We start from the raw sequence: 56,079 nt of genomic DNA on the forward strand, positions 1-56,079 counted from the left end.
CTGAGCTCCGCCATGGCCGCCGCGGTCGAGGCGCACTGGCCGGCGGACCTCTCGGGCCTCGTCGTCACGCGCTACGGGCACGGCCAGCCGTGCGCGCGCATCGAGGTGGTGGAGGCGGCGCATCCCGTGCCGGGCGACGCCGGGCGGCGTGCCGCCGAGCGACTCCTCGGCCTGGTTCGGGGCCTCACCGCGGACGACCTCGTTCTGTGCCTCCTGTCGGGCGGCGGCTCGGCGCTGCTGTCCGTACCGGCGCCCGCCGTCCCGTTTGCCGACAAGCAGGCGCTCAACGCCGCGCTCCTGCGCAGCGGGGCCGCGATCGGCGAGATCAACTGCGTGCGCAAGCACCTGTCGCTGATCAAGGGCGGCCGCCTGGCCGCCGCGGCGTTTCCGGCCCGCGTGGTGTCGCTCATCATATCGGATGTCCCCAACGACGACCTGTCGACCATCGCCTCGGGGCCCACCGTGGGTGATCCGACCACGCGCCACGATGCGTGCGCGATCCTGGCGAAATACGCGCTCGCGGTGCCGCCGGCCGTCCTCGACCACTTGAACGATCCCCGGTCCGAAACGCCGAAGCCAAGCGATTCCGTCTTTGCGCATGTGCGCCATGTGCTCGTCGCGACGCCACAGGCCGCACTCGAGGCGGCGGCGTCGGTCGCCGAAGGCGCAGGGTATCGACCCCTGATCCTCGGCGATTCCATCGAGGGCGAGGCACGCGACGTCGCCCGCGAGCACGCCGGCATCGCCTGGCACTGCGCGCGCTTCGGTCAGCCGGCGGCGGCGCCCTGCGCCATCATCTCCGGCGGCGAAACGACGGTGTCGGTTCGCGGACAGGGGCGCGGCGGGCGCAACACCGAATTCCTGCTCGCGCTCGCCGTGGCGCTCGACGGGCATCCGGCCGTCGCGGCGATCGCCGCCGATACCGATGGGATCGACGGCAGCGAGGACAACGCCGGAGCGATCCTGACGCCGAGCACGCTGCGGCGCATGAGAGCCGCCGCCATCGATCCCGGGGATCGACTGGCACGCAACGACTCGCATGCGGCGTTCGCCGCCATCGGCGACCTTGTCGTCACGGGCCCGACGAGAACCAACGTCAACGATTTCAGGGCGATCCTCGTCGAGAAGGGCACCTGACGTCGAGCCGACACGCCGTCCAACAAACCGTCAAGACATGAGGAAACGAGCATGACTTTGGAGACTGCCTTGCCGCGCGCCGATGCATCCGGCGCGGAGTCAGTGCGCACGAGCGGATACCGCAAGGCGACGCTGCGGATCATTCCGTTCCTGTTCGTCTGCTACTTCTTCGCCTACCTGGACCGGGTCAATGTCGGCTTCGCCAAGCTGCACATGCTGTCGGACCTGCAGTTCAGCGAGGCGGTCTACGGCCTGGGCGCCGGGATCTTCTTCATCGGCTACTTCTTCTTCGAACTGCCCAGCAACCTGATCATGCATCGCGTCGGCGCGCGCCGCTGGATCTCGCGCATCATGATCAGCTGGGGGCTGATTTCCGCGGCCATGGCGTTCGTCACGACGCCGGCGATGTTCTACATCCTGCGCTTCCTGCTGGGTGTCGCGGAAGCCGGCTTCTTCCCGGGCATCATCCTCTACCTGACCTACTGGTATCCGGCCGAGCGGCGTGGGCGGATCGTGTCCATGTTCATGGCCGCGATCCCCGTCTCCGGCCTGCTCGGCAGCCCGCTGTCGGGCTACATCCTGGACTCGTTCCAAGGCGTTCACGGTTTTGCGGCCTGGCAGTGGCTGTTCGTGATCGAGGCGCTGCCGTCGTGCATCCTGGGCGTGATCCTGTTCTTCAGTCTGGCCGACAAGCCGGCGCAGGCGCGCTGGCTCACGCGGCCGGAAATCGATTCGATCGAGGCGGATCTCGCGGCCGAAACGGCGAAGCAGGATTCGCATTCGCTCAAGGCGGCCCTTTCGGATGGCCGGGTATGGCTGCTCTGCCTGCTCTACTTCGGCATCCAGATGGGCGTCTACGGCATGACCTTCTGGCTGCCCACGATCGTCAAGGGCTCGGGCTTCTCGTCCGGCACCATGATCGGCGTGATGACCGCCATTCCCTATCTCGCCGCCACGATCTTCATGATCGCCATGGGGCGTTCGGCCGACGCATCACGCCGGCGGCGGCTCCATGTCGCCGTGCCGATCGTGTTGGGAACGATCGGACTCGTCGGATCGGCCGCCTTCGCCGGCAATCCCGCGATCGCCATCGCCTGCCTGACGCTGGCCACGATGGGAACGCTGACGGCGCTGGTCCTGTTCTGGTCGCTGCCCACGGCTTTCCTCGGCGGCCTGGCGGCCGCCGGCGGTCTTGCCATCATCAATTCGGTGGGAAACCTGGCGGGTTTCGTCAGCCCGTATCTCGTCGGCCTGATCAAGGACGCGACCCAGAGCACGAACCCGGCGCTCTACGTCATTGCAATCGCGGTCCTCGGGTCAGGTCTACTCCTGCTGCGCGTTCCGACGGCCGTCGATCGTTGATCACCGCATCTGTTTGATGGGGAAGGGGGCATGTCGTGAGCATGATGGTTCGGCGTCGGCGCAATGCGAAGATCGTCGCCACGGTCGGCCCGGCCAGTCAGCATCCCGACATGCTGAGGGCTCTCTTCCTGGCTGGCGCCGATACGTTCCGCCTGAACTTCAGTCACGGATCGCGCGAGACGCACGCCGGTGCCTATCACGCGATCCGGCAGCTCGAGCGGGAAGTGTCGCGGCCGATCGGGGTTCTCCAGGACCTGCAGGGACCGAAGATCCGATTGGGCCTGCTCGAGGGCGGCACGTACGCGGTACGCGCCGGCGACATCATCCGCTTCCATCACGCGGCGGCGGGTGATCCGCGACACGGCCTGCCGCTTCCGCATCCTGAGGTGTTCGCTGCGATCGCGCCGGGGAACCAGGTTCTGATCGATGATGGGCGCGTGCGCTGCATCGTCGAGCGCCTCGACCATGACCATTTCGATGCACGGGTGGTGACCGGCGGCACGGTCGCGAGCCGCAAGGGCGTGAACCTGCCCGACACCGTTCTCAGTCTGTCGCCGCTCACCGCCAAGGACAGGGAGGATCTGGCGTTCGGCCTCGACCTCGGGGTCGACTGGATCGCGCTGTCCTTCGTCCAGACACCGTCCGATATCATCGAGGCCAGGGCGGCGATCGGCGACCGCGCCGGCTTGATCGCCAAGATCGAAAAGCCGGCGGCGCTGGCGCGGATCAGCGACATCATCGCCCTGTCGGATGCCATCATGGTCGCCCGCGGCGATCTCGGCGTGGAGATCCCGAGCGAAGAGGTGCCGGGCCGGCAGAAGGAGCTGGTTTTCGACTGCCGTCGGGCCGGCAAGCCGGTCATCGTGGCGACGCAGATGCTCGACTCGATGGTGGCGGCCGCAGGCCCGACGCGGGCGGAAGCCGCCGATGTCGCGGCCGCCATCTATGAAGGCGCTGATGCGGTGATGCTGTCCGCCGAGTCGGCGACCGGCCGGTATCCCGCTGAAGCGGTATCGATGATGGATCGCATCATCCGCCAGACCGAGCGGCACAAGCTCTATCCGGCATTGGTGCGCGCCGCCGAGCCGTTGCTCGAGGACACCCCGGCGCACGCGGTCTCGGCGGCGGCGGCCGACATCGCAACCGCGCTGCCGGTCGCGGCGCTGGTGGCCTTCACCGAACGCGGCGTTACGGCAGCGCGCGTGGCGCGCAAGCGGCCGGGCGTGCCCATCCTGGCTGTCACGCCATCCGAACGCGTCGCGCACCGGCTGTGCCTGTTCTGGGGTGCCCACAGCCTGCATGCCGAAGGCGTCCGGTCCTACGAAGAGATGGTCGATCGCGCGGCCCGTCTCGTGGTCGCCGAGGCGCTCGCCAATGCCGGCGATCTCATCGTCGTTGTTGCGGGAATACCGTTCGGCGCTGCCGGGGCGACGAACAACATCCGGCTGACGCGCGCCCGCTGATGGTGGGCAGATCGATCCGGTTTTGGGACCAAAACGGATCATCTTGCCGGTTGGGATAATGGAGGGAACGGTGACGGACTGGTACGACTCCCGGTAGGCAGAGGGGAGCTGAGACCATGATCACGGCAGAAGAGAAGGCTGCGCTCGAACGCTTGATCGGACAGAAGGCGAAAGCCTTCCGCACCCACGAGAAGCTTCTTGCCAAGGAGATCAGCAAAGGCGCCAAACAGACGGCTTTCCACACCATCTCACGCCACGGCTATCAGACCGGTTGGGAAGCACAGCTGGTCCGCCTGATGACCAGCGAGACGCCGGACCAACCCTTTGCCCTGACCGGCGTTCGCGGCACGATCCTGCAGTGGGACACGTCCGGCGGCGACACGGTGACGGCGCCGGGCCGCACGCGGAACATACGCTACGCCGAAGCGGACAGTGTGGGTGCCTTCCTGAACCCCGAAGTGGAGGTTGCCGCGATCAACGCGGCTGTGACGCGAACAGCCGATCTGAGATCCGGGATGTGGGCTGAGATGATCACCGGGCACGGTGCCCGTGAGGCGAGGACGTGGTGCAAGTACAAGTACATCGAAATCATCGTCCATCCGCCGTTCGAGATCTGCGGCATCAGTTTCGTGCGCGATCAGAGCAAGCCGAAACGATCACGGGATGAGTTCGAAACGGCGTTCAAGGACTACCTGGAAGGGGGCAAGATCCTCAAGGGCAAGACGGTCTCGCTGCACGATGAGATGGTGTACCGGCAGGCCAAGGCCAAAGGCACCGAGATCCCGGCCTACCTCGTGGCCAAGATGCAAACGCGCTTCCCCAACCTGTCCGATCTTCTCGACTACCTGCATGTCCAGGCGATCTCGATGAAGAACGTGCGTCTGGTTCTCAAGCGGGTTCCGGACAACAGCGTCCAGTGGAAGCTGCACACAGCCTACGCGGTGAACCAGGCGCCGATGATCCGGCCCGACGCGCCCGGCCGGTGGAACGGGCGGATCAAGTCGCACGACACCGGTCCGGCGCGCCTTCTGTCCACCATCGTGTGAGGCGGGCGGCACCAGCCCTCACAACGACGATGCCGTGAAGCCGGCGATCGCGAATCCGCGCGACGGATTTGATCGACCGCCGCTGTCGCGTTGAGGACGGCTACCGTCACGGCGCCGCGCCCGCGTCCGTCCACCAAATCACCTTCCGTACAGTCCTTCCCCCGGCTTGGCTCCGGCATTTGTTCGCGTGCCAATTTTCTCAATATTGATATTGATCAATCACTCATTTTTTGTACACTGGGAAAGTCGCAGGGGGCCCAGGATGAAAAAGAAGATCAGTTTCGCGAAGTTCGATGCCGAGCTGAATACCGATTGTTGCGATCCCTACAACAATGCGGAGCTGACGTTGACGCTGCGCATGGGGTTCAAGCAGATCAACCCCTCAGGCGGCGCGGACAAGGGGACCTACCATGACTATGGTGACGCGACCGAGCCGACGCGCAAGATCATCAAGTGGACGGCCACCTCGTGGACGAACTGGAAGACGAACTTCGTCTCGTCGGCCGAGGCGTTCTGGACCGGCAAGTTCTGGCTGATCAACGATTCCGGCAGCTTTCCCTTTACGAAGGGAACGGCCACCTACTATCCGAACGTGTGGTGCCGGTTCAAGCTGGTCGGGAACGAATCGACGGTGGCCGGCAACCATCACACGATCGACGTCGTGCGCCTGGACCCGAGCGAGAGCTGGTTCGGTTCGCACTCCACGCTGTATGACAGCAAGGACACGAACAGCGTCAAGAAGGCCACGACCAGCGCCGGCAAGAAGGTGATGCAGCGGGCCCATGTGCACGAGGTCGGCCATCTGCTCGGCCTCGATCACGTCGACGTCGGCAAGCCCCATTGCCCGGCGGCGGGCGATACCAACGCCGGCATGTGCTACGGCGTTGCCGACGCCGACAAGCTGGCGGTGATGGGCTCGGGCATGCAGCTGCGGCTGGAGAATGCCTATCCCTGGCGCGAAGCGCTGCGTGCCTTCGCGCTGGAAGAGCTGATGATGGCGGCGATGGGGAACCCCTTGCTGCTCGCCCTGGGCCGTGTTTCCTTGTCCATGCCCGTCGCGTCGATCACGTCGGTATGGCCGGCGAAGATGCAACGGCACTACCCGAGGACGGAGGCGGAGTTGAGGGCGGGAACGATGATCACCGCGCGCCCCAAGCGACCGCTCTGATGGAAGAACGCATGAAACCACACAGGCGCGTGGGCGTTATCGCTCTTGCCGCGGTACTGGCCATGGGGCCGTACCTGCTGATGCCGGGCAAAGCCGATGCCCAACAACCGAGGACGTGCACCATGGACCCGGTACAACAGTCGATCTGCGTCTACCAGGCTATCCTTGCCGACGTGGCCAAGACCTACACCCAGCGCGGCGGTGGCGGGATCAGCTCCATCGTGCAGAACTCGACCACGACCTTCACCGTGCAGATCGCCCAGGAAGGCCGCAAGGACGTGCTGAACTACACCGTGAAGATCGGCGCCGACGGCAAGGTCGAGATCGTCGAGCGCAAGGAAGGCACGCGGTCCTACTAGCCGGCTGCGTCTCGCCGTTCACGACGTGCGCGCTACGACCAGCTCCTCCGCATTGAGGGGCGGGCGCAGGCCGTCGGTCCTGTCCGCAAAGTAGCGCCGGGTCAGCCACGCGGCCGATACATGCTCGACATCCTTGAAGCCGGCGTCGCGCGCCAGGTGGATCATGTCCGCCGGCGTGAAGAAGCTGATGAAGGGCGTTCCGCTCGCGCGGGCGCCTTTGGCCGCCATCTCGAGCCCTGGGCGAACGTCGGGATCCGCCAGTTCCAGCGGCAGCAGAAATGACATGACGAACGTCGATCCAGGCGCCAGTGCCGCCATCTGGCGCAAGGTGGCCGTGATGGCTTCCGTTGTGAGATACATGCTGACGCCGGTGGAGACCACGACCGCGGGCTTGTGTGTGTCGAAGCCGCTGCCGACGAGCCGGTCCCACCATGCGCCATCGGCCTCGAAATCGACAGGCACCAGCCGCAACCAGTCGGGGACGCCGAAACCGAGGTCGGCCAGCCGTTGGCGCTTCCAGGCCTGGGGGCCGGGCTGGTCGATCTCGAACACCGTGAGGCGGGACGCGATGTCGGGCCGCCGCTGGGCGAAGCTGTCGAGGCCGGCGCCGAGGATGACGTATTGACCGACGCCGCAGCCGGCCTGTGCCGCGACATGATCTTCGATGAAGCGGGCACGGGCCACGATTGAGGCGCGGAACGACCGCGTGAACTGCGGATTCATGTCCCCGCGCTGGCGCCAGTCCGGACCAGGCGCCAGCAGCGTGAGGCCGATCGTGTCTTCCAGCACGTGCGGCGGCGCATCGATCTCGACATGCAGAGCACGCCAGAGGGCGACGCGCGCGGCCGTGCTGTCAGGTGCCGCATCGTGCCTGTCGCTCACGAGCGCAACCCTCAGGTCTTCGCCTTGCCCGGCGCCTGAAGCCGCCAGATGCGCCCGTCGGGATCACGCACGGTCATCTCCCGCGTTCCCCAATGCGTGTCTTCGAACGGCGTCACCGCATCGACGATGGGCCGGGGCTGGAAGGCGGCTTCGTCCGGCACCGTCAGCACCGCGTGCGCCTCGGGTTTCTGGCTGGCCGGCACCTCGGCGATGAAGAGATAAGGCCCGCTGCCGTTGCGCAACTGGCCGGAATTGTGATCGGTCTCGAATTCGAGCGTAAAACCCAGTGCCTGGAAAAACTTGGCGGCCTTGCCCCAGTTGTGTGTTGTCAGGAACACGGCCTCGATGCCTGCGGTGGTCATATCATTTCTCCTTGCGCGACGATCGCCGCTGAGGCTGCTGCGCGTCGAGGTAGGCGTGCAGCGCCTCGGCCACGAGCGCCGAGAGCGACAATTCTGCTTCGATCGCGTGATGCTTGACCCGCCGGATCAACCCCACCGGCAGATACACGTTGAATTGCTTCACGTCGTCGTCAGCCATGCTTGCTAGATTGCTAGCATTATAGCATCGAGTCAAGCCACGCGCTTGCCGGAAGTTCCAGTACGGGCAGCGCTCGGTGTACTACGGCTTGTCGAGGATCGGCTGGCCCAGGCGCTCGGCGATCTGGGTGACCCGCCAGTCGGGCGGCGGGCCGCCTGTCGTTCGCAGCAGCGGCAGCGTGCGCCGCCGCCGCGGGTGGAGCAGGAACAGCCAGCCGGTGGTGGTCTTGCGCCGCAGGACCGGGCGCCACGACGTATCGTTGGCGTCGCGCCAGGCGCCGGAATTGTTCACGCGTTCCTCGTGGGTGCGCGTGTGGGCAAACGCGTAGAGCCCGCGATAGGACGCCAGGTCTTCGCGCCAGCGCCAGGGCAGGATGCCCAGAAGGCGCTCCTCGACCTCGACGTTGCCGTTGGTGATCGTCGCCTTCAACCGCCGGGGCAGGATCCACCACGCCAGCGGCACCCCCGCGGGAGCGGCCGCCGCCAGCAGGGCAAACAGCCAGTCGAAGATGTCCGCCAGCCCGAACACCAGGGCGATCAGTCCGAAGACGACAACGGCGATGATCGCGAACGTGATCAGGATCGCCGGCCGCGCGCCGTCCTCCGGTGTCAGCTCCAGCACCATGCCGTCGGGGTGCCAGCCCGTGCGCGGATGGGTGAAAGAGAGTTTCAGGTCCTGCCAGTCGCTGAGGATCGAGGGATGCATCGCGGGCGCGATGCTTGGCGACACGCGGCTGTCATGTCAACCACGTGTGACCGGCGACGTGAGCCGCTTGCGGCATGGGCTGTTCGCTCAAGGCAGACGCAGCGCCAGCTTGCCGACGAAGTGGGTGTCGAGGACCCGGTGCGCTTCGACGATCTGCTCGAGCGCGAACGTGCGGGCGACATGGACCGTGAAAGGACCCGAGGCGATCAGGCCGTTGAGCCGTGTGGTTGCCGCGGTGCTGCGATCGCCGTTGTAGAGGTGCAGCGGTACGCCGGCCCGGACCTGCGGCTGGGGCATCACACCATGAGGGCAGGCGACCCGGCCGCCGTCCCGCACGGCCGTTGTCGCCCGATCGGCGATCGCGCCGCCGGCGGTGAAGAGGGCGGCGTCGCGACCGTCGGGCGCGAAGGCGTGGGCCGCGGCCACCACGTCGTCCTTGCGGCCGTCGACGACGGCGTCGGCCCCGAGGTCCCTGGCCAGCGCCACGCCGTCATCCCCTGACGCCACCGCCAGCACGCGCACGGCATGGCGTTTGGCCAATTGGACGGCCATGTGTCCGATACCGCCGCTGGCGCCGAAGACCATCAGCGTGTCGCCCGATTTGAGGGCGAGTGCGTCCAGGCCGCTCAGCGCGGTCAACGCGTCCCACGGCATGACGCCGGCCTGCGCCATCGTCAGCGCGTCGGGGACCGGTGCGACATGGTCTTCCGCCACGACCGCGTACTGGGCGTAGAAACCGCCCCGGGGCAGCGGCATCGAGGCGGCATACACGCGATCACCGTCCTTGAAGCGACGGACATTCGCCCCCACGGCCGCGACGGTGCCGGCGCCGTCCCAGCCGAGGATATAGGGAAACGTGGAGGCGAAGCCGAAGGCGCCGTCGTAGCGTCCCTCGCGCTCGTCGACGTCCCACGACGCCACGCCGGCCACCTCGACCCGGATCAGGATGTCCTCGGGCCCGACCGCGGGTACGGGTACCGTCCGCAATGTGATCATCTCGGCGCCGCCGAATCCGTCGATGACGGCGGCCTGCATCGTGTCCGGTTTCACGTTCGTCATGACTTTTCTCCTGCCGCTTTTGCAGCGGATATCGGCGTGCGGTTGGCATCACATGGTGGTATATTACCATTAGTAATATAAAAAACTACTAACAGTAATTTGTGAGGAATGGCCATTCGCAGCGGCGTGCACCCAATCGCCGGCAAACAGCCGCCCAGCGCCACAATCTTTCCACGCTTGACGGCCATCACTGGTGTCCCGTGGTCCCCTGGATCGGGAGGATTGCCCTGATGAAGAAGGTTGTCGTGGCGCTGGGCGTGGCCGCGGGTCTGGCCGCCTGCGTGCCCCAGGAGCCGCCGTCTGCAACGCTCGAGCGCTTCGAGCCCAACCCCAGCGGCGGCGCGATCTACATCCTGCGTGGCCGTGATCCGGTTTTCCTGGGCGTGGCGCCCGTCAAGCTCGACGGCCAGCCCGTGGCGTCACTGCGCCGTGACGACTACGTGCGGCTGGATGTGGCGCCCGGCCAGCATCGCATCACCTGCGGCGAGGCTGACACGTCGGCGCAGGCCGTCGACATCGTGCCCGGCCAGACGGTTTTCTTCGATACCTTGCTGCGGGTCGGCTGGGTGTCGGCGCCGGAGTGCACCCTGATGCCGCTGGATGAGCCCAGTGGACGGCAGCGGGTCTCGACGGGCAAGCGGGTGGGAGCAGGACCGTAGCGAACCGGCGCGGTTACCGGCGCCGGCGTGTGAGGACAATCCAGCTGCGCCCTTCCAGGCGCCGCTCGAAATGCGCATCGAGATAGCCGGCATACGTCGCCTGCGCCGTTTGCGTCCAGGCGACGTTGGTCGCGAACTTGGGAATGAGGACGCGATCGACCTCGGCCAGGTAGGTTTCGGCCGGCAATGTCGGCGCCCCCATGCCGGACCACAGATTGCCGCCGCGCGGCGGCTCGAGCCCGAGCATGAAGGGCAGTGGATCGACCTGGTCGAAAACCGCGATCTTGCCGGTGGCGAGGCCGTTGTCGCGCAGCAGTGCGGCGGCTTCCTCCAGGGTCTGCACATACTCGAACGGTGACAGCTCGTAGCGCGGCCGCACCGCACGCGCCCGGTTGAGCAGGCGGGGACCGCCACGGCCTCCAGCGAAGGCCGCGATCACGCCGTCGGGCTCGGCCGGCACCGCGAGCCCGCGCAGGTTGGTGGCCTCGACGACCTTGAGGTTCCCGGCTTCGGTCCTGGCGTGGTAGCCCGCGATGCTGACGGTGGAACTGACGATCGCGGCGAGGGGAAACAACAGCAGTGCGCCCAGCAGCGCCGTCGAGGTTTGCTGGCGCTGCAGCGCCTGATAGAGCAGGAAGGCGATCACGACGGCGAGCGGTACGCTGTGCGACTGCGAATTCTGTGACAGCAGCCCCAGGCCGGCCAGCAGCAGGAAGGCCGTGGCGACCGGCACGGCCAGGCGCACCGTGCCGCGCCACCACAGCCACAACGCGATGCCCGCGGCCGCGACGTAAGGCGCGTATTCGGCCGCGTTCTCGGCGACGTCGTTGAAGTAGAAGGAGACGTCGTCGCGCACGACGCCGGCCTGCACCGTGGCCATCAGGTCCACGAGATAGAGCCGATTGAACGGTGCCAGGATCAGGGCGATGCCCAGCACGCAGACAGCCGCCCAGCCGCGCCAGCGCGCCGACACATGCGGCGAGACCGCCAGGGCGACAACAATGCTGGCGCCCGCGACCACGAAGTACGTCACCTTCAGATAGAAGAGCGCTGCCGTCAGCGCCGCGACCACGACCATGTCGGCGACATCTGTCCAGCCGCTGCGGCGTGGCGGCAGGAACAGGATCAGCCCGATGATGCTGATGCCCGCCCAGCCGTAGCGGTTGTAGCTCATGGCAAAGGAATAGGCGTTGGGCGAGTCGCCGACATTGGCGGGGCGCAGCACCAGAAGGCAGACGAAGACGACGAACAGCACCGCGGGGATCAGCGGCAGGCGGCGCCAGGCGGCGAGCGTCGCGCACGCGAAGACAACAGCCGCGGCAATGCCGACGCCGACCAGCAGCGCCTGTGGCGAAGCGCCCACCGTCAGGTAGCCGATGTAGGTCAGGAAGAACGTGAGCTGACCGACGGCCTCATGGAAATCGACATGCGGCACGTGGCCGGCGTGCAGATGCCAGGCGCCGGCCAGGTTGAACAGCAGATCCCAGGTCATCTCCGTCGACAGAACGACCGCGGGCGAAAACACGGCCCACGCCGCGGCGAGGACGACGATCCCGGCCACGGCCATCAACGGTCCCAGGGCGGTGTCGCGGTGAAAAAGCACTGATGCCAGACTGTCGTCGGGCTGGGTCATCGCGTCCATCTCCGCTGGCCACCGCCCCGTGGATGACGCGACGGTGCGGTAGGTCTGCGGCAGAGTCAGGGTCAAATTGTGACGATGCCGGTGTGATCCGGCCTCAGGTGGCGCGCTTCCTGGAGCGAGGCTTGTCCGTGGACCGTGCCGATATTGTCTGGAGCTCGCGCGACGTCAGCCAGAACACCTCGCCGTCGCTGCGCGCGGTGTCCAGCCAGAGGAAGGGCGTGCGCGGATAGGCCGCCTCCAGGATGTCGCGATCCTCGCCGATCTCGCATAACAGTCCGCCGTCAGGCTCAAGGTGATCCGCTGCCGCCGCGAGGATGCGGTGCACCAGATCGAAGCCGTCCTCGCCTGAGGCCAGCGCCATCGCCGGTTCGTGCCGGTATTCCGGCGGCAGTCGCTCCATGACCGCGCGGCCGACATAGGGCGGGTTGGTGAGGATGAGGTCGTAGCGCCGTCCGGCGAGGGGCGCGAAGAGGTCACCCTCGATCAGCCGGACACGGTCTTCCAGGCCGTGATCGCTGACATTCTCCGCCGCCAGTGCCAGCGCCTCCGCCGAGAGATCGACCGCGTCCACGGTGGCGTTGGGAAAGGCATAGGCGGCGAGGATCGCGAGCGACCCGCCGCCGGTGCACAGGTCGAGCACGGAACCCAGCGCCTGAGGATCGGCCACCAGGCCCGTGCCGTCGTCCGAGCCGTCAAACAGAGCGGATCGCAGCAGTTCGGCGATGTAGGAACGCGGCACCAGCGCCCGCTTGTCGCAACGGAACGGGACACCGCCGAGATAGGCGCGTCCGGTCAGGTATGCCGCCGGCAGGCGCTGGTCGACGCGCAGCGCAATGCGTTCGCCCAGCAGCGTCCGCTCGCGCGCCGTCAGCCGCGCGTCGGCGAAGGCGTTGAAATCATCGATCGGCAGGTGAAGGCTTTCCAGGATCAGGAACGCAGCCTCGTCGAGTGCCGTCGACGTGCCGTGACCGAAGTGAAGGCCGGCCGCCCGGAACGTGCTCACCGCGTAGCGCAGCGCATCGCGCAAGGTGATGAATTCGTGGATCTCACGTCGGGGGTCGGGCTTGCCTGCTGCCGTCGATGCGCGGGTGCGCGTTGGCGCTCTGCCGGGCATGTCACGCGTTCTCCTTCACCACGCACCTGTCGTCCCGAGCGCCCCTTCGGCGGGCTCAGGAGAGGGATCCAGGCGCCGTTCCTGGATCCCTCTCCTGAGCCCGCCGAAGGGGCGCTCGGGACGACAGGTGTATCAGCGACCGGCGGTTCCAGATACTGGCGTTATTCCGGTATCAGCTTCAGCCGGCGCAGCAGGTCGCGCTCCTCGTCCAATGTCCGCAGCATGGCGTCGCGGTAGGCCGGGCCGTCCAGCAGCAGCAGCGGCTGGTCCATGGCCTCGAGGAATTTCAGATGCTCGGGTTCCTGCGCTGCAGCGCGGAAGGCGTCGGCCAGGATGCGCACGACGGCGGGGTCCATGCCGCGCGGTCCGATCAGCCCGCCAGGACTGTCGACGGTGACGTCGATGCCGAGTTCGCGCACGGTGGGCGCGTCGGGGAAGCGGGCGGCCCGGTTGGCGGTGAACACCGCCAGCAGCCGCAACTGGCCAGCCCGCACCATCGGCGCCCAGCCCGAGGACTCCGAGGCGAAGTCGATCTCGCCGCCCAGCAGCGCCCGTAAGGTGTCGGCCGTGCCGCGATAGGGCGCGTGCGTCCAGCTCAGGCCCTGGGCGATGGCGACACGCTCCATGGCGAGGTGCTGGGTCGAGCCGATGCCCAGGGTGCCGTAGTTCAGCTTGCCGGGGTGGGCGCGGGCATGCGCCAGCAGATCGGGCAGCGTCCGCCACGGTGCGTCCGCGCGCACCACCACGCCCATCACGAAGCCGGTGATCTGCAGGATATAGGTCAGGTCGTTGATCGGATGGTACGTGAGCTTGTTCAGCAGCGGCTGGCGCAGCACGCTCATATGCATCTGCGAGATCACGTAGCCGTCGGGCTTGGCGTCCTGCAGCGCCATCGCACCCAGGATGCCTGAGGCACCCGACTTGTTCTCGACGATGATGGACTGTCCCAATTTGCGGGCGACCGACTCCGCGAGGATGCGAAAGCCGGCATCGGCAGGACCGCCGGCCGCCCATGGGATGATCAGGCGGATCGGGCGGTCAGGAAAGCGTGCCTGGGCGGCAGCCGCCCAGGGCAGGATCGAGGCCGTGGCCAGGACGGCCCGGCGCGTGATGCGGTTCATGCCCTCAGCTCCCCCGCCGACGTTACCCAGTGACCGCGTCGCTACCGATGGTTTCGATTCAGCCCGATTTTGGCAAGCGTTTGCTCTAGGCTGAGGAACATTTGCCGTAGCCACAGAAAAATTGATGCCTCGGGGGCCCCTGTGCACCGGTTCCCCTCGATCGCAATCGGCCTTAGTCTCCGCGGCGCGCGCATCACGGCGATCGCCGGCACGACAACCGATGCGCATGATTCTTCTCAGGCATGGAATACCTGAGCCATCAAAGGCGTTCGCGAGCGCGGAGGAAATCAGATGAGCGTGCGTGCAGGGCGTGAGTTCCTGGCGATCCCCGGTCCGACCAACGTGCCCGACGAGGTGCTGCGGGCCATGCATCGCCCGGCCGTGGACATCTACACCGGCCCGCTGGTGGCGCTGACCGACAGCTTGCTGCGCGACATCGCCCGCGTGTTCAACACCCAGGGCCGCACCTACATCTATATCGCCAACGGCCATGGTGCGTGGGAAGCGGCGCTGACCAACGTGCTGTCCAAGGGCGACAGGATCCTGGTGCTGGAAAGCGGCCGCTTCGCCATCGGCTGGGGCGAGGCCGCGCGCCGCATGGGCGTCGAGGTCGAGGTGCTGAAGGGCGACATGCGCCGCGCCGTGCGCCCGGCCGAGGTCGAGGCGCGGCTGAAGGCCGACAAGGGCGGCACCATCAAGGCCGTGCTGGTGGCGCAGATCGACACCGCCTCGGGCGTGGTGAACGATATCGAGGCGATCGGCCAGGCGATGCGCGCGGCAGGGCATGACGCGCTGCTGATGGTCGATACGGTGGCGTCGCTGGGCTGCATGCCGTTCGACATGGATGCCTGGCGTGTCGACGTGGCGATGTCGGGCTCGCAGAAGGGCCTGATGACGCCGCCGGGATTGAGCTTCGTCGCCGCCAATAACCGCGCGCGCGAGGTCCACAAGAAGGCCGGGCTGCGCACGCCCTACTGGGACTGGACCGATCGCGAAGGCGATGTCCACTACCAGAAATATGCCGGCACGCCGCCCGAGCATCTACTGTTCGGCCTGCGCCAGGCGCTCGACCTGCTGTTCGAGGAGGGCCTGGAGAACGCGTTCCGGCGCCACTCCCTGCTGGCCGAAGCGGTGCGTCGTGCCATCGGCATCTGGGCCGAAGGCCAGGCGATGGGCTTCAACATCATCGAGCCCAACGAGCGCTGCAACACCGTCACCACGGTGCTGATGAACGGCGGCCACGATCCGGAGGCGCTGCGCACCTACTGCAGCCAGAAATGCGGCGTCGTGCTGGGCCAGGGCATCGGCGAGCTCTCGGGCAAGGGCATCCGTATCGCTCACATGGGCCACGTCAACGCACCCATGGTGCTGGGCACCTTGGGCGTCGTCGAGGTCGGCCTCAGCGCGCTCGGTATCCCGCACGGCAAGGGCGGCACCCAGGCCGCGATCGAGTGGCTGGGCGAGCAGGTGAAGGCGTAGTCGGGTCGCTGCGCTCAGAGCATGTGATTTTTACCTTCCCCCGCTCGCGGGGGAAGGTGGCGCGCAGCGCCGGATGGGGGGCGCTTCAACGGAAATGACGCTCGCCATCAAACGCCAATGCTGCCGCAAGAGCCCCCATCCGCCCTTCGGGCACCTTCCCCCGCAAGCGGGGGAAGGTAGAAAAATCACAACCCCCTCGAGATGACGTGAAATCTCAAATGATCTTCCGCGTCCGCAGGCCCGCGATCTCGGCGGCGCTGTAGCCCAGGTCTGCCAGCACCGCGTCGTTGTGTTCGCCCAGGTCCGGCGCGATGCCGGGCTTGGCCGGCGTCTCGGAGAATTGCCAGGGCGTTCCGTGCACCTTCAGGCGCTTGCCATGCTGGGGGTAGTCCACTTCCGTGATGTAGCCGTTGGCGAGCACGTCGGGATCGTTGGATGCCTCGAGCAGCGTGTTGATCGGTGCCGACACAATGTCGGCGCCGCGCAGCTTTGCCACCCAGTCCTCGCGCGGCCCGGTGGCGAAGAGTTCGTCGAGCAGCGCCAGTAGCGCGGTGCACCGGGCCTCGTTATCGATGATCACGCCGAGATGCTCGAAGCCGGCGGCCTTCAGCCGTGGATAGAACCCCAGCGCCGCCATGGCCGTGTGCCAGTTCTCCGGTCCGGTGAGCTGGAAGACAAGCGGTTTGCCGTCGCGATCGTTGAAGCTGGCGCTGATACCCGGTCGCTGGGCCGTGCCGGTGATGCGGGCCTGGCCGGTGACGGGATTACGGTTGCGCCACATCGTCGTGGTGAGCGTCCAGCCCATCAGGCGGATCTGTCCACCCAGCAGCGACAAATCGATCTTCTGGCCGACGCCGGTGCTGCGCGCATGGGTGAGCGCTGCCAGTGCGCCGCCGAAAGCCAGGATCGCGCAGGTCTCGTCGGCAACCGACACGACGCCGGTGCGCAGCTTCTGGCCCGGCATGGAGTAGGCCTCGGCGATGCCGCCCAGCGCCTGGGCCATCGAATCGGTGCCCGGCAGGTCCGCGTGCGGTCCTTTGGTGCCGTAACCCGAGATCGAGACATAGACCAGCTTGGGATTGATCTTGCGCAGTTCCTCGTAGCCGAAGCCGTTCTTCTCGGCCGCGCCCGGCCGGAAGTTCTGGCCGAAGATGTCGGCGCGGGCCACGAGCCTGTGCAGGATCTCGCGGCCTTCCGACGTCTTGAGGTTCAGGGTCACGCTCTTCACGCCGCGATTGTTGGTCTCGAAGAAAGTGCTGGGCATGCCCGGCAGCACCGTCATGCGCCGTGAGGAGTCGCCGCCCTCCGGGACCTCGATCTTGATCACATCGGCGCCGAGATCCGCCATCAGCATGTAGGGCACGGTGCCCGCCTGCGCGGTGGAGCAGGAGACGACCCTGACGCCTTGCAGGGGGCCAAAGGGTTGCGACATGTCGGACCTCTCCTCGATCACACCGTCATCGCGAGCGCAGCGAGGGATCTTCTGACGCAGGCGCACCGTGCGCTCGGACGACAAGATCCCTCGCTGCGCTCGGGATGACAGGGTGGCTAATCGCCATCGAACAAGTGACAGGCCACGGCGTGGCCCGGCGAGACCTCGCGCAGCGGCGGCTCCTGCCGCGAGCAGCGCGGCATGACGTGGGGGCAACGCGTGTGGAACCGGCAGCCGGTCGGCAGGTTGAGCGGCGAGGGTACCTCGCCCGCCAGCTCGATCTCCTCGTCCTGCTGGCCCGGGCGCGCCAGCAGGACGGCAGAGAACAGGGCCTTGGTGTAGGGGTGGCGAACATCCTCGAACAGGACCGCCGTCGGGGCCTGCTCGACGATCTTGCCGAGATACATCACCACCGTGTGGTCGGCCATGTGGCGCACGGTGGCGAGATCGTGCGCCACCAGGAGATAGGCGACGTTGTCCTGCGCCTGGATGTCCTTCAGCAGGTTCATCATCTGGGCACGGATCGAGACGTCGAGCGCCGATACCGGCTCATCAAGCACGATCAGCTGCGGCCGCGGGGCGAGTGCCGCGGCAAGCGCCACGCGCTGGCGTTGTCCGCCGCTGAATTCGTGCGGATACTGCTGCGCCTGCTCGGGGCGCAAGCCGACCTGCATCAGCAGCGCGCGCACCCGCTCGGCGATGCTTGCCCGATCGCCCCAGGCGTTGACGATCAGCGATTCGGCAATGGTGCGGCCAACCGTCATGCGCGGATCGAGTGACGACCAGGGATCCTGGAACACCGCCTGCACCTTGGCGCGGAAGGCACGCAAGGCCGCACCCTGCAGGCCGTGGATCGGTTGGCCCTCCAGCAGGACTTCGCCGTCGGTCGGCGTTTCGAGGTTGAGGATCATCCGCGACGTCGTGGTCTTGCCGCAGCCCGACTCGCCGACCAGGCCCAACGTCTCGCCGGCGCGGATGGCGAAAGAGACATCGTCGACCGCTTTGATATGGCCGAGCGTCTGGGTGAACAGGATCCCTCTGGTCAGTTCGAAATGCTTGCGCAGCCTCTCGACGCGCAGCAGCGGCCCGTCGTGGCGCGGTGGAGATGTCTCGTCGGCCGGGGCCAGTTCGCCGATCATGCGGCCGCGAGCCTCCAGCAATCCGCGGTATGGTCGTCGCCGATCCGGACCATGCCAGGATAGGCGTCGCGGCACCGCGGCTCGGCATAGGCGCAACGCGCCGCAAAGCGGCAGCCATCCGGCAGGTCCATCAGCGACGGCGGCTGGCCCTCGATGGTGGTGAGCCGTCCGGCCGGGCCACTCATGGCGGGCACCGAGGCGATCAATGCCCGTGTGTAGGGATGCGCCGGTGCCTCGAAGATCCGCCGCACCGGGCCACATTCGACGATGCGGCCGGCGTACATCACCGCCACCCGGTCGCACATGCGCGCCACGACACCGAAGTCATGGGTGATGAACAGGATCGCCATGCCGGTCTGCCGCTGCAGGCGCTTGAGCAGCTTCAGGTACTGCAGCTGGATCGTGGCATCGAGCGCCGTCGTCGGTTCGTCCGCGATCAGCACCTGCGGTTCGCCGCTGATGGCGATCGCGCCCACCACGCGCTGCTTCATGCCGCCGCTCATCTGGTGCGGGTACTGGCCGATGCGCTGCTCCGGCGCCGCGATGTCGACGCGGCGCAGCGCCGCGACGGCTTCCCGCACGCGCTCGGCCGGACGGGTGCCGGCCTGTCGCCGGAACGCTTCGCACAACTGGTCGCCGATGGAGAATACCGGATTGAGGGAGGTCTGCGGATCCTGCAGGATCATCGAGATCCGCCGGCCGCGGATCTCGCGCATCTGTGCCGGCGTGCGCTTCAGGATGTCCTCGCCCTGCAACAGCACCTCGCCTTTGATGGTGCGTGCGCCGCTTCTGGGCAGCAGGCGCATCAGCGACAGCGCGGTGAGGCTCTTGCCGCAGCCCGATTCGCCCACCAGGCCCAGTACTTCGCCACGCCGCAGGGTGAAGCTCACGCCGTCGACCGCCTTCACCACGCCACGGCGCAGGAAGAAGTGCGTGTGAAGGTCGCGAACCTCCAGGAGGGCCTCGCCGCTCATAGCTGCCGCAGCCTCGGATCGAGCCGGTCGCGCAGCCAATCGCCGAACAGGTTGACCGACAGCACCAGCAACGTGATGGCGATGCCCGGGATCAAGGCCACCCACCAGGCGTCGGCAATGCGGCCGCGTCCTTCGGCGATCATCAGGCCCCACGTCGGCGTCGGCGGCGGGATGCCGGCACCGAGGAAGCTCAGCGAAGCCTCGGCGATGATCACAACACCGATGTTCAGCGTGACCAGCACCATGAAGGTGTTGAACACATTGGGCAGAATGTGCGTCAGCATGATGCGTGGCGCCGAGCAGCCGCGCACCTTGGCCAGTGCCACGAAATCGCGCTGCCGCAGGGCCAGCACCTCGCCGCGGATGACGCGTGCGAAGCTCGCCCACAGCAGCAGGCTGATGGCGATCACCAGTGTGCCCAGGCCCTGGCCCATCGTGACGGCCAGCAGCAACGCGAACAGGATCGCCGGGAAGGTGAAGGCGGCGTCGACCAGGCGCATCAGCACCGTGTCGACGAGGCCGCCGACGTAGCCCGCGACGATTCCGATGACCAGGCCGACGCCGCCGCCCGCGGTCAGGGCGAGCAGCGCCACGATGAGGCTGACCCGGGCGCCATGGATGAGACGGCTCAGGATGTCGCGCCCGAAGGCATCGGTGCCCAGGAGGTACTTGTCGCTGCCACCCTCCATCCAGACCGGTGGCAGCAGCTTGTCACGCAGGGTCTGATCGATCGGCGAGTGGGGTGACAGCAGCGGCGCGAAGATCGCCATGATGACAATCACGGAGATGATGACGATCGGCACCCACGGTACGCGGTGGGGCCGTTGCGCGCCGGCGGCGCTGCTCTTGCCTGGCCACAGCAGCGCACGCCACACGCGGCGGCTCGACGCCGGAACCGGCAGCGCATCGGCATGCGGACGTTCAACGGCGGACATCAGCGCCCCCTGACGGGTAGCGTGCGTCTGTCATCCCGAGCGTAGCGAGGGATCCTTTGACGCAGACGCGCCGGGCGCCCTTTCCAAAAGATCCCGCGCTGCGCTCGGGATGACAGTGTGTCGATCATGTCCGCCCCTCCCCCTCACGCCAGCCGGATGCGCGGGTCGACATAGGCATAGAGAATGTCGACGCCCAGGTTGATGACGAGGATCAGGATCGACTTGAGGATGATCACCGCCTGCAAGAGGGGGAAGTCGCGATAGATCACGGCCTCGTAGGTCAGCCGTCCGATGCCGGGCCAGGCAAACACCGTCTCGGTCACGATGGCGCCGGTGATCAGGTTGCCGACGAACACGCCCCACAAGGTCAGCACCGGGATGAGGGCGTTGCGCAGGCAGTGTTTCCAGATCACCACGCCTTCGCTCAGTCCCTTGATGCGGGCCAGTTTGACGAACTCGCTCTCCATCACTTCCAGCATGGCGGAGCGGGTGATGCGCATGAAGCCGGCCACGAGGAACATGCCCAGCGTCACCACCGGCAGAACGTAGTGGGCCGGACCGCCCATGCGCCCGGACGGCAGCCAGCCCAGCTCGACGCTGAAAACGAAGATCAGCAGCACACCGAGCCAGAAACTCGGCATCGCGACGCCGAGCACGGCCACGGCGCCGGCCGCGCGATCAAGCAGGCCTCCGCGATGGAGCGCCGCCACCACGCCCAGCGGTATGCCGAGCGCCATGGCCAGCAGCAATGCCCAGGGGATGATTACCAGCGTGTTGGGAAGCCGATCGAAGAAGGCCTCGACGGCCGGCTGCTTCATGCGGATCGACATGCCGAGGTCGCCCTGGACGGCGTTGCCGACAAAGATCAGGAACTGATCCAGGATCGACCCGTCGAGGCCCAGCGTGCGGATCAGTGCCGCGCGATCCTCGGGCGTGGCATCCTCGGGCAGCATCAGGTCGACGGGATTGCCGGTGAGCCGGCCCAGGAAGAACACGATCGCGGCCACCAGGCAGAGCAACACCACGCCCTGCATCAAGCGACGCGCGATGTAGCGTTTCATGGCCGGCAATCGCTTGTGGCGCCACACCGTCGTCCTGAGCGAAGCGAAGGACCTTGCGGTGGGTGGTTCAGCGTTGGGCGGCGTTGGTGACTCACCAGTGGGGTCCTCGTTGTTGGAAGCACCGCAAGGTCCTTCGCTGCGCTCAGGACGACGGAAAGGCAGGCCACGCCCGCACCCTTCACTTCTTCCAGGGCACCTGCTCCGGACGAGGAATGCGCTCGAACACGTCACCGAGTTCATGGCGGCCCGCGATGGCGGTAAACCGCCCGACCTTCTTCGTGTTGATCGCGTAGTAGCCCATGCCTTCGATGAGCGGGACGACCGTCCACGAATTCGCCACCAGCTCGACCATGCGATCCGTCAGCACGGTGCGCTTGTTCGGATCACGTTCGTCCAGAAGCGCGCGATAGGTCTTCACGAACTCCTGGCAGGTCTCCAGGCACGTGTCCTTGTCGCCCAGCAGGCGCTGCGTGCTGTCCGGCGAGAAGGCGCCGTTGTAACGCCACTGCGCGTCGGGACGACCTGCCGTGCGGTACATCGACGCCCAGCCGATCAGTGGCGCCTGGTCGCCGCGTTCCAGCGGTGCGAAGGAACCCCATTCATAGTGCTTCAACGTGACCTTCACGCCGATCTTGGTCCACATGTCGGCAATTGCGGTGCCGATATCGACCATGAACTGCGTGCCCGGCAATGCGGTGTTGGCGAACTTCAGCTCGAAGCCGTTGGGATATCCCTCCTCGGCGAGGATCTTCTTGGCCAGCACCGGATCGTAACGATACGCCTCGGCCGCCCATCTCTCCCACCGGTCGGCGCTGTAGTAGTCGGTATAGGCGAAGGCAGCGAACGGATGCGGCAGTCGCGCCTTGCCGTTCATGAGGTGCTCGATCAGCTGCTTGCGGTCGATCGCCAACGACAGGGCCTGGCGGACACGGACCTTGGCGATGGGCGAATCCTTGAGTTCCGGTTTGTACGTGCCCCAGAACTGGAAGACCGCCTGCATCGTGGCCGGCACCGACAGAACCTCCAGGCCGGCGCGCGAGGCGCTGAGCATAGCTTCGGGGCCGATCGAGGCGATCGCCGCTTCGCCGGTGCGCACCATCGATACGCGCGTGCTCTCCTCCGGCACCAGCAGGATATGCAGCTCCTTGAAATGCGGCGTGCCGCGCCAGTGCGGTGTGCTCACCGCCGCGAACTCGATGCGATCGCCGGGCACGTTGCGTACGAACTTCCAGGGACCGCTGCCGACCGGCTTGCGCCGGAACTCCTCCTCGCCCACTTTCTCGATGTAGGCCTTGGGCATGATGGCGCCTTCGGGGGCCACTGCCCGCGACAGCCCGGCCGGCAAGCCGATCTGCGGACTGGTGGTATGGACCTTCACTGTCAGATCGTCGATCACCTCGATGCTCTTGATGGTCCGCCGCATGGTCGCCGCCGCGGCGGCCAGCGAACCGGGCCCCATCTGGCGCTCGAGGCTGAACTTCACGTCGTGCGCCGTCAGCGGATCGCCGTTGTGAAACTTCTGGCTAGGCCGGAGGTAGAAGGTCCACGCCATGCCGTCGGGGGCCAGCTCCCAGCGTTCGGCAACACCGGGTCCGAGGCCGCCCTTCTCGACGTTGAAGCCGACCAGGGAATCGTACATCACCGCCTGATAGACGGCGTTGCCAGGCCGTCCTTCCAGGATCGGATCGAGTGTTTGCGCGCCGAGGGTTTCAACGGCGAACACGAGAGTACCCTTCTGATCCTGGGCACCCAGCGGCAACGCGACGGCAACAAACAATCCGGCTGCGAGAGTCATGGCTCTCGCGAGCATTCGTTGGCTCATGAGTCCCTCCCAATCGATTCTTGTTGTCGTTGGGCTCAACCGACGAAGGCCCGACTATCCGTCGCGCGTCGAAAGCTTGTCAACAGCATGACCGCCATGCGCCGTCGGGTCCGCGGTGTCGGCGGTTCGGACACTGCGGTTTTCCGTGTGCGGAGCGCTACCGCCCGTCGTGCGGTGCTACGCTCAAGGTGACAGGCTCAGTTCGCCACTACGGCTTGTTGCGCGTCGGCAGGCGATAGCGATCCTGCGGATCCTTCCAGCCCTTGAATTTCGGCGCGCGCTTTTCAGCGAAGGCCGCGCGCGACTCCATGAGATCGCTCTTGTCGCCGTGCTCGTGCAGCGCGGCCGCCAGCTTCTGCATGTCGGCGCCCGGGGCGGGGCGCATCTGGCGCATCATGTGCACGGTGTTGACGCGCGACGCCGGCGGCAGGGTCAGCAGATGCTCTGCCATCGACAGCGCCGTTGGCATGAGCTGATCGGGTTCCACCAAACGATTGAGGAAGCCGATCTCGTAGAAGCGCTCGGCGGTGAAGCGATAGCCGAGCGCCATCTCCATGGCGATCGGATAGGGCAGGTTGGCGATGTGGCCGTGGTTGTAGCCGCCCAGCAGCCAGCGTTTGGCCTCCGAGACCTCGAAGATCGCGCCGCGTGCCGCAACCCGCAGGTCGGTGCGCTCCACCAGCATGAAGCCGCCACCCATGGCGAAACCGTTGACGGCGGCAATCACGGGTTTCTCGAGCGTGCCTGACATGAAGGGATCCTCGATGTCGGGCCGACGCCCACCCGGCGCGCCGTCCTTCAACGACTCCTTCATGTCCTCGCCGGCGCAGAAGCCGCGTCCGGCGCCGGTGAAGATGGCGACCTCCAGTTGATCGTCGTGCCGGAAGTCGGTCCACACCTCGGCCAGCCTGCCGCGCATCTCGTGGTTCAGCGCGTTAAGACGATCCGGCCGGTTCATGCGCACCACCAGGATCTGCCCGTGGCGCTCGGTCTCGACGACGGTCATGGCGATCTCTCCCTCGAGGCACTCGGACAAGGCTAGCAGATGGTTGCAGCCCACGCCCAGGCCGAGATCGAGTGGCGGGGCGAGCAAGTGAAGGCGTAAGGATCCCCTCTCCGCCCGCGTAGCGGGGGGAGAGGGAGGGGCCCGCGCGTAGCGCGGGAGGGTGAGGTGGGTGCTCTATCAGACGAGATCTCTCTGTTGAGATCGCAACTGGCCTCGATACCCACCTCACCCTCCCATCGCTGACGCGATGGGCCCCTCCCTCTCCCCCCACTGCGTGGGCGGAGAGGGTTTTCTATTCGCTCACCACGTACGTGTAGAGCCGCACGCGGCCGCGTTCGCCGACCTCGCGGTAGACGCCCTGGATCTCGACCTCGAAGCCGGGGAAGGTGTTGAAGCAGGCCTCGAACATGCGCAGGTAGTCGATCATCGGCTGTGCCCGCTCGGTGAGCCGCTCGCCGGGCACGATCGTGGCGATGCCGGGCGGATAGACCACGAAGGGCGTGGTGGCGATGCGGCCGGCGATGGTGTCGATCGGCAGGTAGTCGACGTCGTTGCGCACCAGGGCGCGCGCCGCGTCGTGCGGCGACAGCGCGATCTCCGGCAGATGGTCCGATGAGAACTGCTTGGCCTGCAGCGCGCTCACGTCGGCGGCGCGGAAGAAACGGTGCATGTCGGCGCACAGGTCGCGCAGTCGCACGCCGTCATAACGTGTCGGACGCCGGCGATAGAACTCCGGAATCGCCTCCTCCAGCAGCGCGTTGTCGTCATGCAGCCGCTTGAAGGCGACGAGGCCGCTGATCAGCGTGCCGGCCTTGCTGGCCTCGACGCCCGGCGTCAGCAGGAAGAGCAGCGAGTTGAGGTCGTTCTTCTCCGGCACGATGCGGTTTTCGCGCAGGTACTGCGCGACCACGGGGGCCGGGATGCCGTGCTCGGCGTAGCCGCCGCCAGCATGCGTGAAACCCGGTGTCAGCAGGGTGAGCTTGTTGGGATCGGTCATGGCAAAGCCCGGCGCCGTGCCGGGGAAGCCATGCCAGGTGAGATCGGGCGACAGCTGCCAGTAGGACGGATTGGTGGCGAGCAGGTCGGTGCTCACCGTCTCCCAGGCGACCTCGTGCACCACGCCGTCGCGTGACGTATCGGGGATGGCGATGCGCTCGGGCACGAACGGCTCGAAGAACCAGCGTCGCTCGGGCCGCGGTTCCTTCTCCTCGAATTCCCGGCGCATGGCGCGGATCTTCTTGCGCAGCTCGATGCCCAGCCGGATCGTGTCGTCCCACAGCACCTCGCCCGAGCGGCCCTTCATCATCTGGGCGCCGACATCCAGCGAGGCGAACAGCGGGTAGAACGGCGACGTCGAGGCGTGCTGCATGAAGCTCTCGTTGAAGCGCCGGTGCTCGACCCGGCGCTTCTGGCCCTTGATGTGGCGATCCTTGATGTGGATCTGCGAGGCCTGCGAGAAGCTCGCCAACTGCTTGTGGGTCGACTGGGTGGCGATGATACCGGGCGCATCCGGTCCCAGCTCGCTCAGCCCCATGGCGAAGCGCCCGGCGTAGAGCGGATGGAACTTCATGAAGCCGGCCCAGGCTTCGTCGAACAGGATATAGTCGCACAGGTGGCCGATGCGCTGCAGGATCATCTCGGCGCTGTGGATGGTGCCGTCGTAGGTGCACTGCTCGATCACGGCGACGCGGAACGGGCGCGGTTTGCGCCACGCCTCGGGATCCTTCACCAGCGGATGGCTGCGGATGCGCTCGCGCAGTGCCGTTTCGTCGAAGGCGTCCCACGCCATCGGCCCGATCAGCCCCCAGGCGTTGCGCACCGTGGGCACGTAGACCGGGATGCCGCCGCTGATCAGCAGCGCACCGTGATGGGCGGCCTTGTGGTTGTTGCGATCGAACAGCACCAGGTCACCGTCGGTGACCAGCGCCGCCAGCGCCACCTTGTTGGACGTCGACGTGCCGTTGAGCACAAAATAGGTCTTCTCGGCGCCGAAGATCTGGGCGGCTTCCTTCTGCGCCTGCAGGGCCGGCCCCTCGTGCGTCAGGAGGTCGCCGAGGTCGAGCACCGAGTTGTCGAGGTCGTCGCGGAACACCGCTTCGCCCAGATGCTCCATGAACACCCGGCCGATCGGGCTGCGGCTGTAGAACACGCCGCCGTTGTGGCCCGGGCAGGTCCATAGCTGGTTGCCTTCCTCGGCATAGTCGACCAGGGCACCGAAGAACGGCGTCTTCAGCGTATCGGCGTACTGCTTCAGGCGGCTGATCAGGTTCTTGGCGATGAAGGCTGGTGTCTCTTCGGACAGGAAGACGTAGCCGTCGATGAAATCGAGCACCTCGACCGGCAGGTCCTCGAAGCGTTTGCGGCGGATCAACAGGATGATCGGGAAGTCGAGGCCCCGGCGGCGCATCAGGTTGATCAGCGCCGCGGTCTTGCCTTCCAGGCCCTTCTTGCCCCAGTCGACCACCATGCAGCCGATGGCGGCGTCGGTGCGGACCGCGATCTCGGCATCCTCGATCTTGCGTGCCTTCACGACCTCGAAGCCCGACCGCTCGATCTCGGCGATGATCTGGTTGTAGCGGATGCCCTCCAGATCGTCGGCGTCGAAGGCCGGTGCCGCGAACAGGAATGTAAAACGTCTGAAGTAGTCCATGTTTGCCCCGATCGTCTCTGTCTCACATGTCGGCGCGTTCCATGACACCGCTGTGACGATCATGGGCGACGCGGTCAACTGGGAAGAACGCCCAGGTTGATTTTGCGCAGGTTGTCAGGGTCGGCGATCGCCTCGATATCGGCGATGCGCCCATCCCGGATCACCAGACGCAGGACGACGCGCAGTCGGCCGCCGGGAGCCACGAACAGCCCCACGGCGCCGTCCACCAGCACCGGCTGGGCGCCGCGCCGTCCGAGCAGGGCCGTCGCGACGGCGGCGGCGCCGCGTGCCTCCTGCGATGCGCCGGCCCGCAGGGCGGCGGCGTCGGCGCGCAGCACGACGTCGGGATCCAGCAATGCGACGAGGGCCTCGACATCGCCGCGGCGGGTGGCGGCCAGGAAGGCATCGACGACCTTGCGCTGGCTCGCGACGTCCGGATCGGCAACCGTAGCCCGGCCCTGTACCCGGCGCCGCCCGCGGCTGGCCAGCTGGCGCGCCGCCGTCGGCGAGCGGCCGACGATCGGCGCGATCTCGTCGAACGAGAGATCGAACATGTCGTGCAGCACGAATGCCACGCGCTCGGCCGGCGCCAGGGTCTGCAGCACGACCAGCAGCGCCAGCCCCACCGAGTCCGCCAGCATCGCCTCGTGCTCGGGGCTCGGCCTCATGTCCGGGCCGGCTACCGGCGCCGGGGTCTCCAGCGGCTCCTCGCGTCGCGATCGGCGCGTGCGCAGCATGTCCAGGCACACCCGCGCCACGGTGGTGGTCAGCCACCCGCCGAGATTGTCGATACCCGTCCCGCCGGCGCGACTGAGCCGCAGCCAGCCCTCCTGGACGGCGTCCTCGGCCTCGTTCACCGAACCCAGCATTCGGTACGCGACCGCCCGCAGGTGCGGGCGGTTGGCTTCGAACTGGTCGGCCAGCCACTTTTTTTCGTCCATCGGTCACACCGTGTCGCTGCGCTCCGTCAGGGCCATGACGAACGAAGCCCGGGCGATGTGACCATCGCCCGGGGATGGTGCCGTCATAGTCGTCAAAGGAGACCGATCATGGAAGCACGGATGAAGAACCCGGCGTTGATCCTCGAGGGCGCGCTGCAGGCTTTGCTCGACCTGGGCAAGGCCATTGAAAAGGCCGGCGTCCCGCCCGCGACCCTGGCGCTGATTCACCTGCGCGCCAGCCAGATCAACGGCTGCAGCGTCTGCGTCGACGCCGGCTTTCGCGACCTGAAGAAGGTCGGCGAGCGCGACACCCGGATTTTCACCGTCGCCGCCTGGCGGGACGCACCTTATTTCAGCGACGCTGAACGCGCCGCGTTGGCGCTGACCGAGGCGGTCACCCGCCTGAGCGAGCGGATGGAGGGAATCCCGGACGACGTCTGGGCCGAAATCGTGCGGCACTACGACGAGCCGTCACGCGCCGCGCTGGTTCTCGCCATCGCCCAGTCGAATATCTGGAACCGGCTCAACGTTACGGTGCGGCAGGTGGCCGGCACGCCGTGGAACTAGGCGGCCGTCATCCCGAGTGTAGTGAGGGATCTCCTCGCGAAAGATCCCTCGCTGGCGCTCGGGATGACAGTCTGCTCATCGGAAAACAAGAAGGGCCGCTCCTGGCGGAGCGACCCTTCCATTGTCACGGCGTCGGTTGGCGCCGGGAACCGAGAATCTGGTCAGCCGACTCCCTGAACGGAAGCGACGACGATCCAGGTCCGGGCGCAAACAGGCCGATAGTGACAATGAGACACTGGATCACCTCCTTTCAGTGGTTGGCAGGAGCCCATACTATGGCGATCGAAACGCCGTTGTGCAAGAGGTGCAGACAAGAGCGCTCTGTCATTCCGAGCGCAGCGAGGAATCTTTCAATCGTGCAGATGCCGATCCACCGCTGAAAGATTCCTCGCTGCGCTCGGAATGACAGGGATATCCCAGAGTCGCTAGCGGCGTTCGACGAAGGCCAGCACGGCTTCGAGGAAGCGCCGCAGCACCGGCTGCACGCCGGCGGCGACAGCCGGCAGATAGTCGAACGGCAACGCCTCCTGCATGTAGCTGCTCTGCGTCATTTCGAGCTGCACGGCGTGCACGTTCTGCGCCGGGCGACCGTGGTGGCGCGTGATGTAGCCGCCCGTGAAGCGGCCGTTGAGCACGGATGTATAGTCCTTGGCTTCCCGGGCGATGGCCAGCAGCTGCTGCGCCAGTGCCGGATCGCAGCTGGTGCCCTTGCCGGTGCCGAGGTTGAGATCAGGCAGCTTGCCCTCGAAGAAGCGGGGCAGCACCGATCGGATCGAGTGCGCATCCCACAGCGCGGCGATGCCGTGCACGGACGTGAGGCGCGCCAGCTCCGCGTCCAGTTGCCGGTGGTAGGGATGCCAGATCGCCGTGCGCCGGATGTCGATCTCGGCCTCGCCGGGCACGTCGCCGGCAGCGTAGATCGGCTCGTCGTCGAACGTGTCGATCGGGCACAGCCCGGTAACGCTCTGCCCCGGATAGAGGCTGGTCCCGTCAGGCGGCCGGTTGAGGTCGATCACATAGCGCGAGTGCGTGGCGATCAGCACCGACGCACCCAGCGCATCGGCGAAGTCGTACAGGCGCTCGAGGTGCCAGTCGGTGTCCGGCACCGGGCGCGCCGCATCGGTGAAGCGCGCCGCCAGCCGCGGCGGCACATAGGTGCCGACATGCGGCATCGAAATCAGCAGGGGCCGCGTGCCGGCGCGAAAGCGGAACGGCGGTTCCTCGGTCTGGAACGTCATCGTCAGTCCTTCAGGAGATCGGCGCGGGCCGTGGCGAAAGCGCTGATTAGCGCCGCGCGGTCGGGGTGGCGGCCGGCTGCCACGCGCTGTCGGCCGGCAACCCAGACCGCATCGATGGCCGAGCCGCGGTGGCTGGCAAACACATGGGCTGCGAGCATGTCGGGCGCACCCAAGCCCTGCAGCGCCACGTGCTGGTGATCCAGCACGACGAAGTCCGCCTGCTGACCCACGGCCAGGCCGCCGATCGCACGACCGGAGGCCTGCGCGCCACCAGCGACCGCAGCCAAGGTCAGCGCCGTGGCCACCTGCGGCTGCCCGTCACGGGCGCCGATGTTGCGTTGGCGCGTCGCAAGCCGCTGGCCGTACTCGAGCAGCAACAGTTCCTCGGCCGCGTTGACGCAGACGTGGCTGTCGGAGCCGACGCCCCAGGCGCCACCGCGCCGATGCCATGCGCCGAAGTCGAAAATGCCGTCGCCGAGGTTTGCTTCCGTGCTGGGGCACAGGCCGGCAACGGCGCCGCTCGTGGCGCCGTCACGGTACTCCGTCGCGTCCATGTGCGTGGCGTGCACCAGGCACCAGCGTGAGTCGACCGGCGCGTGGTCGAGCAGCCAGGCGACCGGCCGCTGGCCGCTCCAGGCCAGGCAGTCGTCGACTTCCTTGGTCTGCTCGGCAATGTGGATGTGGATGGGCGCCGTGGCATCGATGGCGTCGAGGCCGGCCAGTGCGTCGCGCAGGGAATCGGGCGGCACCGCGCGCAGCGAATGCGGCGCCAGGCCCAGGCGCGCGTTCTGCGCGTCGCACGCCGGCTTCAGCGCCGCCAGCAGGCGCAGCATGGAGTCGGTCGAGCGGATGAAGCGACGCTGTCCGTCGCCGGGCGGCGTGCCGCCGAAGCCGCTGGCCTGGTAGAGCACCGGCAGCAGGGTCAGGCCGATGCCGGTGCGCTGCGCGGCACGCAGCATCGCCAAACTCAGCGTGGCATCGTCCGCATAGGGACGGCCATCGGGCTGGTGATGCACGTACTGGAACTCGCAGACGCTGGTGTAGCCGCCCTCCAGCATCTCGGCGTACAGCCAGCTGGCGATCGCTTCCATCTGCTGCGGCGCCAGGCGCGCGGCGAAGCGGTACATCAGCGTACGCCAGCTCCAGAAGCTGTCCTGCTGCTCGGCGCGATACTCCGTCAGGCCGGCAAAGGCGCGCTGGAAGGCGTGCGAGTGCAGGTTGGGCATGCCCGGAACTACCGGGCCGCCGGCAACGGCGGTCCCGGCCAGTGCCGCCGCGTCCGCCGCGACGCGCGTCAGGACACCCGCGTCGTTCCAGGCCAGCAGGACATTGCGCGACCAGCCGCCGGGCAGCAGGGCATGCGGCGCGACCAGCGCGCCCGCCGCGCTCACGCCGCGATCCTTCCCTGCCGCACAACAGTCTTCACCGGCCGCTGCCCGAACCAGTAGGCCAGCTCCGCGATGTCCTGGATGTTCCACAGCACGAAGTTGGCGGGCACACCCGGCGCGATGACGCCGTGGGTGTCCTGCAGGCCCAGCGCCCGTGCCGCATGCGTGGTGACCGCGGCCAGGACCTCCGGCACCGTCAGCCGGAACAGGGTGCAGGCCATGTTCATCATCAGCAGCAGGCTGAGCGCGGGCGACGTGCCGGGATTGTGGTCGGTGGAGACCGCGATCGGCACGCCTGAAGCGCGCAGCGCGTCGATCGGCGGCAGGTGCGTGTCGCGCAGGGCATAGTACGCACCCGGCAGCAGCACGGCGATCGTACCCGACGCGCGCATCGCATCGATGCCGCTTTGCGAGAGGTGCTCGAGGTGATCGCAGGAGAGGGCACCGTAGCGCGCTGCCAGCGCCGTGCCGCCCATGTCGGACAGCTGTTCGGCGTGCAGCTTCACCGGCAGTCCCAGCGCTTGGGCGGCTTTGAAGACGCGTTCGGTTTCTTCCAGCGAGAAGGCGATGCGCTCGCAGAACACGTCGACGGCGTCGATCAGACCTTCGGCCGCCAGCGCCGGCAGCATCTCGCGGCACACCAGGTCGATGTAATCGCCGCTGCGGCCGGCATATTCCGGCGGCAGTGCGTGGGCACCCAGGAACGTCGTGCGCACGGTGACGCCATGCGCCGCGCCCAGCCGGCGCGCCACGCGCAGCTGCTTGCGCTCGTGCTCCAGCGCCAGGCCGTAGCCCGACTTGATCTCGATGGCGCACACGCCCTCGGCCAGCAGGTTGGCCAGGCGTACCGAGGCGCTGTCGAACAGCTCGTCTTCGCTGGCGGCGCGCGTGGCGCGGACACTGGAGACAATGCCGCCGCCGGCCTTCGCCACCTCTTCGTAGCTGGCGCCGGCCAGCCGCATGGCGAATTCGTTGGCGCGCTGGCCGCCATAGACCAGATGGGTATGGCAGTCGACCAGACCTGGTGTCACCAGCGCGCCGCCACCGTCGTGCTGCGGTCCCTGCGTGAACGCCGCGGGTACCTGCGCCGCCGGGCCGACCCAGGCGATGCGGCCATCCTGCACGGCGATCGCAGCGTCGGCCGGCTCGCTTGCCAGCCGCAGCCCGCGCCATAGGCCGTCGGCGGAAGGGCGCTGCGTTGCGGTCATGACACTGTCGCTCCCGTTTCTATCGACACGGCCACCAGCACTGCGTCGTCGCTGGCCGGTTCGATGTGGGCCGTGCACGGCTGCTCGGCCCACCACAGTCCCTGGTGTGCCTCCAGACGCACCGCATCATCGTCTCCCGGGCGCAGGCGCACAACCCAGCTGCCGCGCAGGGCGAGCAGCAGGCCGTGCGCGCAGCGATCCAGTGTGTGCGGCCGGCGCATGACGTGCACCTGGGCCTGGAGCGCGCCATGTCGCGTCATGACGTTGATGTCTTGCGACGTGCCGCCCAGCAACGTGCAGTCCAGCGGTGTGTCGCCCGAGAACGCGAACGGTGCCAGCGGCACGTCGAGGCGGTGATCGATCGAGCCGTCAGGCGCGCGCAGATGCACGCCGTCACCGTCGATCAGCATGATGGTGCGATCGATACCGGCAAAGCGCGAGAACGGACCGCTGGCACCGATGGTCGCCACGCTGATGCGCCACTGGAAGTCGTCGAGCCCGGCACCGGGCGGCCAACTCGCGATCTCGCGCGTCGTGCCGCCGCCGTTCTTCCACGGCGTGGCGGGTACGGTGTCGAGCGAGAAGCGTGTCATGTCACGGTGTTGCCCAGCCTCGGCAGCTTGAGGTTATGCCGTTTGGCGGCCGCGATCGCCGCATCATAGCCGGCATCGGCGTGCCGCATCACCCCGCTGGCGGGATCGTTGAACAGCACGCGCTCGAGGCGCGCCGCCGCGGCGTCGGTGCCGTCACAGACGATCACCATGCCGGCATGCTGCGAATAGCCCATGCCGACGCCGCCGCCATGATGCAGGCTGACCCAGGTGGCGCCGCCGGAAGCATTGAGCAGCGCATTCAGCAGCGGCCAGTCGGAGACGGCATCGGTGCCGTCCTTCATGGCCTCGGTCTCGCGGTTGGGGCTGGCCACCGAGCCGGTGTCCAGATGGTCGCGGCCGATCACAACAGGGGCCTTGAGTTCGCCCGACCGGACCATGTCGTTGAAGGCGAGGCCGGCCTTGTGGCGCTCGCCCAGGCCCAGCCAGCAGATGCGCGCCGGCAGGCCCTGGAAGGCGATGCGCTCGCGCGCCATGTCGAGCCAGCGGTGCATGTGCGTGTTCTGGGGGAACAGTTCCTTGAGCTTGGCGTCCGTCTTGTAGATGTCCTCTGGATCACCCGACAGCGCCACCCAGCGGAACGGCCCCTTGCCTTCGCAGAACAGCGGCCGGATGTAGGCCGGCACGAAGCCCGGGAAGTCAAACGCGTTGGCGACGCCGGCATCGAAGGCAACCTGGCGAATGTTGTTGCCGTAGTCGACGACGGGAATGCCCATGGCCTGGAAGTCGAGCAGGGCCTTCACGTGCTGGGTGCAGGACTCGACGGCGGCCGCCTTCAGACGTGCGTGCTGCTCCGGGTTTGCCGCCGCAGCGCGCCATTGGTCGACGCTCCAGCCGGCGGGCAGGTAGCCGTTGATCATGTCGTGCGCCGAGGTCTGGTCGGTGACGAGATCGGGCCGGATACCGCCGGCCTTGGCGCGTCGCACGAGTTCGGGCAGCAGTTCGGCCGCATTGCCCTGCAGGGCGATGGAAACGGCCTTCTTCGCCGCCACGTGCTGCTGGATGAGGGCAAGCGCCTCGTCGAGGTCGCGCGCCTGGCGGTCGACGTAGCGGGTGCGCAGGCGGAAATCGATGCTCGACTGCTGGCACTCGATGGTGAGCGAAGCAGCGCCCGCCAACGCTGCCGCCAGCGGCTGCGCGCCGCCCATGCCGCCCAGGCCCGACGTCAGGATCCAGCGGCCGGCGAGATCGCCGTTGTAGTGCTGGCGGCCGGCCTCGACGAAGGTCTCGTAGGTGCCCTGCACGATGCCCTGGCTGCCGATGTAGATCCAGCTGCCCGCGGTCATCTGGCCGTACATCATCAGGCCCTGGCGATCGAGTTCGGCGAAGTGCTCCCACGTCGCCCATTTCGGCACCAGGTTGGAGTTCGCGATCAGCACCCGCGGCGCGTCGGCGTGGGTCTTGAACACGCCGACGGGCTTGCCCGACTGCACCAGCAAGGTCTCGTCGTCTTCCAGTTCCTTCAGGGCGCCCAGGATGCGGTCGAAAGAAGCCCAGTCGCGCGCCGCGCGGCCGATGCCGCCGTACACCACGAGCTCCTGCGGGTTCTCGGCGACCTCGGGATCGAGGTTGTTCTGGATCATCCGGAAGGCGGCTTCGCTGAGCCAGCTCTTGCAGGTGAGCGTGTTGCCGCGCGGCGCCCGGATCACCCGGGTCGGATCATGCCGTGGGTCGTTGCGCAAGGCGCGTGAATCAGATGCGGTCATGACGAACTCCTTGCCGGAGAGGATACCGTTCACAACGCGTGACGCATACCTGGAGTCACGGGTCACAGATACAGGTGTCGTCCCTCGCTACGCTCGGGATGACGGTCGAAACTCACGTTTGAGCATAGGTACTGGGAAGAATGCGGGCCAGCGGTGTTGGCCAGCCATCGCGCCGGGCCCACAGGCGCATGGCCTCGACATCGGGCGCCAGGAACCGATCGCGTTCAACGAAGGCGACGCGCTGGCGGATGGCGGCGAACTCCGCCTCGACCAGCGCCGAGCTGCGGGGGCCGCGCTTGAGTTCGATACCCTGCGTGGCCGCCATGGCCTCGATGCCCACCACCACGGCCGTATTGTCGACCATCTCGAGCAGGCGCCGGCCGGCGAAGGTGGCCATCGAGACATGGTCCTCCTGGTTCGCCGAGGTCGGCAGGCTGTCGACGCTGGCGGGATGGGCCAGCGACTTGTTCTCCGAGGCCAGCGCCGCGGCCGTGACCTGCGCGATCATGAAGCCGGAATTCAGCCCGCTGTCGCGCACCAGGAAGGGCGGCAGGCCGGACAGGCTCGAATCGAGCAGCAGCGCCAGGCGGCGCTCGGCGATGGCGCCGATCTCGCTGATCGCCAGTGCGATGATGTCGGCGGCGAAGGCCACCGGCTCGGCGTGGAAGTTGCCGCCGGAGATCACGTCGCCGTTCTCCGCGAACACCAGCGGATTGTCGGAGGCGGCGTTGGCCTCGGTGGTCAGCACGCGGGCGGCATGGGCAAGATTGTCGAGGCAGGCGCCCATCACCTGCGGCACGCAGCGGATCGAGTAGGGATCCTGCACGCGCCCGCAGTGCTCATGTGACAGCACGATCTCGCTGCCCTCGAGCAGGGTGCGCAGCGCTCCGGCCACGGCGATCTGGCCCGACTGGCCGCGCGCGGCATGGATGCGGGCGTCGAGCGGCTTGATCGAGCCCTGGATCGCTTCCAGCGACAGCGCGCCGGCCATCAGTCCGGCGGCGAACACGTCCTCGGCGCCGAACAGGCCCGCGAGCGCCAGCGCTGTCGAGACCTGCGTGCCGTTGATCAGCGCCAGGCCTTCCTTGGGGCCGAGCACGAACGGCGAGAGCCCGATGCGCGCCAGCGCATCGGCGCCTGGTATCACCGCGCCGTCCGCTGTCGTGACCTCGCCCTCGCCGATCAGCACGCAGGCGAGATGCGCCAGCGGCGCGAGGTCACCCGACGCACCCACCGAGCCCTTGCTGGGAATGCGCGGCAGCAGCCCGGCGTTGAAGAGCGCCAGCAGCGCATCGACGATGGCCGGCCGCACGCCGGAATGGCCGCGCGCCAGGCTGACGGCCTTGGTCGCCAACACGAGGCGCACCACGGCTGCCGGCAGCGGCGCGCCGGTGCCGACGCTGTGCGACAGCACGAGATTGCGCTGCAGTTCGGCCAGGCTCTCGGCCGGGATGGTGGTCTGCGCCAGCTTGCCGAAGCCGGTGTTGATGCCATAGGCGACGCGGCCGCTGTCCACGATCTGCTGCACCACGGCCTGCGCCGCCTGCAGTTCGCGCCGTGCGTCGGCCGACAATCCCAGGCGCACGCCGCCGCGGGCGACGGTGCGCAGGTCTGCCAGCGTGACCGCGCCCGGCACCAGCTCAAGAGTCCTTTCGGCGATCACGTGTTCCTCCTGTTGCCGGCGCGTTGGCCCCGCCGCCTATCGGCTGCGGCTCACGGGAATGCCCTTGCGGAACGACCAGCCGTCGTTGAACCGCTCCTCGAAGGCAGGCGCCAGCGGCCGGGGATGATGCGAGGCCAGCCACACGCGGTGCAGGTGACGCCATTGCTTGGGATCTTCGTAGTCCACGAAGGCCGTGCGGGCGTGCAATGTCGAGAGGTTGTTGGCGAACTGGATGTCGCCCTTGTCGAGCTGGAAGTCGATGCGCATCTCGGGCCGCTTGGCGACTTCCAGGACGGCGTCGAGCGCCGCCTGTTCCGGCGCCGTCAGCGGTACGCCGGTCGTGCGGTTGGCCTGGTAGATGGTGTTGAGCGTGTAGCGGCAGGAGATCTTGCCCAGGTGCCGCGAGAAGACCGGGATGAGGTGGTCCGACACCGGCCCGACACCCGGCCGCTCCTCGCCCATCAGCGAGAAGATGTAGCCGCGGAACAGGATCTCCAGGTGTTGCGGGCAATCGCGCAGCATGGCGTTGAAGATGCTGGCCGAGCTCACCATCGACGACAGGCCGCCGCTTTGCGCCGGCTGCAGGCACATCAGCCCAATGATGTCGCATTCGTCGTTGTGGTAGCGCAGCTCGGAGTCGGTATCGTAGCCGCGCACACCAGGCTCGCCCAGCTTGCGGCCCGTGCTGCGCACGCTGCAGATCATCTCGCCGTACATGTTCTGCGAGATCAGTCGCCCGAAATGCGCGCCGATGCCGACCAGCGCCGTCGCGCACTGGGCTTCGGTGTAACGCTCCGCCGGAAAGCCGCGCAGCAGCGCCATGCCGCGTCCGGTGTCGACCTCATCGGCGATGCGGCGCAGCCGGTCGGACAGCGTGGGCATGGCAAACGACGCCGGCGTGATGTCCGTCACGGCGCGTCCGGCATTGGCGGCGATCGCCGTGTCGAGCTCTTCCAGCTCCGCGGGCGTGAACCGGAACAACCAGTCCTCGCCCGACACCATGTCGGCATGCAGCCAGGCCGATCGATCCGTGATCGGCTCGTACCTCTCGTCAGCGCGCGTCAGCGGTGCGTTCATTGCTCCACCTCCAGCTTGTTGTCCTTGATCACCTGGGCCCAGCGGGCGGTCTCGTCGGCGATGCGGGCCTGGAACTGCGCCATGGTGTTGGGCAGATAGATCAGCCCCTGGTCGGCCAGCAGCTTCTGGATCTCGGGCAGCTGGGCGGCGGCGGTGTATTCCTTGTAGAGCCGCTCGACGATCGGCTGCGGCGTGCCGGCCGGCGCGATCAGCGCATACCACGACGCCACCTCGGTATCGGCCAGCGACAGCTCCTTCAGCGTCGGCACGTCGGGCAGCTGCGGCACGCGTTGCGGCGTGGTCACGGCCAGGGCGCGCAACCGGCCGCCGTTGATGTGCGGCAGCAGGCTGGGCAGCGTGTCGAACGTGGTCTGGATGTCGCCGGCGAACATGGCCGGCAGCGACTCGTTGGTGCCCTTGTAGGGAACGTGCACCACGTTGATGCCGGTGCGCTTCTTCAGCAGCTCGAACGTCAGGTGCGCCGGACTGCCGAGCCCGACGGAGGCGAAGTTCAGGACTCCGGGTTTGGCCTGGGCGGCGGCGACCAGTTCGTGCGCGCTCTTGATCGGCGAGTCGCCGGTAACCACCAGCACCAGCGGCGAGGCGGCGAACATCGTGATCGGGATCAGGTCATCCTTCACGCTGTAGGGCATCTGCCTGTAGAGCGACGGGAAGATCGTCAGCGGCCCCAGATTGCCCATGCCGATGGTGTAGCCATCCGGCTTGGCCCGCGCGATTTCCGTGACCCCGATGCGGCCGGCGGCGCCGCCCTTGAAATCCGTGACGACCGACTGGCCCAGCGACCGCGATACCTTCTCGTTGAAGGCGCGCGCGATCAGATCGTTCAGGCCGCCAGCCGGCCACGGCACCAGGAACCGCACCGGCCGCGTCGGCCAGGCCTCCTGGGCCAGGGCCGTCGGGCTTGCGGCGGACGCCAAACCGACGCCCAGAAGAAGTGCCGGCAACAGACGGGAAATGTTCATCGCGACCCTCGATCTATCCTGCTTGTACATGCCTATACAACTCCTTGCAACAGGTACACCGTAGATGAAAATGCTTCGCGTGATGAGGGCTGGCGGCTATCCGACCAGGATGCTGCCGTCGGCGCGGAAGCGGCTGCCCAGGCGATAGCGCGGCCCCGGATGCAGGCAGCGCACGAACGTCACCGGCGTGCCGTGGGACCAGGTCCGGCGCGTCAGCAGCAGGCAGGGCTGGCTGGCCGGCATCTGCAGCTGCGTGGCCTCCTCGGGCGTCGGCAGGACGGCATCGACCACGTGTTCCATCTGGTCGAAGTGCACGTGGCGCAACAGGTACTCGGCCGGCGGGTGGCGGGTGAAATCCTGCTGGAGGAAGTTCGGCGCCATGCGCGGGTTCACGTAGCGGTCCTCGCGCTGGATGGGGACGTTGTCCTCGTAGTGTACGCAGAGCGAGTGATAGACCGACTCGCCGGTGCGCAGGTCGAGCGCGCTGGCGCTTTCCATGCTGGCCGCGACGCGGGCCTTCGACAGGACCTCGCAGCGATAGTCGTGGCCGCGCTGGCGGATTTCGTCGGCGATGTTGGCGATCTGCAGCAAGGTGGACTGCGGCTTCTCGGTGGCGACGAACGAGCCGACGCCCGTGACGCGCACGATTCTGCCCTGTTCGGCCAGCTCGCGCAGCGCGCGGTTGGCGGTCATGCGCGCGATGCCGAATTCGGCGACCAACTCATGCTCGGACGGCACGCGGTCGCCAGGCTTCCACGTGCCGTCAGCGATCTTGCCGGCGATGAAGTCCTTGACCTGCCGATAACGGGCAGCCGGCGCCACGGCGTGCGCGGCAGAGCGGCGGGAACCGGCGCTCATGCGACGATGACGGCAACGGGTTCGGCGCGAAGGCTATCTGTGAACCGCACGGTGATCATGAACTCGGCGTAACGGGCCGGCAGTGTAATGTCTTGAATGCGACATATCCATCGGCACGTCGGCGAACCTGGGAGCGCGGGCGTCTCGCCCGCTCATGTCAGACAAGACTTTGCTGTTGGCCTTGAGCGGGCGGGACCCTTCGGCAAGCTCAGGGCAGGCTGCCCGCGCTCCCGGGAGCCTAGCCTTTGCTGCCGCCGTTGGTTTCCCGGCGCATGACTTCCGGGAAGACCCACATGGCGGCCACCATGAAGATGCCGAGGAACGCTACGGCGTACTTGGGTCCGACCATGCCGAGGGAGTCCTGGTAGACGTAGGCCGCGGCGGCGACCAGCAGGACGATCACGGACAGGGCCAGCTTGATCGGTAAGGGCATTGTCGCCTCCGTCGGATCACTCGGCAGGTTGTGGTTGGCCGCCAACGGGCGTGCGGGACGTGCGGCGCATGTCCTGTTTCACGAAGCGCGTGCTGTAGCCGTTGAACACGTGGCCCAGCAGGCCGCGATTGAGATCGGATGTGCCGAACAGCCAGTCCATGACCGGGAAGGTGAGGTTCATGTTGCGCTCCATCATGATCGACTGGCTGTGATGGGCAGCGTGGTGGCGGCGGATCGTGTTGACGAACGGCATGTGGCGCACGAAGGCGTTCTCGCCGACATGGCAGCAGAAATGCATGAACTCGTAGATCAGGTACATCGATGTGGTCGTCGAGATGAACAGCCAGCCGGTGTTGGGCGAGAACAGCCAGCCGAGCGCGATCGCCGCCGGGATCGACATCAGGATGAAGGTCGCCAGTGCATAGGGCGGGAAGAAGGTGACGCGCCAATCGCGGTGATCGGCGAAGCGCATCTCGCCATCGGTGAAGAACTGGTGGTGCATCAGCGTGTGGCGGTTGTAGATCGCGCGTGCCGCCTTGATGCCCAGCGGCCGATGCATGACGTAGCGGTGGATCCACCACTCGAAGAAGTTGCAGAGCAGGAACGTCGCCGGCACGACCAGCAGCTCGCGCCACGTCACGCCATTCATGTTGGCGATGTAGATGTAGAGCGCCGTCAGGCCGATCACGTAGATGATCAGAACGTGCAGCCAGCCATGGTACCAGCCGGCGACGCGCTCGCGATAGGTGGCGCGATAGGTGCGCTGGCGCTGGCTCATCGGACTGGCAGCGAGTTCCATGGCATCCTCCCTCGGATCGCTCGAGCGCACTAACATATCAATGGTCTATCACAAATGCAATCGAACGCGGCAGTCAGGTTCACGGTGAAGCCAAAGGCCAGCGATTTCAAGCATCTATAGGTTCGCTTCCGCCGCTGGTCGTGGCTCGTGATCGCCGATTGCCATGCTGCTGACGTGCGACTAATATGTCAGAAACTAATACCAGCGGGAGAAATGCTCATGAGCGTCAAGGCGATCGATGGCGATATGGCGCCACGAGACATGACGACCGCGCCGGCAGGGGTGGCGGCATCGCCGGCGATGATTGCCGCCCGGCTCGAGCGGCTGCCGCTCACGTCCTATCAGCGCACCTTGTTCCTGATCATCGCGACGGCCTGGTTCTTCGATTCGATCGATCTGGGCACCCTGACCTTCGTCCTCGGCTCGATCCGCACCGAATTCGGCTTGAGCACGGCGCAGGCCGGGCTGCTCTCCAGCATGAGCTTCATCGGCATGTTCTTCGGCGCCAGCCTTGCCGGCATGGCCGCCGATCGTTTCGGTCGCGCCATCGTGTTCCAGGTCAGCATGATTTTCTGGGGCCTGGGCAGCCTGGCGTGCGGATTGGCTCCGGATGTCTGGACCTTGGCCGCGGCGCGGGTGCTGGTCGGCTTCGGCATGGGCATGGAGTTTCCGGTCGCGCAGTCGATCGTGTCGGAAATCATCCCGGCGGCCAAACGCGGGCGCTACATGGCCCTGCTGGAGGGCTTCTGGCCGCTCGGCTTCATCGCCGCCGGCTTGCTGTCCCTGGTCATATTGCCGTTGTGGGGATGGCGTGGCCTGTTCATCGTCGAGGCCATTCCGGCGCTCTATGTGCTCTACATTCGCCGGGCCGTTCCGGAATCGCCGCGCTGGCTGGCCGATCACGGGCAGCTGGCACAAGCCGATCGCATCACGTCCGAGATGGAGGCCCGGGTCGAGCGCGCATCGGGCCGCGCGCTGCCGCCGGTCGCGGCCGTGCCAGCGACGACGTCGCGGCAGGAGCAACGCTTTTCCTTCGCGTATCTGTGGGCACCGCAATATGCCCGGCGCACCGTCATGTTGTGGTGTCTCTGGTTCTTCGCCCTGTTCGGCTACTACGGGCTCACCACCTGGCTGGGCGCCTTGTTGCAGCAGGCCGGCTTCGCCGTTACCAAATCGATCAGCTACACGGTGCTGATCTCGCTGGCGGGCGTGCCGGGCTTCTTCTTCGCGGCGTGGCTGGTCGAGGCGTGGGGCCGCAAGGGCACATGCGTGCTGACGCTCGTGGGCAGTGCCGTGTTCTGTTATTTCTACGGCACGGCGAGCAGCTTCACCCAACTGATCGCCTGCGGCCTGGCGATGCAGTTCTTTCTGTTCGGCATGTGGTCGGTCCTCTATGCCTACACGCCCGAGCTCTATCCGACGCGGGCCCGCGCCACCGGTGCCGGCTGCGCCTCGGCCATCGGTCGGGTAGGATCGTTGATCGGCCCCTATGCCGTCGGCGTCATCCTGCCGGCGTTGGGGCAGACGGGTGTCTTTTCGATGGGCGCCGGCGCCTTCCTGATCGCGGCCCTGATCGTGCTGCTGCTGGGCGAGGAGACCAAGGGCCGCACACTGGGGGACATCTCGCATTAGGGCGCTGGGGAGGACGACGGCGATGAAAACCTATACCGGCGATCGCACCATCGATGGCGTGAAGGTGACTGTCGATGGCCGACCGTTGCCGACCTGCGTCGAGATCGCAGCGCTCAGCCGCAACGGTTTCGAGTGGAGCTACGAGGGGCCCGAGCCCGGCCAGCTGGCGCTGGCCTTGCTGGTGGATCATCTGGGCGATCCCGAACGCGCACGCAGCCTGGCGCCGGCCTTCATGCGCGCCGTGGTCGCCAACTTCGACAACGAGTGGCTGATGACGTCAGCCGACATGGACAAGGCGCTGGCCGCCTTGAAACCTTGAACGTCCGGGAGATCGCCATGCCGCTCGAGTGTCGCGCCGCGGTGCTGCATGCCATCGGCTCACCGCTGTCGATCGAAACCGTGCGATTGCCCGACCTGCGGCCGACCGATGTGCTGGTGCGCGTGCGCGCCGCCGGCCTGTGCCATACCGACCTCGAGGTGATCGACGGCGCGCTGCCCTATCCGTTGCCGATCGTGCTGGGCCACGAGGCGGCCGGCGTGGTCGCCGCCGTGGGCTCGGCGGCGGTCGGCGTGCGGCCGGGCGATCACGTGGTGCTGTCGTGGAATCCGCATTGCGGCCACTGCTTCTATTGCGATCGCGACCTGCCGATCCTGTGCGCCGACTATCTGCGGCTGGGCCCCCAGGCCGTCGCGTTCGACGGCGCCAGCCGCTTCAGCCTGCCCGACGGCCGGCAGGTCGGGCAGCTGATGTTCCTGGGTGCCTTCGCCGAGTACTGCATCGTGTCCGATCAGCAGGCGATCGTCATGCCGGCCGAGCTCCCTTTCGATCGCGCATGCCTGATCGGCTGCGGCGTGATGACCGGCGCCGGCGCGGCGCTCAATGTCGCCCGCATTGCCTATGGCGACACCGTCATGGTGATCGGCTGCGGCGCCGTCGGGCTGTCGGCCGTGCAGGGCGCACGCCTGGCCGGTGCCGGTGCCATCATCGCGGTCGATCTCGACGATGCGAAGCTGGCGCTGGCCCGGCGCATGGGCGCCACGTCCGTGGTCAATGCCCGCCACCAGGACGCCGCTGCCGTGGCGCGCGAGGCCACGCAGGGCCGCGGGGCCGATGTCGTGCTCGAGTCGGCGGGCAGCGCGCTCGCGTTCCGTCTCACCGCCGAGGCGGTGCGGCCGGGCGGCGAGATCATCTGGCTGGGCAAGGTCGATGCCTCGACAGACGTTGCCTTCCGCTGGGGTGCCCTGATGCAGGAGAAGCGCATCCGCCGCTCCAGCTACGGCGGGGCGCGCCCGCGCCGCGATTTTCCGCGCCTGGCCCGTGCCTATCTCGACGGCGACCTGCTGCTGGATGAGCTGATTTCGCGCCGTATCGGGCTTGACGCCATCAACGAGGGCTTCGCCGCCCTGCGCCGCGGCGAGACCATCCGCAGCGTCGTACAGTTCGACTGACCTGGGAGCGCGGGCGCTCAGTCGTCGAGCGTCTTGCGGGCGAACTCCGCGATGTAGTCGATCAGGCGGTCCGATGCGGTGGCGGCGGCATCTTCGACGCCGCGCTCGATCGCCGTGGCGACATCGGCATGCAGGCGCGCCGCGCGCGGCAGGTCGGCGACCTCCTTGTAGTGCTGGTACCAGAAGCGCCGCGACAGGCCGTGCATCAGGCCCATCGAGCGGCTGGCGAACTCGTTGCGCGCCGCCTCGGCGCTCAGCACGTTGAAGCGCTGGTCCAGCCGCATGAAGGCGATGTCGTCGCCGGTGCGCGCCGCGGCCATCATGCCGTCGGCGATGTCGGCGAATTCGCTCCGCTCGGCTGCCGTGGCGCGCGCCGCCGCCAGGCGCGCGATCAGCCGCTCGACCTCGCGGCGCACTTCCAGCAGACGCAGCTGCGTGCGGATGTTGATCTCCGACACCATCACCCCGCGGCGCGGCATGATGACGACCAGGCCGTCATGGGCCAGCCGCTGCAAGGCCTCGCGGATCGGCGTGCGACCGATCGCGAGCTTGTGCGCCAGGGTCTGTTCCGATAGCACCGTACCGGGCTGCAGGCGCAGGGTGACGATCAGTTCCTCGAGCTGACGATAGGCGCGGGCGGTCAGGGTTGTCTCGTCGGCGTCATCCTCAGGCGCTGCCTTGCGCCGACGCGGTGCCTTGGCCTTGACGCGGCTCATCGAACCGGAACCTCCATGGGCTGAACGACAACCCAGTTGTCGATCAGCAACATATTACAGTTTCGGTTCCGCACTGTCTCGGATCCGCTCCGGCGGAGACCCGCCTGTGCATTTTCCAATATGTCGCTTGACATATTAAGGCAAATATTCAAAGGATATGCTTTGAATATAAAACCATCATCATCGAACCAGGAAACCGCCGTGACCCGGGCCGAACCCAATTGGGGCGCATTGCTCCGCGGCAAGAACGCGATCCGCTCGCTGGCGCTGGCCGGCGGCGTCGCGTTGCATGCGATCAACGTGTACCTCGCCACCACCATCCTGCCCTCCGTCGTCAAGGATATCGGCGGGCTCGACTACTACGCCTGGAATACGACGCTGTTCGTGGTCGCCTCCATCCTCGGCTCGGCGCTGTCCGCCAGGCTGTTGCAGCGCACAGGCCCGCGTCGCAGCTACATCATCGCCGCGCTGCTGTTCGCCCTGGGCACGTTGATCTGCGCCGCGGCGCCGACCATGCCGGTCATGCTGGTCGGCCGATTCGTGCAAGGCTTCGGCGGCGGGTTCCTGGTGGCACTGTCCTACGCCATGATCCGGCTGCTGTTCGACGAGACGCTGTGGCCGCGGGCGATGGCCCTGGTGTCGGGCATGTGGGGCGTGGCCACCCTGGTGGGACCGGCACTCGGCGGCGTGTTCGCCGAACTCGATGCGTGGCGCGCGGCGTTCTGGTCGCTGATCCCGGTCACCGTTCTGTTTGCGATACTGGCCGGCGCCATGCTGCCCCGGCGCACGGTCGATGGCGCGGCGCGCGCGGCACTGCCGTGGGCGCAGCTGATCCTGTTGACGGCTGCCGTGCTGGCGGTGTCGGCCGGCAGCGTGATGTCGGGTCTCGCCTGGAGTATCGCCGGCGTCATCGCGGCGGTCGTCCTGACGGCGCTGCTGATCTGGATCGAGGCCGGCGCCCGGCAGCGCCTGCTGCCGCAAGGCGCATTCCGGATCGCGGCGCCGCTGGGCGCGCTGTATGCGACGATGTCGCTGTTGGCCGTCACCGTCACCAGCAGCGAAATCTTCGTGCCGCTGTTCCTTCAGGTGCTGCATGGTCTGCCGCCGCTGGTGGCGGGTTATCTCGCGGCGCTGATGGCGGCGGGCTGGACATTGGGCTCGATCACCGGCTCGGGTGCCCGGGGCGGCGGCGTCGGCCGCGCGATCCAGGCGGCGCCGCTGCTGGCGTTTGCCGGCATGGTCGTCCTGTCGATCCTGATCCCGGCCGGCAGCGCCGCCGATTGGGCACGCCTGGGGCCGATCTGCGTCGGCCTGGTTGTCGTCGGTTTCGGTGTCGGCATGAGCTGGCCGCATCTGCTGACCCGCGTGCTGCAGGTGGCGCCACGCGATGAGCAGGACCTGGCGTCGGCCTCGTTGACGACCGTGCAGCTCTTTGCCACCGCCCTGGGTGCGGCGCTTGCCGGCATGGTGGCCAACCTCGCGGGCCTGACCGAGCCGGGTGGCGTGACGGGCACGGCCAACGCGGCGCGCTGGCTTTTCGGCGTCTTCGCGGTGACGCCGGCGCTGTGCATCCTGACGGCCCGGCTGTGCGCGCGCCTGCAACCGCGCCCGGTCGCCCACCAGCCAAGCTTGCAAGCCGCGGAGTAATGTCCCCGGGAACGACGAGGGAGTTGAATTACGGCCGTTGACGCCTCAGATTCGTGTCTGACACGGATGGTGAGGCCCGATGACCGTACATGATTGGATGTGGTCGGAGGCGGTCGAAATGATCGCACGTGCCGACAGGATGCATCGGGAGCTCTTTCGCCCGGTGGGCGCGATGGCGCAGGTGCCGACATGGCAGCCGCCCGTCGATATTCTGGAAACCGATCACGAGGTCCTGGTTCTCGTCGCCTTGCCGGGCGTCGATGCTGAGCAGGCCGAGGCCGTGATCGAGGACGATGGCCATCTTGTCATCGGCGGCACGCGGGTTCTGCCGCCGGCGTTGCGCACGGCGACCATCCATCGGCTCGAACTGCCGCAGGGACGTTTCTATCGCCGCCTGCCGTTGCCGCCGGGGCGGTACAGTGATGTGCGTCGCGCCACGGTCGACGGCTGCCTGCTGATCACCTTGCAGAAGGCAGTTTAAGCCCATGACCGGTGCACAGATGCTGTCTCCGACCGAGGAGACATCGGCCAAGGGCGCGTCCTCTGTGGCCCCGCTGCCGCCCGATGCGCTGATCATCGTGCCGGTACGCAATGCCGTGCTGTTTCCGGGCCTGGTGTTTCCGGTCGCCGTCGGCCGGCCCAAGTCGGTGATGGCGGCGCAACAGGCCGTGCGCGAGCAGAGCCAGGTCGGCATCCTGATGCAGCGCGACGCCGAGGTGGATGATCCCGAGCCGGCCGATATGCACCGGATCGGCACCGTCGCCAGCATCGTGCGCTACATCACGGCGCCTGATGGTACGCACCATCTGGTGTGCCAGGGCGAACAGCGCTTCCAGATCCAGGAATTCCTGCACGGCTGGCCGTTCCTGGTGGCCCGCGTCGTGCGCCTGCCCGAGCAGGAGACCCGCACGCCCGAGATCGAAGCCCGCTTCGTCAATCTGAAGGCGCAGGCCGTCGAATCGATCGAGCTGCTGCCGCAGGCGCCGGCCGAGTTGCTGGCCGCCATGCAGTCCATCGAGCAGCCGTCGGCACTGGCCGATTTCGCCGTCGCCTACATGGATACCAAGCCGGCGGAAAAGCAGGAGATCCTCGAAACCCTCGACATCGCGGCGCGCATGGAGAAGGTGTCGCGGATCCTGGCGCACCGCATCGAGGTGCTGCGGCTGTCGCAGAAGATCGGCCAGCAGACCAAAGCGGCGCTCGACGAACGCCAGCGCGAGGTGCTGCTGCGCGAGCAGATGGCGGCGATCCAGCGCGAGCTCGGCGAGGGCGACGAGGGCAAGAACGCCGAGATGGCCGAGCTGGGCCAGGCGATCGCCAAGGCGGGCATGCCGAAGGAGGTCGAGGACCAGGCGCGCAAGGAACTGCGCCGCCTGCAGCGCATGCCGGAGGCCGCCGGCGAGTACGGCATGATCCGCACCTATCTCGATTGGCTGATCGAGCTGCCGTGGGCTCTGCCGGACGAGAGTCCCATCGACATCAACGAGGCGCGGCGGGTCCTCGACGAGGACCACTACGGCCTCGACAAGATCAAGCGGCGGATCGTGGAGTTTCTCGCCGTGCGCAAGCTGGCGCCGCAGGGCAAGGCGCCCATCCTGTGCTTTGTCGGGCCGCCGGGCGTCGGCAAGACGTCTCTGGGCCAGTCGATCGCGCGGGCCATGAACCGCAAGTTCGTGCGTGTTGCGCTGGGCGGCGTGCACGACGAGGCGGAAATCCGCGGCCACCGTCGCACCTATATCGGCGCGCTGCCCGGCAACATCATCCAGGCGATCCGCAAGGCGGGCACGCGCAACTGCGTGATGATGCTGGACGAGATCGACAAGATGGGATCCGGCATCCAGGGTGATCCCAGCGCGGCGATGCTGGAGGTGCTCGACCCCGAGCAGAACGGCACGTTCCGCGACAACTATCTGGGCGTGCCGTTCGATTTGAGCCGGGTGGTCTTTCTCACCACGGCCAACATGCTGGACACGATCCCGGGTCCGCTGCGCGATCGCATGGAGATCATCAGCCTCGCCGGCTATACGGCCGACGAGAAGCTGCAGATCGCCCGCCGCTACCTGGTGCGCCGTCAGATGGAGGCCAACGGCCTGCAATCGGGCCAGGTCGAGATCACCGACGAGGCGGTCCGCGACATCATCGACCACTACACGCGCGAAGCGGGCGTGCGGAACCTGGAGCGCGAGATCGGCAAGGCATTGCGCCACGCCGCGGTGCGGTTTGCCGAGGGCCAGAGCGAGGCCATCCGCGTCGGGCGCGAGGATCTCGTGACGATTCTCGGTGCGCCGCGTTTCGAGGACGAGGTGGCGATGCGCACCAGCGTGCCCGGCGTGGCCACCGGTCTCGCCTGGACGCCGGTCGGCGGCGACATCCTGTTCATCGAGGCGACGCGGACGCCGGGCGGCGGCCGGCTGATCCTCACCGGCCAGCTTGGCGACGTGATGAAGGAGAGTGCGCAGGCGGCGCTCAGCATCGTGAAGAACCAGGCCGCGCAGTTGGGCATCGACGGCGGCAGTTTTGCCAAGACCGACATCCACATCCACGTGCCGGCGGGCGCGACGCCCAAGGACGGCCCCAGCGCCGGCGTTGCCATGTTCATGGCGCTCACCTCGCTGATGACCGATCGCACCGTGCGCAGCGACACCGCCATGACCGGCGAGGTCAGCCTGCGCGGCCTCGTGCTGCCGGTGGGCGGCATCAAGGAAAAGGTCGTCGCCGCGCACCGCGCCGGCATCAAGCGGGTCATGCTGCCGGCGCGCAACCGCAAGGACTTCGAGGAGATCCCGGAGGAGGCGCGCGGACAGCTCGAGTTCGTCTGGCTCGAGCGCGTCGAGGAGGCGGTGGCGGCCGGACTGGATGCGGCGGCGGCGTCTGGCGCGGGCACCGCCAAGACAGCCGCCCTGGCCGAGACGTGACCTCACGCTGTCATCCCGAGCATCGCGAGGGATCTTTCGATGCAGGCGCACCCGTGCGTCACGTGCGAAAGATCCCTCGCTGCGCTCGGGATGACAGAGGATCTACGCGGGCGCGAAAATCGCGGCGACCTTGCTGGAGTTGAACACGTAGGTCTCCACGAAGTCGGACCACGTGGGCCGCCGCTTCAGCGCGTCCATCGCGCCGGCCAGTGCGAACCAGTTCAGCAGTTCCTGCTGCCCCGATTCCTCGACCTGCTCCAGGCTGTAGTTGCGCCACATGGGGTAGTCGCCGGCGACCATCGCCTGGTAGAGCGCGCGATCGGCGGCGACGTCCGGCTGCATGCGCCAGGTCTTGTCGACCAGGAAGGCGTGCGACCAGCTCGACGATGCCAGCAGCGCCACGCGCCACGGGCTGTCGCGGCAGATTCGCGCCACGGCCGCACCGATGTCGAAGCACCGTCGCGGTGACGGCGATGGCGGATCCAACGGTCGGCCGCGGTCGGCCCACTGGCTGATGAAGCCGCGATAGCTGATCACCTGCCGGCCATAGCAATTGATCGAAAACGGCACGACAGGGTAGGGGAAGCCGCGCCTGTCGTAGTCGAGATACAGGACGGCGTTGAGGAAGGCATGCGCCATGCCGGGGTGGTGCAGCGGCTTGTAGGCGTACGCCACGTCGAACTCGTTGAGCAGCAGCTGCGAGGCCAGATGCCGGGCGCCCTGGGGATGGCCTGGCACGAGGATGCTGGTCTCCGCCGTTTCGCCCCACACGTTCGGCTTGCCGCCACCCCATTGATCCTGGGACTTCGCGCCGACCATCGCCGATGCGCTGGCATGCTTCCAGGGATGGATGCGCATGTCCTCGTAGGCATGCAGACAGAAGGCCGGAACGATGTCTTCCTTGAAGTTCTCGTACTGATCGTCGCCCCAGATCACGACGAAATCCGGCTTGAAGTCATCGAGCGCTTGGCGCACGCGGCGCAGCCCGACGAGCATGGCCTCGCGGTGTGCGGTGCCGGCCGCGGCGCCGTTGTCCGTGCTCCATTCTGTCTGCATCGGCACCGGCCATCCGGCCGGATCCTTGGCCGCCGCCGGAATGTCCGGATCCTTCAGGCGGCCGCGCAGGATGTTGGCCATGTCGGCATCGTTGCCGCTGAACGGCGGGTAGTGCGAAACGCCGATTCCCAGAACGTCGCCCATCACGTTCCTCCGCACGATACCAGTAACCGGATGCTTGCCTTTATGACGTACACGTCCTTTAATAGGACGTCAACGTCCTTTGTCGGCGGTCGCATGAGCTCGAGAAACGTCCGCAAGCCCAACCCGCCGCCGGATCCGTTCGCCGATGCCGATCTGCTGACGTGGCCGGGCTATCTGCTGCGGCGCTGCCATCAGCGCTCGCTGGAGATCTTCAACGAGGTCGTGGGCGCGTACGACGTGACCCGTCAGCAGACTGCCGTCCTGATGACCTTGCAGAAGAACCCCGGCGCAACCCAGCAACGCCTCTCGGACGCCAGCGGCTTCGATCGCAATACGCTGGCCGAAATCCTGAACCGGTTGAAGGCCAAGGGCCTGATCGATCGACGCCGCTCGCCGCGCGACAGCCGGGCCTATGAGCTTCACCTGACCGCCAAGGCTCATGCGCTGCTGGCCAGGTTGATACCCGGCGCCGCCGAAGTGCAGCGCCGCATCGTCGAGCCGCTGCCGCCTGATATGCGCGACGCCTTCATCACGTCGATGCGTATCCTGATCGGCATCGAGTCTGTGCCACACGGACCGTCGGAAAAAGGCGACAAGACATGACAGCGATGCCCTACGACCTGTCAGGCTCGCGGATACTGGTCACCGGCGCGGCCGGCGGCATCGGCGCTGAAACGGCTCTGCTGTGCGCGCGGCTGGGTGCCGATCTGGTCCTGACCGATGCCAAGGACTGCGCGGGCGTCGAGCGCGCCGTTCGCGACCTGGGGCGGCGCGCCGACAGCCGGAGCGCCGATCTGTGCGATCCCGACGCGGTCCGTATGCTGGCCGACTGGGCCGGCGACGTGGATTGCGCCGTGCTGGCGGCTGGCATCTACCGCGTGACGGATTGGGACCACGACGACTGGAGTGCCGTGCTGGATGCGACGCTGGATGCCAATCTGAAGGCACCGGCCCAACTCGCCCGTGCGCTGTTGCCGCGCATGGCGGCGCGCCAGCAGGGTCGACTGGTGCTGCTGGGATCGATTGTTGCCGTGACCGGCGGCTCGTTTCCCGGCGTTGGTCCGCACTACGCGATGTCGAAGGGCGGCCTCCACACGCTCGTGCGCTGGCTCGCGGCGCGCTACACGCCGCAAGGTGTATTGATCAACGGTGTGGCGCCCGGCATCACCGATACGCCCATGGTCGGTGTGCACGACCTCAGTGCGGCACTGGCCCGTCATCCAATGGGGCGCGCGGCACGGCCGGCGGAGATCGCGTGGCCGATCGCCTTCCTGTGTTCGCCGGGTGCGAGTTTCCTGTCCGGCGCGATCCTGGACGTGAACGGCGGCGCGATGATGCGGCCCTGACAGCGGGCGTCGGATCCGCCCGACGCTCCGCTCCGGCGCGTACGGCCGGTCAGTCCGAGCCCAGTGCCACCACGACGTCGGTCGCCTGCGGCTCGTGCGGCGCGAGCGCGGTCCTGTTGGCGTCGCTCCAGGCCGCCAGCTTGATCACCTGCCCTGCCGGAGCCTCGGCTGAATCGGTGGGCTCGACGATGAGCAGCCCGCTGTTGTCGACGAAGAACGTGTGGTCGCCGAAAATCTGGCTGAGCTGCGGCACGACCGGGTGGTTCTCGGGGATGGCCTGGGCCGGAACCTGGCTCAAGGTGCGTTCGACCCGTGCGGAAGACAATCTCATCGCACACTCCGTTTTCGTATGAGGGGTGCGCCGCGCGGGCAGGTTGGCGCCGCCGGCGTGTGCGGGGCCTCCCACCTCAGGTGGTCGAACAAGGATTCGGTCATCCCGCACGATTCTACGTGGGACGCCGATCGCGGTGATCAAGCCGCGGTCACACGAATGTCGCAGGCAGGCTGGGGGTTGTCGCCTCAGCCCGGTCTCTTGTCCTGCAAATACTTCGCGAGATAGGGCTCGTCGGGAATCTCGATCCAGCCCTGGAACGTGTTGCCGTCAGCCAGGGTAAGCGCGCCGACATAGTAGGCGACGGCCTGCTTGCGGATGGCGACACCGATGCGGTGGGTGACGCCCGATCGTTCGACGCTGGTCATCGTCTGGCTGTCGCGGTCGTAGGCCATGGTCCAGGTCTCGAACGCCGGGATCGACGCCTCGCGCGCGCTCGGCACCACGGTCGCTTTCACACGCAGGCACTTGTCGTACAGATGCGACGCCGCGGTGGCGCGATCATAGGCCGACATGCCCCAGGCGCGTGACAGCGCCGCTTGCGACTGCGCTGACTGCAGGGTTGGGCAGACCGTGAACACCATCTGGCCGAGTTCGGTGTTCAGCTGCACGAGGCTTTGGGCCGCGGCGGCTGTCGGGCACAGGACGGACAGGCCGGCGAGCAGCACCCACCGGATCGACACAGGCATAGGGCGCATCAAGTCACCATGAAGCGTAAGCGGAGCTGCACAGGGAGATGAAAACCAGGACCAGCAACGCGCGGCAGGCTCATACTGGATCGTGCGCGACGATGCTATGACAATCATGTTCAGTGCGGCTGCGTTTGGTCGCCGGGGGAGAACCATGGACTTGAACGGGTATCGCGTCGCCGTCGTCACGGGCGCCAACCGCGGCATCGGCGCCGCGCTGGTGCGGGCGCTGCGCCAGCGCGGCCTCGAGGTGCACGCCATCGCGCGGTCGGCCGGGACGCTGGCCGAACTGGCACAGGCCACCGGTTGCGTGCCGCATGCTCTCGACGTCGGCGACCGTGCCGCCATCGCCGCGGCACTGGATGGCCTCGCGGTCGACGTCCTGGTCAACAACGCCGCCGCGGTGGCGACGGGCGGGCCGTCGTTCGAGACCACCGCGGCGCAGATGGACGCGCTGCTGCGGGTGAACATCGCCGGCGTGGTGAATGCGCTGGCCGCCGTCGTGCCGGGCATGAAGGCGCGCGGCCGCGGTCACATCGTCAATCTCGGCTCGACGGCGGGGCACCATCCGATCCCTGGCATGCCGGCCTACGCCATGACCAAGGCCGCGATCCACAACCTCAGCCAGACCTTGCGGCTGGATCTGCACGGCAGCGGCATCCGGGTCAGCGAGATCGTGCCCGGCCGCGTCGAGACCGGCATCCATCTCGGCCTGATGGAAGACCGGGCCGCCGCGCAACGCCTGTTCTACGACGACGTCGTCTCCCTGCAGCCCGAGGACATCGCTGCCGCCATTCTGTTCGTGCTTGGCGCGCCGCAGCGCATGGACGTGACCCTGATGGAGGTCATGCCCACCGACAGCGTCAACGGCGGCACTGCGTTCGCCAAGCGGCCGGGCTGATCTCTCCTCTCCCGCGAGCGGGAGAGGAAGGGGCCCATCGTGCGCAGCACGATGGGAAGGTGAGGGCCCAAGGAAACGGCACCGCGTGTGTGGCCCCTCACCCTCCCATTGCGCTGCGCGCAACGGGCCCCTCCCTCTCCCGCTTGCGGGAGAGGGAATCAGGTCACGAACTCGACCAGGGTGCCGGAGGCGTCGGCGGGCGGCACGACGGTGCGGCCTTCACTCTCGCGCCACGGCGCCTTGCCGGCGCTGAGCGCGGCGCGCGCCTTGCCCAGGTCGGCGACGCGGATGGCGAGCCCCACCAGGCGGTCGCGCCCGGTGTCGATCGGCACGCCGGGGTAGCGCGCCGCCACGGCCGCCGGCGCCAGCAGCTCGACCTGGGTCTTGCCGGTGTTCACGCGCGCGCCGCCGGGGATCGCCGCAACGGCGTCGCGGCCGAACACCTTGGCCCAGCGCGCGGCCATCGCCTCGGGATCGGCGCAGGCCATCACCAGCGCCGCCAGCCCCAGCGCGCCGTTGGGATGCTCCAGCAGTTCGGGGATCCACACCGTGTCGCGCGTGAGCTGGCCGCAGACGAAGAGGTGCAGGCCTGGCAGCGTATCGTCGGGGAAGTGGGTGACCCGGAACGCCGCCTCGCCCTTGCCGCCGCCCGGCAGGTCGACGGGCCGCGCGAAGGCCACGACGTCGCTCGCCGCGATGCCCATGCCGCGGATCTCGGCGCACGCCTTGTCGGCGTCGTCGGTCTGCAGTGCCACCGCCGACAGGCCCTCGCCGCGCGCGATGTCGGCACGGAAGGGAGCGTTCTGTTCGGTCGGCGCCACCACGCCCAGCAGCTCGAAATAGTCGTCCTGCAGCATGATCGTGTGGTTGGCGGTGCCCATGTGGGCGCTGTGGTAGCCGCGCGGCGACAAGGTGAAGCCGAGCCGGCGCCAGGTCGCGGCCGCAGCGTCGAGCTCGCGCACCAGGATCACGCAATGGTCGATACCGGTCAGATGTTGGGGCACGACGTCCTCCTCGGATGATGCGATTGGTCCGGTCGTAGCGCACGCATTGGACCTTGCGCCAGACCAATTCTCTCTGGCAGGGGATGCACTGGCATGAGGTGACCCCTCAATTCAGCGGAGGCAAAGGCGTGGCAACGACGATCCGGGCCGTGTGCGGACACGACTGCCCTGATATGTGTTCGCTTCTGGTGCGTGTCGAGAACGGTCGCATCGCGCGGATCACCGGCGATCCCGACCAGCCGTTCACGGCCGGTTTCGCCTGCTCCAAGGTCAACCGCGACGGCGAGCTGGTGCATTCGCCCGAGCGCATCCAGACGCCGCTGCGCCGCGTCGGCGCCAAGGGCGAGGCGAAGTTCGCGCCGATCACCTGGGACGAGGCGCTCGACGAGATCACCACCCGATGGCGCGGCATCATCGCCGAGTCGGGGCCGCTGGCGCTGCTGGGCTATGCCTACAGCGCCCACCAGGGCCTGATGAACCGCGGCCTGCTCAACGGCCTCTTCTACGCGATGGGCACCAGCCGCCTGCAGGCCGGCACGGTGTGCGACACCTGCTGCGAGGAGGCGTGGAACGCCACGGTCGGTCCGGTCGGCGGCGCCGATCCCGAGTCGGTGGTCGATTCCGACCTGGTGATCTCGTGGGGCGCCGACCTGATGGCGACCAACGTGCACTTCTGGGCCAAGCTCGAGGCGGTGCGCAAGAAGGGCGTGCCACTGATCGTGATCGATCCGCGCCGCAGCCGCACGGCCAAGGGCGCCGACTGGTACTTGCCGATTCGTATCGGCACCGACGCCGCCCTGGCGCTGGGCATCATGCACATCCTGGTGCGCGACAAGCTCGCCGACCGCGCCTATCTCGCGCAGCACACGCTGGGCTTCGATCGCGTCGAGCAGGAGATCCTGCCGCGCTTCACGCCGCAGCACGTGGCCGAGATCACCGGCCTGTCGGTCGCCAATGTCGAGCGGCTGGCCGCGATGTACGGCAAGGCCAAGGCGCCCTTCATCCGCCTGGGCGAGGGCATGACGCGGCTGGCGCAGGGCGGCCAGGCGCTGCGCGCGGTGGCGCTGCTGCCCGGCGTCAGCGGCGCCTACGGCAGGAAGGGCGGCGGCGCCATGCTGATGACGGCCGCTTCGTGCGATCTCGACTACAACGTGGTGCGCAAGCCGTCGGGCCCGGCCAGCACCCGGCTGGTGAACCAGTTGCGGCTGGGCGAGGCGCTCTTGGAGATGAAGGATCCGCCGCTGCGCGGCATCTTCATCGCCGCCAACAACCCGGCCGTCACCTGTCCGGAAGCCGGCAAGGTGCGTCGCGGGCTGATGCGCGACGATCTCTTCACCGTGGTCCACGATCCCTTCATCTCGACCACGGCGCGCTATGCCGACATCGTGCTGCCGGCGGCGACGTACCTGGAGACCGAAGATCTCTACCGCGCCTACGGTGCCTATTACATGCAATACGGCCAGCGCGCCGTCGAGCCGCAGGGCCAGTCGTGGTCCAACGTGCAGCTGGCGCAGGCGCTGGGCCAGCGCATGGGCCTGAAGGACCCGGTGTTCCGCCAGTCGCAGGCCGAGATGCTGGCGGCGATGGTCAACGGCGGCAGCGGCGCGGCGACCAGTGTCGCGCCCGCCGATCTGCCGACCGCCGGCCCGATCAACATCGCACCCCGGGGCGGGCAGGAATTCCGCACGCCCTCGGGCAAGCTCGAGTTCTACTCGCAGGCGCTCGCCAATCATGGCGTGACGCCGATGCCGGACTGGCAGCAGGACGCCGAGGAAGCGCGCGACGCGGCGCGCTGGCCGCTGCGGCTGCTGACGGCGCCGGGCTATTTCCAGAGCCATACGGCGTTCTCCGGCGTGTCGTTCCTGCGCAAGCGCGAGGGCGCGCCGTTCTGCGTGCTGCACCCCGACGATGCCCAGGCGCGCAGCCTCAAGGACGGCCAGTCGGTGCGCCTGTTCAACGATCGCGCCGAGGTCGGCCTGGTGGTGCGCATCAGCGACGAGGTGCGGCCCGGCGTGGTGCTGG

53 protein-coding genes (1 of these 53 only partly in view) are annotated in these 56,079 nt (G+C 67.5%); 19 read left to right on the top strand and 34 right to left on the bottom strand.

Annotated features, from left to right (window positions below; all coding sequences use genetic code 11):
* The 6 genes from FQU96_RS39445 to FQU96_RS39470 form a co-directional block, all read left to right on the top strand.
* The coding region (locus tag FQU96_RS39445; RefSeq protein WP_255468848.1) for a glycerate kinase at positions 1-1,137 on the top strand (1,137 nt) is incomplete at its 5' end.
* A 51-nt stretch (positions 1,138-1,188) separates the two neighbouring features.
* Positions 1,189-2,499 (top strand): MFS transporter, encoded by a 1,311-nt coding sequence (locus FQU96_RS39450; protein ID WP_146546924.1) that lies wholly within the window; start codon positions 1,189-1,191, stop codon positions 2,497-2,499.
* A 41-nt stretch (positions 2,500-2,540) separates the two neighbouring features.
* Positions 2,541-3,962 carry a pyruvate kinase gene (gene pyk / locus FQU96_RS39455; RefSeq protein WP_146546973.1) on the top strand — a complete coding sequence of 474 codons (1,422 nt, stop codon included), beginning with the start codon at positions 2,541-2,543 and terminating at the stop codon, positions 3,960-3,962.
* A gap of 116 nt (positions 3,963-4,078) precedes the next feature.
* The gene (locus tag FQU96_RS39460; protein WP_146546925.1) at positions 4,079-5,008 is read left to right on the top strand and encodes a hypothetical protein; all 930 of its coding nucleotides are present in this window, start codon (positions 4,079-4,081) and stop codon (positions 5,006-5,008) included.
* A 262-nt stretch (positions 5,009-5,270) separates the two neighbouring features.
* Positions 5,271-6,176 (top strand): hypothetical protein, encoded by a 906-nt coding sequence (locus tag FQU96_RS39465; RefSeq protein ID WP_146546926.1) that lies wholly within the window; start codon positions 5,271-5,273, stop codon positions 6,174-6,176.
* 11 nt (positions 6,177-6,187) lie between these two features.
* Positions 6,188-6,535, top strand: a complete 348-nt coding sequence (locus FQU96_RS39470) for a hypothetical protein (protein ID WP_146546927.1) — start codon at positions 6,188-6,190, stop codon at positions 6,533-6,535.
* Between the two features lie 18 nt (positions 6,536-6,553).
* On the opposite strand, the gene FQU96_RS39475 is transcribed toward FQU96_RS39470, so the two are convergent.
* The 6 genes from FQU96_RS39475 to FQU96_RS39500 all read right to left on the bottom strand — a co-directional run bounded on the left by FQU96_RS39475 (position 6,554) and on the right by FQU96_RS39500 (position 9,909).
* Positions 6,554-7,417, bottom strand: coding sequence for a class I SAM-dependent methyltransferase (locus tag FQU96_RS39475; protein WP_146546928.1), 864 nt, complete (start codon positions 7,415-7,417; stop codon positions 6,554-6,556).
* Positions 7,418-7,428: 11 nt separating this feature from the next.
* Positions 7,429-7,779, bottom strand: a complete 351-nt coding sequence (locus FQU96_RS39480) for a VOC family protein (RefSeq protein ID WP_146546929.1) — start codon at positions 7,777-7,779, stop codon at positions 7,429-7,431.
* 1 nt (position 7,780) lies between these two features.
* The gene (locus tag FQU96_RS39485; protein WP_146546930.1) at positions 7,781-7,957 is read right to left on the bottom strand and encodes a ribbon-helix-helix protein, CopG family; all 177 of its coding nucleotides are present in this window, start codon (positions 7,955-7,957) and stop codon (positions 7,781-7,783) included.
* A gap of 81 nt (positions 7,958-8,038) precedes the next feature.
* The gene (locus tag FQU96_RS39490) at positions 8,039-8,686 is read right to left on the bottom strand and encodes a hypothetical protein (protein WP_146546931.1); all 648 of its coding nucleotides are present in this window, start codon (positions 8,684-8,686) and stop codon (positions 8,039-8,041) included.
* Positions 8,687-8,749: 63 nt separating this feature from the next.
* The gene (locus tag FQU96_RS39495) at positions 8,750-9,721 is read right to left on the bottom strand and encodes an NADP-dependent oxidoreductase (RefSeq protein WP_218575060.1); all 972 of its coding nucleotides are present in this window, start codon (positions 9,719-9,721) and stop codon (positions 8,750-8,752) included.
* On the bottom strand, positions 9,718-9,909 hold the full coding sequence (locus tag FQU96_RS39500; RefSeq protein ID WP_146546932.1) for a hypothetical protein: 192 nt from the start codon (positions 9,907-9,909) through the stop codon (positions 9,718-9,720). The genes FQU96_RS39495 and FQU96_RS39500 overlap by 4 nt, the downstream gene beginning before the upstream one ends.
* Before the next feature lie 42 nt (positions 9,910-9,951).
* Here FQU96_RS39500 and FQU96_RS39505 point away from each other — a divergent pair, with 42 nt between their 5' ends.
* Complete coding sequence (locus tag FQU96_RS39505; RefSeq protein ID WP_146546933.1) at positions 9,952-10,380, top strand: hypothetical protein; 429 nt, start codon at positions 9,952-9,954, stop codon at positions 10,378-10,380.
* A 13-nt stretch (positions 10,381-10,393) separates the two neighbouring features.
* Here the strand turns inward: FQU96_RS39505 and FQU96_RS39510 are convergent, their stop codons facing one another.
* From FQU96_RS39510 to FQU96_RS39520, 3 genes are all read right to left on the bottom strand, one after another.
* Entirely contained in the window at positions 10,394-12,013 is a 1,620-nt protein-coding gene (locus FQU96_RS39510) for a hypothetical protein (RefSeq protein WP_146546934.1), read from the bottom strand.
* Between the two features lie 103 nt (positions 12,014-12,116).
* On the bottom strand, positions 12,117-13,136 hold the full coding sequence (gene prmB / locus FQU96_RS39515; protein ID WP_146546935.1) for a 50S ribosomal protein L3 N(5)-glutamine methyltransferase: 1,020 nt from the start codon (positions 13,134-13,136) through the stop codon (positions 12,117-12,119).
* A gap of 161 nt (positions 13,137-13,297) precedes the next feature.
* Positions 13,298-14,257 carry a tripartite tricarboxylate transporter substrate binding protein gene (locus FQU96_RS39520; protein ID WP_178131095.1) on the bottom strand — a complete coding sequence of 320 codons (960 nt, stop codon included), beginning with the start codon at positions 14,255-14,257 and terminating at the stop codon, positions 13,298-13,300.
* A 291-nt stretch (positions 14,258-14,548) separates the two neighbouring features.
* On the opposite strand from FQU96_RS39520, the gene FQU96_RS39525 reads away from it, so the two are divergent.
* Complete coding sequence (locus FQU96_RS39525; protein WP_146546937.1) at positions 14,549-15,736, top strand: alanine--glyoxylate aminotransferase family protein; 1,188 nt, start codon at positions 14,549-14,551, stop codon at positions 15,734-15,736.
* Positions 15,737-15,950: 214 nt separating this feature from the next.
* On the opposite strand, the gene FQU96_RS39530 is transcribed toward FQU96_RS39525, so the two are convergent.
* From FQU96_RS39530 to FQU96_RS39570, 9 genes are all read right to left on the bottom strand, one after another.
* Entirely contained in the window at positions 15,951-17,168 is a 1,218-nt protein-coding gene (locus FQU96_RS39530) for a CaiB/BaiF CoA-transferase family protein (protein ID WP_146546938.1), read from the bottom strand.
* Positions 17,169-17,284: 116 nt separating this feature from the next.
* Positions 17,285-18,307, bottom strand: a complete 1,023-nt coding sequence (locus FQU96_RS39535) for an ABC transporter ATP-binding protein (RefSeq protein WP_146546939.1) — start codon at positions 18,305-18,307, stop codon at positions 17,285-17,287.
* Positions 18,304-19,281: an ABC transporter ATP-binding protein gene (locus FQU96_RS39540; protein ID WP_146546940.1), complete on the bottom strand. Its 978-nt coding sequence runs from the start codon at positions 19,279-19,281 to the stop codon at positions 18,304-18,306. The genes FQU96_RS39535 and FQU96_RS39540 overlap by 4 nt, the downstream gene beginning before the upstream one ends.
* Positions 19,278-20,216, bottom strand: coding sequence for an ABC transporter permease (locus FQU96_RS39545; RefSeq protein ID WP_146546941.1), 939 nt, complete (start codon positions 20,214-20,216; stop codon positions 19,278-19,280). Before FQU96_RS39545 ends, FQU96_RS39540 begins: the two co-directional genes overlap by 4 nt.
* Positions 20,217-20,359: 143 nt before the next feature.
* Positions 20,360-21,277, bottom strand: a complete 918-nt coding sequence (locus tag FQU96_RS39550; RefSeq protein WP_178131097.1) for an ABC transporter permease — start codon at positions 21,275-21,277, stop codon at positions 20,360-20,362.
* A 178-nt stretch (positions 21,278-21,455) separates the two neighbouring features.
* Positions 21,456-23,099: an ABC transporter substrate-binding protein gene (locus FQU96_RS39555; RefSeq protein WP_146546943.1), complete on the bottom strand. Its 1,644-nt coding sequence runs from the start codon at positions 23,097-23,099 to the stop codon at positions 21,456-21,458.
* Positions 23,100-23,307: 208 nt separating this feature from the next.
* On the bottom strand, positions 23,308-24,105 hold the full coding sequence (locus FQU96_RS39560) for an enoyl-CoA hydratase/isomerase family protein (RefSeq protein WP_146546944.1): 798 nt from the start codon (positions 24,103-24,105) through the stop codon (positions 23,308-23,310).
* 292 nt (positions 24,106-24,397) lie between these two features.
* Positions 24,398-26,755 carry an Orn/Lys/Arg decarboxylase N-terminal domain-containing protein gene (locus tag FQU96_RS39565; RefSeq protein ID WP_146546945.1) on the bottom strand — a complete coding sequence of 786 codons (2,358 nt, stop codon included), beginning with the start codon at positions 26,753-26,755 and terminating at the stop codon, positions 24,398-24,400.
* 74 nt (positions 26,756-26,829) lie between these two features.
* Positions 26,830-27,696, bottom strand: a complete 867-nt coding sequence (locus tag FQU96_RS39570; protein ID WP_146546946.1) for a sigma-70 family RNA polymerase sigma factor — start codon at positions 27,694-27,696, stop codon at positions 26,830-26,832.
* A 108-nt stretch (positions 27,697-27,804) separates the two neighbouring features.
* Between FQU96_RS39570 and FQU96_RS39575 the strand changes: the two genes are divergently transcribed.
* Complete coding sequence (locus FQU96_RS39575; protein ID WP_146546947.1) at positions 27,805-28,263, top strand: carboxymuconolactone decarboxylase family protein; 459 nt, start codon at positions 27,805-27,807, stop codon at positions 28,261-28,263.
* A gap of 425 nt (positions 28,264-28,688) precedes the next feature.
* Here the strand turns inward: FQU96_RS39575 and hutG are convergent, their stop codons facing one another.
* The 11 genes from hutG to FQU96_RS39630 all read right to left on the bottom strand — a co-directional run bounded on the left by hutG (position 28,689) and on the right by FQU96_RS39630 (position 40,227).
* Positions 28,689-29,501 carry an N-formylglutamate deformylase gene (hutG, locus tag FQU96_RS39580; protein ID WP_146546948.1) on the bottom strand — a complete coding sequence of 271 codons (813 nt, stop codon included), beginning with the start codon at positions 29,499-29,501 and terminating at the stop codon, positions 28,689-28,691.
* Between the two features lie 2 nt (positions 29,502-29,503).
* Positions 29,504-30,892 (bottom strand): formimidoylglutamate deiminase, encoded by a 1,389-nt coding sequence (locus FQU96_RS39585; protein ID WP_146546949.1) that lies wholly within the window; start codon positions 30,890-30,892, stop codon positions 29,504-29,506.
* Positions 30,889-32,097, bottom strand: a complete 1,209-nt coding sequence (hutI, locus tag FQU96_RS39590) for an imidazolonepropionase (protein WP_146546950.1) — start codon at positions 32,095-32,097, stop codon at positions 30,889-30,891. Before hutI ends, FQU96_RS39585 begins: the two co-directional genes overlap by 4 nt.
* Positions 32,094-32,690: a HutD family protein gene (locus FQU96_RS39595; RefSeq protein WP_146546951.1), complete on the bottom strand. Its 597-nt coding sequence runs from the start codon at positions 32,688-32,690 to the stop codon at positions 32,094-32,096. Before FQU96_RS39595 ends, hutI begins: the two co-directional genes overlap by 4 nt.
* Positions 32,687-34,414 carry a urocanate hydratase gene (gene hutU, locus FQU96_RS39600; protein WP_146546952.1) on the bottom strand — a complete coding sequence of 576 codons (1,728 nt, stop codon included), beginning with the start codon at positions 34,412-34,414 and terminating at the stop codon, positions 32,687-32,689. Before hutU ends, FQU96_RS39595 begins: the two co-directional genes overlap by 4 nt.
* A 112-nt stretch (positions 34,415-34,526) precedes the next feature.
* Positions 34,527-36,074 (bottom strand): histidine ammonia-lyase, encoded by a 1,548-nt coding sequence (gene hutH / locus FQU96_RS39605; protein ID WP_146546975.1) that lies wholly within the window; start codon positions 36,072-36,074, stop codon positions 34,527-34,529.
* 39 nt (positions 36,075-36,113) lie between these two features.
* The gene (locus tag FQU96_RS39610) at positions 36,114-37,154 is read right to left on the bottom strand and encodes a TauD/TfdA family dioxygenase (protein ID WP_146546953.1); all 1,041 of its coding nucleotides are present in this window, start codon (positions 37,152-37,154) and stop codon (positions 36,114-36,116) included.
* Positions 37,151-38,137 (bottom strand): tripartite tricarboxylate transporter substrate binding protein, encoded by a 987-nt coding sequence (locus FQU96_RS39615; RefSeq protein WP_146546954.1) that lies wholly within the window; start codon positions 38,135-38,137, stop codon positions 37,151-37,153. The genes FQU96_RS39610 and FQU96_RS39615 overlap by 4 nt, the downstream gene beginning before the upstream one ends.
* Before the next feature lie 96 nt (positions 38,138-38,233).
* Positions 38,234-38,995, bottom strand: a complete 762-nt coding sequence (hutC, locus tag FQU96_RS39620) for a histidine utilization repressor (protein WP_146546955.1) — start codon at positions 38,993-38,995, stop codon at positions 38,234-38,236.
* A 238-nt stretch (positions 38,996-39,233) separates the two neighbouring features.
* Positions 39,234-39,428, bottom strand: a complete 195-nt coding sequence (locus FQU96_RS39625; protein WP_146546956.1) for a hypothetical protein — start codon at positions 39,426-39,428, stop codon at positions 39,234-39,236.
* A 16-nt stretch (positions 39,429-39,444) separates the two neighbouring features.
* The gene (locus FQU96_RS39630; RefSeq protein WP_146546957.1) at positions 39,445-40,227 is read right to left on the bottom strand and encodes a sterol desaturase family protein; all 783 of its coding nucleotides are present in this window, start codon (positions 40,225-40,227) and stop codon (positions 39,445-39,447) included.
* A gap of 219 nt (positions 40,228-40,446) precedes the next feature.
* On the opposite strand from FQU96_RS39630, the gene FQU96_RS39635 reads away from it, so the two are divergent.
* Genes FQU96_RS39635 through FQU96_RS39645 form a run of 3 tightly spaced genes read left to right on the top strand, consistent with a single transcriptional unit; the run spans position 40,447 to position 43,308 of the window.
* A complete protein-coding gene (locus FQU96_RS39635; protein WP_146546958.1) occupies positions 40,447-41,859 on the top strand; it encodes an MFS transporter in 1,413 nt (470 codons plus the stop codon).
* Between the two features lie 22 nt (positions 41,860-41,881).
* Entirely contained in the window at positions 41,882-42,178 is a 297-nt protein-coding gene (locus tag FQU96_RS39640; protein WP_146546959.1) for a DUF6166 domain-containing protein, read from the top strand.
* 17 nt (positions 42,179-42,195) lie between these two features.
* Entirely contained in the window at positions 42,196-43,308 is a 1,113-nt protein-coding gene (locus tag FQU96_RS39645) for an alcohol dehydrogenase catalytic domain-containing protein (RefSeq protein ID WP_146546960.1), read from the top strand.
* Between the two features lie 17 nt (positions 43,309-43,325).
* On the opposite strand, the gene FQU96_RS39650 is transcribed toward FQU96_RS39645, so the two are convergent.
* Positions 43,326-44,024: a GntR family transcriptional regulator gene (locus FQU96_RS39650; protein ID WP_146546961.1), complete on the bottom strand. Its 699-nt coding sequence runs from the start codon at positions 44,022-44,024 to the stop codon at positions 43,326-43,328.
* Between the two features lie 201 nt (positions 44,025-44,225).
* On the opposite strand from FQU96_RS39650, the gene FQU96_RS39655 reads away from it, so the two are divergent.
* The 3 genes from FQU96_RS39655 to lon all read left to right on the top strand — a co-directional run bounded on the left by FQU96_RS39655 (position 44,226) and on the right by lon (position 48,586).
* Positions 44,226-45,671, top strand: coding sequence for an MFS transporter (locus FQU96_RS39655; RefSeq protein ID WP_255468849.1), 1,446 nt, complete (start codon positions 44,226-44,228; stop codon positions 45,669-45,671).
* Positions 45,672-45,750: 79 nt separating this feature from the next.
* Positions 45,751-46,152: an Hsp20/alpha crystallin family protein gene (locus FQU96_RS39660; RefSeq protein WP_255468850.1), complete on the top strand. Its 402-nt coding sequence runs from the start codon at positions 45,751-45,753 to the stop codon at positions 46,150-46,152.
* Positions 46,153-46,171: 19 nt separating this feature from the next.
* Positions 46,172-48,586, top strand: coding sequence for an endopeptidase La (lon, locus tag FQU96_RS39665; RefSeq protein ID WP_178131108.1), 2,415 nt, complete (start codon positions 46,172-46,174; stop codon positions 48,584-48,586).
* A 102-nt stretch (positions 48,587-48,688) separates the two neighbouring features.
* On the opposite strand, the gene FQU96_RS39670 is transcribed toward lon, so the two are convergent.
* Positions 48,689-49,786 carry an extradiol ring-cleavage dioxygenase gene (locus tag FQU96_RS39670; RefSeq protein ID WP_146546964.1) on the bottom strand — a complete coding sequence of 366 codons (1,098 nt, stop codon included), beginning with the start codon at positions 49,784-49,786 and terminating at the stop codon, positions 48,689-48,691.
* A gap of 93 nt (positions 49,787-49,879) precedes the next feature.
* Between FQU96_RS39670 and FQU96_RS39675 the strand changes: the two genes are divergently transcribed.
* Both FQU96_RS39675 and FQU96_RS39680 read left to right on the top strand, forming a co-directional pair.
* A complete protein-coding gene (locus FQU96_RS39675; protein ID WP_178131101.1) occupies positions 49,880-50,389 on the top strand; it encodes a MarR family winged helix-turn-helix transcriptional regulator in 510 nt (169 codons plus the stop codon).
* Positions 50,386-51,132, top strand: a complete 747-nt coding sequence (locus FQU96_RS39680) for an SDR family NAD(P)-dependent oxidoreductase (RefSeq protein WP_146546966.1) — start codon at positions 50,386-50,388, stop codon at positions 51,130-51,132. Before FQU96_RS39675 ends, FQU96_RS39680 begins: the two co-directional genes overlap by 4 nt.
* A 49-nt stretch (positions 51,133-51,181) precedes the next feature.
* Here the strand turns inward: FQU96_RS39680 and FQU96_RS39685 are convergent, their stop codons facing one another.
* Together FQU96_RS39685 and FQU96_RS39690 are read right to left on the bottom strand one after the other, a co-directional pair.
* Positions 51,182-51,463: a hypothetical protein gene (locus FQU96_RS39685; RefSeq protein WP_146546967.1), complete on the bottom strand. Its 282-nt coding sequence runs from the start codon at positions 51,461-51,463 to the stop codon at positions 51,182-51,184.
* Between the two features lie 188 nt (positions 51,464-51,651).
* Entirely contained in the window at positions 51,652-52,152 is a 501-nt protein-coding gene (locus FQU96_RS39690) for a hypothetical protein (protein ID WP_146546968.1), read from the bottom strand.
* A gap of 154 nt (positions 52,153-52,306) precedes the next feature.
* On the opposite strand from FQU96_RS39690, the gene FQU96_RS39695 reads away from it, so the two are divergent.
* Entirely contained in the window at positions 52,307-53,053 is a 747-nt protein-coding gene (locus FQU96_RS39695; RefSeq protein WP_146546969.1) for an SDR family oxidoreductase, read from the top strand.
* Between the two features lie 158 nt (positions 53,054-53,211).
* Here the strand turns inward: FQU96_RS39695 and FQU96_RS39700 are convergent, their stop codons facing one another.
* Positions 53,212-54,057, bottom strand: a complete 846-nt coding sequence (locus FQU96_RS39700) for a VOC family protein (protein WP_146546970.1) — start codon at positions 54,055-54,057, stop codon at positions 53,212-53,214.
* Between the two features lie 128 nt (positions 54,058-54,185).
* On the opposite strand from FQU96_RS39700, the gene FQU96_RS39705 reads away from it, so the two are divergent.
* A protein-coding gene (locus tag FQU96_RS39705; RefSeq protein ID WP_178131104.1) for a molybdopterin-dependent oxidoreductase crosses the window boundary here: on the top strand, positions 54,186-56,079 show its 5' portion. The gene runs 128 nt beyond the window's last position; 1,894 of the gene's 2,022 nt are visible here — the first part of the coding sequence; its start codon is at positions 54,186-54,188; the stop codon falls past the right edge of the window.

It is taken from the genome of Reyranella sp. CPCC 100927, from assembly GCF_007859315.1.
Lineage (GTDB): Bacteria > Pseudomonadota > Alphaproteobacteria > Reyranellales > Reyranellaceae > Vineibacter.

Excerpts from the sequence above, each read along its gene's own strand:
- FQU96_RS39520 (WP_178131095.1), bottom strand. The coding sequence starts at position 14,257 with ATGAACCGCATCACGCGCCGGGCCGTCCTGGCCACGGCCTCGATCCTG.
- FQU96_RS39500 (WP_146546932.1), bottom strand. The coding sequence starts at position 9,909 with ATGGCCGTCAAGCGTGGAAAGATTGTGGCGCTGGGCGGCTGTTTGCCG.
- FQU96_RS39495 (WP_218575060.1), bottom strand. The coding sequence starts at position 9,721 with ATGACGAACGTGAAACCGGACACGATGCAGGCCGCCGTCATCGACGGA.
- FQU96_RS39695 (WP_146546969.1), top strand. The coding sequence starts at position 52,307 with ATGGACTTGAACGGGTATCGCGTCGCCGTCGTCACGGGCGCCAACCGC.
- FQU96_RS39685 (WP_146546967.1), bottom strand. The coding sequence starts at position 51,463 with ATGAGATTGTCTTCCGCACGGGTCGAACGCACCTTGAGCCAGGTTCCG.
- FQU96_RS39670 (WP_146546964.1), bottom strand. The coding sequence starts at position 49,786 with ATGGGCGACGTTCTGGGAATCGGCGTTTCGCACTACCCGCCGTTCAGC.
- FQU96_RS39615 (WP_146546954.1), bottom strand. The coding sequence starts at position 38,137 with ATGAACATTTCCCGTCTGTTGCCGGCACTTCTTCTGGGCGTCGGTTTG.
- FQU96_RS39645 (WP_146546960.1), top strand. The coding sequence starts at position 42,196 with ATGCCGCTCGAGTGTCGCGCCGCGGTGCTGCATGCCATCGGCTCACCG.
- FQU96_RS39690 (WP_146546968.1), bottom strand. The coding sequence starts at position 52,152 with ATGCCTGTGTCGATCCGGTGGGTGCTGCTCGCCGGCCTGTCCGTCCTG.
- FQU96_RS39550 (WP_178131097.1), bottom strand. The coding sequence starts at position 21,277 with ATGAAACGCTACATCGCGCGTCGCTTGATGCAGGGCGTGGTGTTGCTC.
- FQU96_RS39635 (WP_146546958.1), top strand. The coding sequence starts at position 40,447 with ATGAGCGTCAAGGCGATCGATGGCGATATGGCGCCACGAGACATGACG.
- prmB (WP_146546935.1), bottom strand. The coding sequence starts at position 13,136 with ATGCCCGGCAGAGCGCCAACGCGCACCCGCGCATCGACGGCAGCAGGC.
- lon (WP_178131108.1), top strand. The coding sequence starts at position 46,172 with ATGCTGTCTCCGACCGAGGAGACATCGGCCAAGGGCGCGTCCTCTGTG.
- FQU96_RS39560 (WP_146546944.1), bottom strand. The coding sequence starts at position 24,105 with ATGACCGTCGTCGAGACCGAGCGCCACGGGCAGATCCTGGTGGTGCGC.
- FQU96_RS39675 (WP_178131101.1), top strand. The coding sequence starts at position 49,880 with ATGAGCTCGAGAAACGTCCGCAAGCCCAACCCGCCGCCGGATCCGTTC.
- FQU96_RS39650 (WP_146546961.1), bottom strand. The coding sequence starts at position 44,024 with ATGAGCCGCGTCAAGGCCAAGGCACCGCGTCGGCGCAAGGCAGCGCCT.
- hutG (WP_146546948.1), bottom strand. The coding sequence starts at position 29,501 with ATGACGTTCCAGACCGAGGAACCGCCGTTCCGCTTTCGCGCCGGCACG.
- FQU96_RS39525 (WP_146546937.1), top strand. The coding sequence starts at position 14,549 with ATGAGCGTGCGTGCAGGGCGTGAGTTCCTGGCGATCCCCGGTCCGACC.
- FQU96_RS39540 (WP_146546940.1), bottom strand. The coding sequence starts at position 19,281 with ATGAGCGGCGAGGCCCTCCTGGAGGTTCGCGACCTTCACACGCACTTC.
- FQU96_RS39660 (WP_255468850.1), top strand. The coding sequence starts at position 45,751 with ATGACCGTACATGATTGGATGTGGTCGGAGGCGGTCGAAATGATCGCA.
- FQU96_RS39510 (WP_146546934.1), bottom strand. The coding sequence starts at position 12,013 with ATGACCCAGCCCGACGACAGTCTGGCATCAGTGCTTTTTCACCGCGAC.
- FQU96_RS39625 (WP_146546956.1), bottom strand. The coding sequence starts at position 39,428 with ATGCCCTTACCGATCAAGCTGGCCCTGTCCGTGATCGTCCTGCTGGTC.
- FQU96_RS39465 (WP_146546926.1), top strand. The coding sequence starts at position 5,271 with ATGAAAAAGAAGATCAGTTTCGCGAAGTTCGATGCCGAGCTGAATACC.
- FQU96_RS39575 (WP_146546947.1), top strand. The coding sequence starts at position 27,805 with ATGGAAGCACGGATGAAGAACCCGGCGTTGATCCTCGAGGGCGCGCTG.
- FQU96_RS39485 (WP_146546930.1), bottom strand. The coding sequence starts at position 7,957 with ATGGCTGACGACGACGTGAAGCAATTCAACGTGTATCTGCCGGTGGGG.
- FQU96_RS39565 (WP_146546945.1), bottom strand. The coding sequence starts at position 26,755 with ATGGACTACTTCAGACGTTTTACATTCCTGTTCGCGGCACCGGCCTTC.
- FQU96_RS39680 (WP_146546966.1), top strand. The coding sequence starts at position 50,386 with ATGACAGCGATGCCCTACGACCTGTCAGGCTCGCGGATACTGGTCACC.
- FQU96_RS39470 (WP_146546927.1), top strand. The coding sequence starts at position 6,188 with ATGAAACCACACAGGCGCGTGGGCGTTATCGCTCTTGCCGCGGTACTG.
- FQU96_RS39450 (WP_146546924.1), top strand. The coding sequence starts at position 1,189 with ATGACTTTGGAGACTGCCTTGCCGCGCGCCGATGCATCCGGCGCGGAG.
- FQU96_RS39595 (WP_146546951.1), bottom strand. The coding sequence starts at position 32,690 with ATGACACGCTTCTCGCTCGACACCGTACCCGCCACGCCGTGGAAGAAC.
- FQU96_RS39460 (WP_146546925.1), top strand. The coding sequence starts at position 4,079 with ATGATCACGGCAGAAGAGAAGGCTGCGCTCGAACGCTTGATCGGACAG.
- FQU96_RS39535 (WP_146546939.1), bottom strand. The coding sequence starts at position 18,307 with ATGATCGGCGAACTGGCCCCGGCCGACGAGACATCTCCACCGCGCCAC.
- pyk (WP_146546973.1), top strand. The coding sequence starts at position 2,541 with ATGATGGTTCGGCGTCGGCGCAATGCGAAGATCGTCGCCACGGTCGGC.
- FQU96_RS39530 (WP_146546938.1), bottom strand. The coding sequence starts at position 17,168 with ATGTCGCAACCCTTTGGCCCCCTGCAAGGCGTCAGGGTCGTCTCCTGC.
- hutU (WP_146546952.1), bottom strand. The coding sequence starts at position 34,414 with ATGACCGCATCTGATTCACGCGCCTTGCGCAACGACCCACGGCATGAT.
- FQU96_RS39640 (WP_146546959.1), top strand. The coding sequence starts at position 41,882 with ATGAAAACCTATACCGGCGATCGCACCATCGATGGCGTGAAGGTGACT.
- FQU96_RS39630 (WP_146546957.1), bottom strand. The coding sequence starts at position 40,227 with ATGGAACTCGCTGCCAGTCCGATGAGCCAGCGCCAGCGCACCTATCGC.
- hutI (WP_146546950.1), bottom strand. The coding sequence starts at position 32,097 with ATGACCGCAACGCAGCGCCCTTCCGCCGACGGCCTATGGCGCGGGCTG.
- FQU96_RS39570 (WP_146546946.1), bottom strand. The coding sequence starts at position 27,696 with ATGGACGAAAAAAAGTGGCTGGCCGACCAGTTCGAAGCCAACCGCCCG.
- hutC (WP_146546955.1), bottom strand. The coding sequence starts at position 38,995 with ATGAGCGCCGGTTCCCGCCGCTCTGCCGCGCACGCCGTGGCGCCGGCT.
- FQU96_RS39480 (WP_146546929.1), bottom strand. The coding sequence starts at position 7,779 with ATGACCACCGCAGGCATCGAGGCCGTGTTCCTGACAACACACAACTGG.
- FQU96_RS39505 (WP_146546933.1), top strand. The coding sequence starts at position 9,952 with ATGAAGAAGGTTGTCGTGGCGCTGGGCGTGGCCGCGGGTCTGGCCGCC.
- FQU96_RS39545 (WP_146546941.1), bottom strand. The coding sequence starts at position 20,216 with ATGTCCGCCGTTGAACGTCCGCATGCCGATGCGCTGCCGGTTCCGGCG.
- FQU96_RS39610 (WP_146546953.1), bottom strand. The coding sequence starts at position 37,154 with ATGAACGCACCGCTGACGCGCGCTGACGAGAGGTACGAGCCGATCACG.
- FQU96_RS39555 (WP_146546943.1), bottom strand. The coding sequence starts at position 23,099 with ATGAGCCAACGAATGCTCGCGAGAGCCATGACTCTCGCAGCCGGATTG.